Source organism: Litchfieldia alkalitelluris (assembly GCF_002153425.1).
Classification (GTDB): domain Bacteria; phylum Bacillota; class Bacilli; order Bacillales; family Salisediminibacteriaceae; genus Evansella; species Evansella alkalicola.
Map to the genome: position 1 here is coordinate 1,861,818 of NZ_KZ119600.1, position 57,671 is coordinate 1,919,488.

Annotated in this window: 60 protein-coding genes, 3 pseudogenes and 1 riboswitch (2 of these 64 cut by a window edge); of the genes and pseudogenes, 58 read left to right on the forward strand and 5 right to left on the reverse strand. The window is 36.5% G+C overall.

The window, feature by feature from the left end:
- Both comGG and BW724_RS08770 read left to right on the forward strand, forming a co-directional pair.
- Positions 1-245: the 3' portion of a competence type IV pilus minor pilin ComGG gene (gene comGG / locus BW724_RS08765; protein ID WP_176371352.1), read on the forward strand. It extends 154 nt beyond the left edge of the window; 245 of the gene's 399 nt are visible here — the last part of the coding sequence; its start codon lies beyond the left edge, outside the window; its stop codon occupies positions 243-245.
- A gap of 73 nt (positions 246-318) precedes the next feature.
- The gene (locus tag BW724_RS08770; RefSeq protein WP_088074868.1) at positions 319-501 is read left to right on the forward strand and encodes a YqzE family protein; all 183 of its coding nucleotides are present in this window, start codon (positions 319-321) and stop codon (positions 499-501) included.
- Positions 502-597: 96 nt separating this feature from the next.
- Here BW724_RS08770 and BW724_RS08775 read toward each other — a convergent pair whose 3' ends face one another.
- Together BW724_RS08775 and BW724_RS08780 are read right to left on the reverse strand one after the other, a co-directional pair.
- Positions 598-1,407: a YqhG family protein gene (locus BW724_RS08775; protein ID WP_088074869.1), complete on the reverse strand. Its 810-nt coding sequence runs from the start codon at positions 1,405-1,407 to the stop codon at positions 598-600.
- A 15-nt stretch (positions 1,408-1,422) separates the two neighbouring features.
- Positions 1,423-3,058: pseudogene (locus tag BW724_RS08780) on the reverse strand (DEAD/DEAH box helicase).
- A 264-nt stretch (positions 3,059-3,322) separates the two neighbouring features.
- A riboswitch (glycine riboswitch) is annotated at positions 3,323-3,438 on the forward strand.
- Between the two features lie 177 nt (positions 3,439-3,615).
- Here BW724_RS08780 and gcvT point away from each other — a divergent pair.
- Genes gcvT through gcvPB form a run of 3 tightly spaced genes read left to right on the forward strand, consistent with a single transcriptional unit; the run spans position 3,616 to position 7,561 of the window.
- Complete coding sequence (gcvT, locus tag BW724_RS08785) at positions 3,616-4,713, forward strand: glycine cleavage system aminomethyltransferase GcvT (protein ID WP_088074870.1); 1,098 nt, start codon at positions 3,616-3,618, stop codon at positions 4,711-4,713.
- 32 nt (positions 4,714-4,745) lie between these two features.
- The gene (gene gcvPA, locus BW724_RS08790; protein WP_088077788.1) at positions 4,746-6,089 is read left to right on the forward strand and encodes an aminomethyl-transferring glycine dehydrogenase subunit GcvPA; all 1,344 of its coding nucleotides are present in this window, start codon (positions 4,746-4,748) and stop codon (positions 6,087-6,089) included.
- Positions 6,086-7,561, forward strand: a complete 1,476-nt coding sequence (gcvPB, locus tag BW724_RS08795) for an aminomethyl-transferring glycine dehydrogenase subunit GcvPB (RefSeq protein ID WP_140354941.1) — start codon at positions 6,086-6,088, stop codon at positions 7,559-7,561. The genes gcvPA and gcvPB overlap by 4 nt, the downstream gene beginning before the upstream one ends.
- A gap of 69 nt (positions 7,562-7,630) precedes the next feature.
- Here gcvPB and BW724_RS08800 read toward each other — a convergent pair whose 3' ends face one another.
- A complete protein-coding gene (locus BW724_RS08800) occupies positions 7,631-8,005 on the reverse strand; it encodes a rhodanese-like domain-containing protein (protein WP_088074871.1) in 375 nt (124 codons plus the stop codon).
- Positions 8,006-8,188: 183 nt separating this feature from the next.
- On the opposite strand from BW724_RS08800, the gene BW724_RS08805 reads away from it, so the two are divergent.
- From BW724_RS08805 to BW724_RS08825, 5 genes and pseudogenes are all read left to right on the forward strand, one after another.
- Positions 8,189-9,019, forward strand: a complete 831-nt coding sequence (locus BW724_RS08805; protein ID WP_088074872.1) for a lipoate--protein ligase family protein — start codon at positions 8,189-8,191, stop codon at positions 9,017-9,019.
- Between the two features lie 640 nt (positions 9,020-9,659).
- Positions 9,660-10,439, forward strand: a pseudogene (locus tag BW724_RS08810) (ribonucleotide reductase N-terminal alpha domain-containing protein); the annotation flags it as partial.
- 333 nt (positions 10,440-10,772) lie between these two features.
- Positions 10,773-12,554: pseudogene (locus BW724_RS08815) on the forward strand (vitamin B12-dependent ribonucleotide reductase); the annotation flags it as partial.
- 243 nt (positions 12,555-12,797) lie between these two features.
- Complete coding sequence (mntR, locus tag BW724_RS08820; protein WP_088074874.1) at positions 12,798-13,235, forward strand: transcriptional regulator MntR; 438 nt, start codon at positions 12,798-12,800, stop codon at positions 13,233-13,235.
- A 107-nt stretch (positions 13,236-13,342) separates the two neighbouring features.
- Complete coding sequence (locus BW724_RS08825; protein ID WP_088074875.1) at positions 13,343-14,236, forward strand: patatin-like phospholipase family protein; 894 nt, start codon at positions 13,343-13,345, stop codon at positions 14,234-14,236.
- A 15-nt stretch (positions 14,237-14,251) separates the two neighbouring features.
- On the opposite strand, the gene BW724_RS08830 is transcribed toward BW724_RS08825, so the two are convergent.
- Together BW724_RS08830 and BW724_RS08835 are read right to left on the reverse strand one after the other, a co-directional pair.
- On the reverse strand, positions 14,252-15,055 hold the full coding sequence (locus tag BW724_RS08830) for a hypothetical protein (protein ID WP_088074876.1): 804 nt from the start codon (positions 15,053-15,055) through the stop codon (positions 14,252-14,254).
- A gap of 66 nt (positions 15,056-15,121) precedes the next feature.
- Complete coding sequence (locus BW724_RS08835; RefSeq protein ID WP_088074877.1) at positions 15,122-15,490, reverse strand: SA1362 family protein; 369 nt, start codon at positions 15,488-15,490, stop codon at positions 15,122-15,124.
- A gap of 605 nt (positions 15,491-16,095) precedes the next feature.
- On the opposite strand from BW724_RS08835, the gene BW724_RS08840 reads away from it, so the two are divergent.
- The 48 genes from BW724_RS08840 to BW724_RS09070 form a co-directional block, all read left to right on the forward strand.
- Positions 16,096-16,596: a YqhR family membrane protein gene (locus tag BW724_RS08840; RefSeq protein WP_328588704.1), complete on the forward strand. Its 501-nt coding sequence runs from the start codon at positions 16,096-16,098 to the stop codon at positions 16,594-16,596.
- Between the two features lie 115 nt (positions 16,597-16,711).
- Complete coding sequence (locus BW724_RS08845) at positions 16,712-17,779, forward strand: M24 family metallopeptidase (RefSeq protein WP_088074879.1); 1,068 nt, start codon at positions 16,712-16,714, stop codon at positions 17,777-17,779.
- A gap of 38 nt (positions 17,780-17,817) precedes the next feature.
- Positions 17,818-18,375 carry an elongation factor P gene (gene efp, locus BW724_RS08850; protein ID WP_088074880.1) on the forward strand — a complete coding sequence of 186 codons (558 nt, stop codon included), beginning with the start codon at positions 17,818-17,820 and terminating at the stop codon, positions 18,373-18,375.
- Between the two features lie 277 nt (positions 18,376-18,652).
- Positions 18,653-19,063, forward strand: coding sequence for a hypothetical protein (locus BW724_RS08855; RefSeq protein WP_088074881.1), 411 nt, complete (start codon positions 18,653-18,655; stop codon positions 19,061-19,063).
- Between the two features lie 251 nt (positions 19,064-19,314).
- Entirely contained in the window at positions 19,315-20,247 is a 933-nt protein-coding gene (gene spoIIIAA, locus BW724_RS08860; protein ID WP_088074882.1) for a stage III sporulation protein AA, read from the forward strand.
- A complete protein-coding gene (gene spoIIIAB, locus BW724_RS08865) occupies positions 20,244-20,756 on the forward strand; it encodes a stage III sporulation protein SpoIIIAB (protein WP_088074883.1) in 513 nt (170 codons plus the stop codon). The genes spoIIIAA and spoIIIAB overlap by 4 nt, the downstream gene beginning before the upstream one ends.
- 22 nt (positions 20,757-20,778) lie before the next feature.
- Positions 20,779-20,985 carry a stage III sporulation protein AC gene (gene spoIIIAC / locus BW724_RS08870; protein ID WP_088074884.1) on the forward strand — a complete coding sequence of 69 codons (207 nt, stop codon included), beginning with the start codon at positions 20,779-20,781 and terminating at the stop codon, positions 20,983-20,985.
- A gap of 17 nt (positions 20,986-21,002) precedes the next feature.
- Positions 21,003-21,389, forward strand: coding sequence for a stage III sporulation protein AD (gene spoIIIAD / locus BW724_RS08875; RefSeq protein ID WP_088074885.1), 387 nt, complete (start codon positions 21,003-21,005; stop codon positions 21,387-21,389).
- Between the two features lie 14 nt (positions 21,390-21,403).
- Positions 21,404-22,579, forward strand: coding sequence for a stage III sporulation protein AE (gene spoIIIAE / locus BW724_RS08880; protein ID WP_088074886.1), 1,176 nt, complete (start codon positions 21,404-21,406; stop codon positions 22,577-22,579).
- Between the two features lie 18 nt (positions 22,580-22,597).
- Positions 22,598-23,251 carry a stage III sporulation protein AF gene (gene spoIIIAF / locus BW724_RS08885; protein WP_088074887.1) on the forward strand — a complete coding sequence of 218 codons (654 nt, stop codon included), beginning with the start codon at positions 22,598-22,600 and terminating at the stop codon, positions 23,249-23,251.
- A gap of 1 nt (position 23,252) precedes the next feature.
- Positions 23,253-23,924 (forward strand): stage III sporulation protein AG, encoded by a 672-nt coding sequence (gene spoIIIAG / locus BW724_RS08890; protein ID WP_088074888.1) that lies wholly within the window; start codon positions 23,253-23,255, stop codon positions 23,922-23,924.
- The gene (locus BW724_RS08895) at positions 23,924-24,532 is read left to right on the forward strand and encodes a SpoIIIAH-like family protein (RefSeq protein WP_088074889.1); all 609 of its coding nucleotides are present in this window, start codon (positions 23,924-23,926) and stop codon (positions 24,530-24,532) included. The genes spoIIIAG and BW724_RS08895 overlap by 1 nt, the downstream gene beginning before the upstream one ends.
- Positions 24,533-25,795: 1,263 nt before the next feature.
- Positions 25,796-26,125 carry a hypothetical protein gene (locus BW724_RS08900; RefSeq protein ID WP_088074890.1) on the forward strand — a complete coding sequence of 110 codons (330 nt, stop codon included), beginning with the start codon at positions 25,796-25,798 and terminating at the stop codon, positions 26,123-26,125.
- A 338-nt stretch (positions 26,126-26,463) separates the two neighbouring features.
- Positions 26,464-26,991 carry an acetyl-CoA carboxylase biotin carboxyl carrier protein gene (accB, locus tag BW724_RS08905; RefSeq protein ID WP_088074891.1) on the forward strand — a complete coding sequence of 176 codons (528 nt, stop codon included), beginning with the start codon at positions 26,464-26,466 and terminating at the stop codon, positions 26,989-26,991.
- An 11-nt stretch (positions 26,992-27,002) separates the two neighbouring features.
- Entirely contained in the window at positions 27,003-28,364 is a 1,362-nt protein-coding gene (accC, locus tag BW724_RS08910; protein WP_088074892.1) for an acetyl-CoA carboxylase biotin carboxylase subunit, read from the forward strand.
- A 23-nt stretch (positions 28,365-28,387) separates the two neighbouring features.
- Positions 28,388-28,804, forward strand: coding sequence for an Asp23/Gls24 family envelope stress response protein (locus tag BW724_RS08915; RefSeq protein ID WP_088074893.1), 417 nt, complete (start codon positions 28,388-28,390; stop codon positions 28,802-28,804).
- Positions 28,805-29,033: 229 nt separating this feature from the next.
- A complete protein-coding gene (gene nusB / locus BW724_RS08920) occupies positions 29,034-29,429 on the forward strand; it encodes a transcription antitermination factor NusB (RefSeq protein WP_088074894.1) in 396 nt (131 codons plus the stop codon).
- A gap of 118 nt (positions 29,430-29,547) precedes the next feature.
- Positions 29,548-30,402 carry a bifunctional methylenetetrahydrofolate dehydrogenase/methenyltetrahydrofolate cyclohydrolase FolD gene (gene folD / locus BW724_RS08925; RefSeq protein ID WP_088074895.1) on the forward strand — a complete coding sequence of 285 codons (855 nt, stop codon included), beginning with the start codon at positions 29,548-29,550 and terminating at the stop codon, positions 30,400-30,402.
- An 11-nt stretch (positions 30,403-30,413) separates the two neighbouring features.
- On the forward strand, positions 30,414-31,790 hold the full coding sequence (gene xseA / locus BW724_RS08930; protein ID WP_088074896.1) for an exodeoxyribonuclease VII large subunit: 1,377 nt from the start codon (positions 30,414-30,416) through the stop codon (positions 31,788-31,790).
- Positions 31,783-32,019, forward strand: coding sequence for an exodeoxyribonuclease VII small subunit (locus tag BW724_RS08935; protein ID WP_088074897.1), 237 nt, complete (start codon positions 31,783-31,785; stop codon positions 32,017-32,019). Before xseA ends, BW724_RS08935 begins: the two co-directional genes overlap by 8 nt.
- Positions 32,016-32,906: a polyprenyl synthetase family protein gene (locus BW724_RS08940; RefSeq protein WP_088074898.1), complete on the forward strand. Its 891-nt coding sequence runs from the start codon at positions 32,016-32,018 to the stop codon at positions 32,904-32,906. The genes BW724_RS08935 and BW724_RS08940 overlap by 4 nt, the downstream gene beginning before the upstream one ends.
- Positions 32,907-33,657: 751 nt before the next feature.
- A complete protein-coding gene (locus BW724_RS08945; RefSeq protein ID WP_088074899.1) occupies positions 33,658-34,272 on the forward strand; it encodes a CNNM metal transporter family protein in 615 nt (204 codons plus the stop codon).
- Between the two features lie 9 nt (positions 34,273-34,281).
- On the forward strand, positions 34,282-36,171 hold the full coding sequence (gene dxs / locus BW724_RS08950) for a 1-deoxy-D-xylulose-5-phosphate synthase (protein ID WP_088074900.1): 1,890 nt from the start codon (positions 34,282-34,284) through the stop codon (positions 36,169-36,171).
- A 3-nt stretch (positions 36,172-36,174) separates the two neighbouring features.
- A complete protein-coding gene (locus tag BW724_RS08955) occupies positions 36,175-36,987 on the forward strand; it encodes a TlyA family RNA methyltransferase (protein ID WP_088074901.1) in 813 nt (270 codons plus the stop codon).
- A gap of 231 nt (positions 36,988-37,218) precedes the next feature.
- A complete protein-coding gene (ahrC, locus tag BW724_RS08960; protein ID WP_088074902.1) occupies positions 37,219-37,668 on the forward strand; it encodes a transcriptional regulator AhrC/ArgR in 450 nt (149 codons plus the stop codon).
- Positions 37,669-37,705: 37 nt separating this feature from the next.
- A complete protein-coding gene (gene recN / locus BW724_RS08965; protein WP_088074903.1) occupies positions 37,706-39,436 on the forward strand; it encodes a DNA repair protein RecN in 1,731 nt (576 codons plus the stop codon).
- Between the two features lie 124 nt (positions 39,437-39,560).
- On the forward strand, positions 39,561-40,844 hold the full coding sequence (gene spoIVB / locus BW724_RS08970; protein ID WP_088074904.1) for a SpoIVB peptidase: 1,284 nt from the start codon (positions 39,561-39,563) through the stop codon (positions 40,842-40,844).
- A gap of 224 nt (positions 40,845-41,068) precedes the next feature.
- Complete coding sequence (spo0A, locus tag BW724_RS08975) at positions 41,069-41,860, forward strand: sporulation transcription factor Spo0A (protein ID WP_088074905.1); 792 nt, start codon at positions 41,069-41,071, stop codon at positions 41,858-41,860.
- 190 nt (positions 41,861-42,050) lie between these two features.
- A complete protein-coding gene (locus BW724_RS08980; protein WP_088077789.1) occupies positions 42,051-43,010 on the forward strand; it encodes a tyrosine-type recombinase/integrase in 960 nt (319 codons plus the stop codon).
- A 158-nt stretch (positions 43,011-43,168) separates the two neighbouring features.
- Positions 43,169-43,963 carry a helix-turn-helix domain-containing protein gene (locus BW724_RS08985; protein ID WP_088074906.1) on the forward strand — a complete coding sequence of 265 codons (795 nt, stop codon included), beginning with the start codon at positions 43,169-43,171 and terminating at the stop codon, positions 43,961-43,963.
- A gap of 14 nt (positions 43,964-43,977) precedes the next feature.
- Entirely contained in the window at positions 43,978-44,121 is a 144-nt protein-coding gene (locus tag BW724_RS23570) for a hypothetical protein (protein ID WP_176371353.1), read from the forward strand.
- A 4-nt stretch (positions 44,122-44,125) separates the two neighbouring features.
- Positions 44,126-44,332: a hypothetical protein gene (locus BW724_RS08990; RefSeq protein WP_088074907.1), complete on the forward strand. Its 207-nt coding sequence runs from the start codon at positions 44,126-44,128 to the stop codon at positions 44,330-44,332.
- 224 nt (positions 44,333-44,556) lie between these two features.
- Positions 44,557-45,375, forward strand: coding sequence for a hypothetical protein (locus tag BW724_RS08995; protein ID WP_088074908.1), 819 nt, complete (start codon positions 44,557-44,559; stop codon positions 45,373-45,375).
- Between the two features lie 190 nt (positions 45,376-45,565).
- Entirely contained in the window at positions 45,566-45,832 is a 267-nt protein-coding gene (locus tag BW724_RS09000) for a hypothetical protein (RefSeq protein WP_088074909.1), read from the forward strand.
- Positions 45,760-46,404, forward strand: coding sequence for a hypothetical protein (locus BW724_RS09005; protein ID WP_176371354.1), 645 nt, complete (start codon positions 45,760-45,762; stop codon positions 46,402-46,404). Before BW724_RS09000 ends, BW724_RS09005 begins: the two co-directional genes overlap by 73 nt.
- A gap of 37 nt (positions 46,405-46,441) precedes the next feature.
- Entirely contained in the window at positions 46,442-46,642 is a 201-nt protein-coding gene (locus BW724_RS09010; protein WP_088074911.1) for a DUF5659 domain-containing protein, read from the forward strand.
- Positions 46,643-46,888: 246 nt separating this feature from the next.
- Positions 46,889-48,064 carry a hypothetical protein gene (locus tag BW724_RS09015; RefSeq protein WP_088074912.1) on the forward strand — a complete coding sequence of 392 codons (1,176 nt, stop codon included), beginning with the start codon at positions 46,889-46,891 and terminating at the stop codon, positions 48,062-48,064.
- Positions 48,065-48,089: 25 nt separating this feature from the next.
- A complete protein-coding gene (locus BW724_RS09020) occupies positions 48,090-50,696 on the forward strand; it encodes a hypothetical protein (RefSeq protein ID WP_140354942.1) in 2,607 nt (868 codons plus the stop codon).
- 636 nt (positions 50,697-51,332) lie between these two features.
- Positions 51,333-51,920: a hypothetical protein gene (locus tag BW724_RS09025; protein ID WP_088074914.1), complete on the forward strand. Its 588-nt coding sequence runs from the start codon at positions 51,333-51,335 to the stop codon at positions 51,918-51,920.
- Between the two features lies 1 nt (position 51,921).
- On the forward strand, positions 51,922-52,401 hold the full coding sequence (locus tag BW724_RS09030; RefSeq protein ID WP_088074915.1) for a hypothetical protein: 480 nt from the start codon (positions 51,922-51,924) through the stop codon (positions 52,399-52,401).
- Positions 52,402-52,633: 232 nt separating this feature from the next.
- Complete coding sequence (locus BW724_RS09035) at positions 52,634-52,879, forward strand: hypothetical protein (RefSeq protein ID WP_088074916.1); 246 nt, start codon at positions 52,634-52,636, stop codon at positions 52,877-52,879.
- A gap of 83 nt (positions 52,880-52,962) precedes the next feature.
- A complete protein-coding gene (locus BW724_RS09040) occupies positions 52,963-53,214 on the forward strand; it encodes a hypothetical protein (RefSeq protein WP_088074917.1) in 252 nt (83 codons plus the stop codon).
- Between the two features lie 5 nt (positions 53,215-53,219).
- A complete protein-coding gene (locus BW724_RS09045) occupies positions 53,220-53,477 on the forward strand; it encodes a hypothetical protein (protein ID WP_088074918.1) in 258 nt (85 codons plus the stop codon).
- Positions 53,470-53,793, forward strand: a complete 324-nt coding sequence (locus BW724_RS09050; RefSeq protein ID WP_088074919.1) for an HNH endonuclease — start codon at positions 53,470-53,472, stop codon at positions 53,791-53,793. The genes BW724_RS09045 and BW724_RS09050 overlap by 8 nt, the downstream gene beginning before the upstream one ends.
- A gap of 106 nt (positions 53,794-53,899) precedes the next feature.
- Entirely contained in the window at positions 53,900-54,259 is a 360-nt protein-coding gene (locus BW724_RS09055) for a hypothetical protein (RefSeq protein ID WP_088074920.1), read from the forward strand.
- The gene (locus tag BW724_RS09060) at positions 54,256-55,944 is read left to right on the forward strand and encodes a terminase large subunit (RefSeq protein WP_088074921.1); all 1,689 of its coding nucleotides are present in this window, start codon (positions 54,256-54,258) and stop codon (positions 55,942-55,944) included. Before BW724_RS09055 ends, BW724_RS09060 begins: the two co-directional genes overlap by 4 nt.
- Before the next feature lie 32 nt (positions 55,945-55,976).
- Positions 55,977-57,194: a phage portal protein gene (locus BW724_RS09065; RefSeq protein ID WP_088077791.1), complete on the forward strand. Its 1,218-nt coding sequence runs from the start codon at positions 55,977-55,979 to the stop codon at positions 57,192-57,194.
- Positions 57,154-57,671, forward strand: the 5' portion of a protein-coding gene (locus BW724_RS09070; protein ID WP_088074922.1) for an HK97 family phage prohead protease. 118 nt of this gene lie beyond the right edge of the window; the window shows 518 of its 636 coding nt (coding positions 1-518); its start codon is at positions 57,154-57,156; its stop codon lies off the right edge, out of view. The genes BW724_RS09065 and BW724_RS09070 overlap by 41 nt, the downstream gene beginning before the upstream one ends.

The window sequence follows — 57,671 nt, forward strand, 5'->3', positions numbered from 1 at the left end:
TACTAACGGCAATCGATGACATCATGGTGATAAAGAAGAGTCAGTCCGTTGACTTTTTATCTGCAGGTAAGTTTGAATATGAAACTGGAAAGGCGACGTTTCAAATAACAGTAGAGGAAACTGGAGAATTTATTTTTATTGAGGTCACGACTCCAAAGGGGAAAATACGGAGAGGACGGTTTTTCCATCATCATGAGACGGGGGAAATAACTGGCTGGGCGGAAGGTCGGAATTATGAGCAGTAGGGCAAGGTATAAGTCTATCTATTTCTGGTAATTCTATATGATATAGTAGTATGCAGTAAGGTGAGTGTTTACGATGAAAACCAATGACTATGTTAAATTTATGACACAGCAGTTTGTTACTTACGCACAACAGCCGAAGGAAGAGCGGAGAGCGAAACGGGAGGAGAAGAAGGCTTATCGTGCCCCAAGGTCTTACAGGCTATTTGGCTTAATTCCATTTGCCGTATCCCAAACTTTCCGTCAGTTTAAAAAATGAGTAACTCACCATAATGGCGAATTAATAAAACCGTACCGAAATGATATCGGTACGGTTTTTCCCCTTTGCTCTATAATTGTTTGATGGAGGATTAAATTAATTCATTGTTTGAGCGGCAGGATGCTCAGCAAAGTAAAAGAGTCCACCGTTAATAATTGAAATTTGGATAGAAGGCTCATATTGTGATTTTATTGCTTCCTTCTCAAACTGATAGGTTTCGCTTTGATCTTCTTCCTGTCCTTCATAAAAAGATTCGAGTAGCTCCTCGTCCTTCTTCCAACGCTTGATCGCATCATCTGCCCATGTATGATCTTTTTGCTCTAAATCTTCTATCAGCATCCTTCTAATCCGTTCAATACCAGATTCAGGCTTAATAATAGGTGTCATGGTAAAACAATAATTTGGTATTTGTTCTTGAAAACTTTTGTGTTTAATCGTGTCATAAAAGTCTTCAATTACTTCGCCAGTAATTAGGCTAAGGCCGATGGAGAAAAAGTGGTCCTTTTTGTGATCACAGCAATAAGAGACACTACCATTAAGTACTAGCCACGGCTTCATTGGTTGCGTTGAGCCTTGAGGTGACGTGGTTTCGTAAAGAAGGGAGTGCTTTCCTAAAGATTTGGCTGTATTAAAAATTTGATGGAGCCTTGGAGAACCAAAATGAATTTTTTCTCCTTTTAAATCCTCAGGAGCCTTCTTTGAATCAGTTATTAATGTTAAGGACATAGGGTTAGGTTTTGCACCCATATTTTCAATATAGTGCCAGTAAAATGGTCGATTCATTAATGCTTTATCCATATCGATAGACAACTGCACATGTAGATGACTATCAGTTTCTTCTATTATCTCACTATCATTTTCTATAAAGAACTCTTTCAAATATTGATGGATCTCAGCTTGTTCCATTGGAAAGTCTCCTTTCTAACGAGCGAGAATTGAGGTGAGATTATCCATTTTTACCCGTATTTCCCCTTCTGATTCAGAATTGAGAAGGATATTTGAAACATGATCTTCCACTTGATTATCAGAAAGCTTCTCAAGTATGTCATCCAATTCTCCAATAATCCCTTCGAATAATCCGATTTTTTTGTATAGTAGCTGGAGTATGTGATCTTCTACTGTTCCTTCTACAGCAAAATTATAGATTTTAACATCCTTTTCCTGTCCTAGACGGTGTATTCTTCCTATTCGTTGTTCAATTCTCATTGGGTTCCAAGGTAAGTCATAATTAATCATTTTGCTACAGAATTGTAGGTTAATTCCTTCTCCACCTGCTTCTGTTGCAATTAAAACTTGAGCGTGATCCTTAAATAGTTGCTTCATCCAATCCTTTTTACTCCGTTTAAAACCTCCACGGAAAGGCACAGCTTTAATTCCGTGTTGTGCAAGAAACCATTGCAAATAGAGCTGTGTTGCCCGATATTCTGTAAAAATGATCACTTTTTCATCTGATTCTTGTATAATGGATAAGGCTTTTTCAGCTTTTGAATTAGTCGTTACTTCATTTATTTGTTCTGCTATTTTATTTAATTCCTCAACGACCTCAGCTGATTCACCATATTGCTCCATCATATTTTTCAATGTCATATAAACAGCTTCGCGGCTGGAACACGCTTCTCTTTGCAAAGTGAGCGTTGTAAATCCAAGCCCTTTTCCTTCTATAGAATTTGCCCAACGATGCTTCATTCCACTTACTAGGTCATAGAGCTTTCTTTCTTCAGGAGAAAAGGATACTTGTACTGTTTCCACAAGTCTTTTTGGCCAATCCATACTAGAGTCAGAGCGCCGATTCCTGATCATTACTTTTTGAATGAGTTGGTTTAACTGTTGGTGATTTTCTTCCTCTTTATATTTACTCTCAAAGCTAGACTCATCTCCTAAATGACCAGGCTTTAGAAGTGAGATGAGATGGAATACTTCACTCAATCGATTTTGTACAGGAGTAGCAGTTAATAAGAGGCAAAACTTCTTCTTTAAGCTCTTTGCAAATTGATAGTTTTTTGTTTTTTTTATTTTTAAGTTTATGAGCCTCATCAATAATCACAAAATCATAATCAATATTTTGAATGACTGAAGCATGGGGTTCACGTTTAGCAGTGTCAATAGAAGTTACTGTCACATCCACATGTTCCCATGCTGGCTTCTTTCTCTGTTCTATTGCAGGTATGAAAAATTTCTCATTAAGCTCTCTACACCATTGTGTAACTAGGGAAGCAGGAACTAGAATTAATACTTTCTTTACAAGACCTCTTATCATATATTCTTTCAGTACTAATCCTGCTTCAATGGTTTTACCTAGACCAACTTCATCTGCCAGGATTGCTTTTCCGTTCATCTTCTCGATTACTGTCTGTGCAGTTTCATATTGGTGAGGGTAAATATTTAACTCAGGTAAGTGCTTTGGTGCTTCCAATCCATGAAAATCTTCAATTAACGTTCTCTTTCCAGCTTCTAAAGCCATTTTGTGTTTCGTCCAGTTACCCCAGCCTTTATTCGTTTCCAGGGAGTTACTAAATTGTTCCACCCATTCTTCATCAAAATGAATCTTTGGTATCACCTTTGAATCTCCTTTCTTGAAAACGAAATGTATCGTCTCAAAATAATATTTGGCTTACCGGCCGATTACCAAGGTGTTTCTACATTTTAAACATAAACACAGTGGATATTGTAAATAGTTGAACAATACTGATAAAAAAATCTTTATTGATTTTTAAATAAATGGTACGATAAAACTATCTTAAGGGATGATTGGTTGTTAGTATTGACGTATTTTTGAATTTTCATTAATCCAATCTAATTTTTGGAAAATACAGATAGGCGAATGATGGTAAGGGGAGAGCTCGTTTATGGAGTAGATTTCGATTATACTCCAAGACGACGCCGAAGGAGCAAGCGATAAAACGTGAATCTCTCAGGCAAAAAGACTCTTGCTGGACGCACCTCTGGAAAGGACCCTGCAATAAGGGGACACCCATGGGGACACCTTCTTTAATTAGGAGGGAAACTCTCAGGTACTGAAGACAGAGACATGCTCATAACAGGGCACGTTTCTGTCTTTTTTTGTGTTTTTACTACCAAATAATCATCTTTTATATTATCCCGGAGGTGGAAACATTGTCAGGTAATAAAACACCATTGTTTAATATCTATGAAAAGTATAATGGTAAAACAATTGATTTTGGCGGTTGGGATCTTCCAGTTCAATTTTCCAGTATTAAAGGGGAGCATGAAGCAGTTAGAACAAAGGCTGGACTATTTGATGTATCTCATATGGGGGAAATTGAGGTAACAGGCAAGGAGGCAGTATCTTATTTACAAAGGGTGCTGACTAATAATGTGGATAAATTGAAGGATAATGCGTGCCAATATCATGCTATGTGCTATGAAAATGGTGGGACTGTAGACGATCTTGTACTCTATAAACGTGGAGAAGAGGATTTCCTACTCGTAGTAAATGCATCAAACACTGATAAAGATTATGAATGGTTGCTAAAACACACGGAAGATTATGATGTTACGGTTAAGAATGTCTCTGAACAGTATGCTCAACTGGCTGTACAAGGACCTTTAGCTGAAAAAATTACGCAAACCTTAACAGACCAAGATCTTTCTAACATTACATTCTTTAAATTCCGTGAGGGAGTCAAGGTTGCAGGGAAAGAAGTGTTGATCTCTAGAACAGGTTATACAGGGGAAGATGGTTTCGAAATTTATTGTAAACCTGAGGATGCTGTTCATTTGTGGGAAACCATTCTAGATGCGGGAGAATCAGACGGAATTGTACCTTGTGGATTAGGTGCACGTGATACTTTGCGTTTTGAAGCGAGATTGGCCCTTTATGGTCAGGAACTATCAAAGGATATTAGCCCGTTGGAGGCAGGGATTGGTTTTGCTGTAAAAACGGATAAGGAAGTCGATTTCATTGGAAAAGATGTATTGAAACAGCAGCGTGAAGAGGGTCCGCCGCGTAGGCTTGTTGGTATAGAAATGATTGATAAGGGAATTCCACGTACAGGTTATGAAGTATTCATAGACGGAGAAGAGGTAGGTTTTATTACTTCTGGCACACAGTCTCCCACATTAAAGAAAAATGTAGGCCTTGCCTTAGTAGATCAAAAATATAAAGCATTAGATACAGTAGTGGAAGTTCAAGTTAGGAAGAAACGTCTAAAAGCAAAAGTAGTTTCTACACCATTTTATAAAAGAGGCTAATGCATAAGCGACTAGCAAAGGGGGAAAAGAAATTGAAATTTCGTTATTTACCTATGACTGAGCAAGATCAAAAACAAATGATGGATACCATCGGGATAAAGGAATTAGAAGAGCTTTTTCAAGATATTCCAAAGGAAATTCGATACGATGGTCGTTTGAATATTGAAGAAGCTTTAGATGAAACAAAGCTCGTAAAAGAAATGACACGTTTAGCTGAAACAAATATCAATGTTAAACAATACATGTCCTTTTTAGGAGCGGGTGTATATGAGCATTACATACCATCAGTAGTGAACCATATGCTCCTGAGATCAGAGTTCTATACAGCTTATACACCATATCAACCGGAGATTTCACAAGGTGAGTTGCAGGCTATCTTTGAATTCCAGACGATGATATCCGAGTTAACTGGAATGGATATTGCCAATTCATCTATGTATGACGGACCAACAGCTCTAGCTGAAGCAGCGATGATGAGTGCTGGACAAACGAAAAAGAAAACGATACTTGTGTCAAAAACTGTTCACCCTGAGTCTAGGGAAGTATTAAAATCAAATGCAAAAGGCCAAAATCTTCACGTTGTAGAAATAGATGAAAAAGACGGCGTGACAGATGTAGAAGATCTTAGTGCAAAATATAATGAAGATACTGCATGCGTGATTGTCCAGTATCCTAATTTCCTAGGTAATTTAGAAGATCTTGCTGCTATCGAAAAAATAGCACATCAAGGGAAGGGATTGTTTGTTGTATCATCTAATCCCCTCAGTTTAGGTGTATTAAAGCCTCCTGGTGAATTCGGGGCAGATGTCGTAGTGGGTGATGTGCAACCATTCGGTATACCAACACAGCTTGGTGGGCCACACTGCGGGTATTTTGCTGTGACGAAAAAACTAATGAGGAAAGTTCCAGGTAGGTTAGTTGGGCAAACAACGGACGTAAATGGAAAACGTGGTTTTGTTTTAACATTGCAAGCAAGGGAACAACACATACGCCGAGATAAAGCTACAAGTAATATTTGCTCTAACCAAGCTCTCAACGCCCTAGGAGCAAGCATTGCTATGGCTGCTATCGGAAAGCGCGGTGTAAAGGATATGGCAACTCAGAATATCCAAAAAGCACATTATGCGAAGAACAAGCTGAAGGAAAAGGGAGTGGAAATTGTTTATGATCAGCCATTCTTTAATGAATTCGTTGTTCGACTACCTAAGCCGATCGAAGAAGTGAATAAAGAATTACTAAACCACAAAATACTTGGTGGCTTTGACCTTTCCCGTCATTATTCAGATAAAGAAAATATGATGCTTATTGCAGTTACAGAATTGAGAACGAAAGAAGAAATTGATGAATTTGCATCTGTATTGGGGGGAATAAAATGATGACACATGATCAATCCTTAATTTTTGAAATCAGCAAGGAAGGAAGAATTGGACACAGTTTACCAGAATTAGACGTTCCAGAAGTAGATATTAATCATTTAATCCCTAAGGAAATGCAACGTACTGAAGCACCTGAACTTCCAGAGGTTTCAGAACTTCAGTTAGTAAGGCACTATACAGCCTTGTCACGTAGAAACCATGGTGTTGATTCAGGGTTTTATCCTCTCGGATCTTGTACAATGAAATACAATCCGAAAATTAATGAAGATGTGGCAAGATATGCTGGATTTGCACACCTTCACCCATACCAGCCAGAGGAGACTATTCAAGGGGCTCTTGAGCTGATGTATAAATTACAAGGTAGCTTAGAGGAAATAACAGGAATGGATCAAGTGACGCTTCAACCAGCAGCAGGAGCTCATGGGGAGTGGACTGGATTGATGCTTATCCGTGCATACCATGAAGCTAATGGAGACTTCCAACGTACGAAAGTTATTGTACCTGACTCTGCTCATGGTACGAATCCAGCATCTGCAACCGTTGCAGGCTTTGATTCTGTTACTGTTCGTTCAAATGAAAAGGGATTGGTTGATTTAGACCATCTTAGAGAAGTTGTAGGAGATGACACAGCTGCTCTCATGTTAACTAACCCAAATACATTAGGTTTATTTGAAGAACAGATTGTAGAAATGGCGAAAATTGTCCATGACGCAGGTGGAAAGCTTTACTATGATGGAGCAAACTCTAATGCAATCTTAGGTATTACTCGACCTGGAGATATGGGCTTTGATGTTGTTCACTTGAATCTTCATAAAACATTCACTACACCTCATGGGGGAGGTGGGCCAGGTTCTGGTCCCGTAGGTGTGAAAAAAGATTTAGTACCTTATTTGCCAAAGCCAATTGTTGCTGTGAAAGAAGAAGCAGGCGAGGCGCGCTATTACTTTGATTATGATATTCCTGACTCTATCGGACGTGTAAAACCGTACTATGGAAACTTCGGGATAAATGTTCGAGCTTACACTTATATACGTACAATGGGGCCAGATGGCCTTCGCAATGTATCAGAATATGCTGTTCTCAATGCGAATTATATGCTTCGCCGTTTAGAGCCTTATTATGATGCACCTTATACACAGCATTGTAAGCATGAGTTCGTCTTATCTGGACGCAGACAGAAAAAGCTTGGTGTACGTACCCTAGATATTGCAAAGCGTCTGTTAGACTTTGGGTATCACCCACCAACGATTTACTTCCCATTGAATGTGGAAGAATGTCTCATGATCGAACCCACTGAAACGGAATCTAAGGAAACATTAGATGAGTTTATCGAGGCGATGATCCAGATTGCTAAAGAGGCTGAAGAAAATCCTGAAATCGTACAGGAAGCGCCACACCACACTGTCATTGATCGATTAGATGAAACGACAGCTGCAAGGAAACCTATCTTGCGTTATACGAAGGAAGCTTAATAGATGCATTCAAAAAACAAGAAGCTGGGACATATCACACTTTGTCCCAGCTTCTTGTTTATATTTTAGTTATTTTTTAATTTTACCGCTCCATTTTCGGAAGCCACCTTTTAGCATGACAACATCTTCTACTCCGCGTTTTTTACGCAAGAGTTTAGCAACTTGAACACAGCGGGTTCCATTTTGACAATAAATGTATACAGGCTTGTCAGGTCTAATTTCACCAGCACGTTGGCGCATTTGTGAAAGTGGAATGTTACGTGCACCCAGCATATGACCTGTTTTAAATTCCCGTTCTTCCCTAACATCTATTAACTGGGCTTTTCTATAGTCCTGTTTAAATTCTTCTTGTTCTAATGAACGTAAATATTTTGGTTTCTTTAGGCGGATTACAATAAAGATGATTAAAACGACCGTTAATGTAATTAACAACCAAAGTTCCATACTGACTCCCACTCCTTTTTCTATATCTATGTCATTGCTGTCCCACATTAAATGATAAACTGAATTATAAAAATCTGCAACGACAATTAATACTTGTCTATTATATGCGTTAAATTTGGAGCTTACCAAAATCTTTTGTATGATGGATTGGATAAGAATTTATAGAGAGAAAGGGTATTACATATGGAAATTTGGTACTTTTTAGATTCTGGACTTAAAGGTCCTGCGTATAATATGGCTCTAGATGAAAAGCTGATGGATTGGCATCGGGAAAAAAAGATTAACCCGGTCATTCGCTTTTATGGGTGGAATCCTCCAACATTGTCTGTTGGATATTTTCAGAATGTGGAAAAGGAAATAGACTTTTCAGCCGTGGAAAAACATGGTTTGGGTTTCGTCCGACGTCCCACTGGTGGTAGAGGTGTCCTCCACGATGATGAATTAACATATAGCGTGATAGTAAACGAAGATCACCCTAAAATGCCTGCCACTGTTACAGAGGCTTATCGTGTTATTTCTGAAGGCCTTTTAGAGGGGTTTCGGTACTTAGGACTAGAAGCAGAATTTTCTATACCTAGAACAGAAGAAGAAAAAGATCGCTTAAAGCGTCCTCGTTCCGCTGTCTGCTTTGATGCCCCATCATGGTATGAATTAGTTGTTGAAGGGAGAAAGATTGCTGGCAGTGCTCAAACGAGACAGAAAGGCGTTATTCTTCAGCACGGATCCATTATTATGAATATAGACGAGGACAAGTTGTTTGATATCTTCAAATATCCTAATCAGCGGGTCAGGGAAAGAATGCAGCGTGCATTCAAAAGCAAGGCCGTTCCTATTAATGCCCTAACAGAACGTAACATTACAATAGAAGAGATGAAGGGTGCTATGAAGGTTGGATTTGAGAAAGGGTTAGATGTAAAACTTGAGCCGCTGGTATTAACAGCTGAACAAGAAGAGGAAGTTCAAGAATTGATGACATCTAAATATGATACGGAAAAGTGGAATTATAAATTGTAAGAACTGACTGATAACATGTCAATGTGGACTAACGGGTTTGCAGCATACGGAGGTTTCCCTTAATTGTGTGACTAAAACGCCCTCATTAACATCAAAACAATGAATGGCACGAAGTGAAGATTCTTCGTGCCATTTTAATATGCGAATTATCCTGTTGGCCAAGTGACCAAGGGCTTGGGCTTTTCTGATATTTCATAGAAAATACCTAGAATTTAATCCCTTTATTAATAGGTGAAGTTGATGTATGATAGAATTTCTGTGTGGTCTATAAATCGATAAATAGGAAGATGGTTCGACTTTATTTTATTGAAAATGACAAAAACAGCCATTCTCATAAACTAGCACTTATTATCTTTCATTTTCTCGATTTATCACTTTTTTTGATAGCAACTTCATAGTTGACAAAAAAGAAAAAAGCCCACTTAAAATCAATATATAGTATTTTTTATAAATATCACTCACTATATATTGATGAGTAGTTTTTTCTATGCTATAGTAGAACAAGCATAGATGAAGGTTGGTATATGTTACCAAAAATATCATTAACCGATCTTTGACAACTAGATATAGACAGTTACTAATTTAATAGTAACTTTAATAATTTTTTATGGAAAGGGAGCGAATGCCTGTGACAACGTTTATGTCTGAAAAGACGATCAACGTGGAGAAACTGAATCAAGATATTGAACAGTTTCCGCAAGTATTTCCAATAACTCCAGACATGAAACTAACACAAAGTGGAGTTTCACGCTTGGTCATGTTGGACCGCTATACGTTCAAAGACACCGAGAAGAAAACATTAAAAGTTGGGGACTTCGTAGTTTTAACGGTTAAGCCGGATCCAAAGTTTCCAGCCAGAGGTTATGGATATGTAGTGGACATTAACTGGGAAGAAAACGTAGCAAAAATTGCAGTGGAAGATGAATTTCATGGTGTTTTAGAAGATCCAGAAGAAAAGAAAACCGGTGTGGTAACTCGTTCCCTGGATACAATTGACAAGCCTTTGGAAGTTTATTATGAGCAAATCGCGAAACGAAATGCTCGTGGATTATCAGAGGTAGAAACGAATCCAGAAAAACGTCAAGAATCGTTTGAAAAATTTTATCATGAATTAATGAACATGAATTTTGTTCCTGCTGGCCGTGTGCTTTATGGGGCTGGTGCAGAAACAGACGTAACATACTTTAACTGTTATGTAATGCCTTTTGTTGCTGATTCAAGGGAAGGTATTTCCGAACACAGAAAACAAGTAATGGAAATCATGAGCCGTGGTGGAGGAGTTGGAACAAATGGTTCCACATTGAGACCTCGTAATACTTTAGCTCGTGGAGTGAATGGAAAATCTTCAGGTTCTGTTTCATGGCTAGATGATATAGCGAAGCTTACTCATTTAGTTGAACAAGGTGGATCAAGACGTGGTAAACTAGCATCTTAATGCGTGCCTCGTCTATAAAAAAACCTCGTGAATTGCTGGAAACTCTTTAAAATGCGTCATAGATGACTTGCTGGCTACAACGTGACTGGAAACGGTGAACGTGAATGCTTAAAAACAGCAAGTGGATAAAGACAATCAGCAGCCAAGCTCCTTAAAAGGAGAAGGTTCAACGACCATCGAACCCATGCTCAATGAGCGTAAGGTAGTAGAGTAGGAAGTAAGTGCTTCCGAAGCGCGAGGACACTGTATAGTGTAAGATATGGTCTGAACTCTATGGTGACATAGAGAGTTGGTGTAACGAACCAACGTAACGTATTGGCACAGATGATAATGCTCTCGGATTGGCATCCTGACATACTAGAATTCATTATTTCGAAGATGCAAAATCCGAGAATATTACGATACTTACTAGAAAATACAGAAGACGATCAAATTAAGCGTCTAATTAAGGAAAAGCTTAAATTCACACCATTATCTGAGTTAGAAGAGTCCTTGTATCAAGGAATTATTAATTATAAGCATATCCCAGGTACTGGTGGGTTTGACCCTAAAGTGATCCAAGAAGCAGAAGAAAAGCTTCGAACTGGTGGAACATATACTGTAAACAATTCTGAATTTTTAACGGGTGCAAACATCTCTGTTTGTATTACTAAGGAATTCATGGAAGCAGTAGAAAAAGACACGGAGTACGCACTTCGTTTCCCAGATGTGGAAAACTACAATGAGGAAGAAATGAAGGCTTACAACCGTGAATGGCATGAATATGGAGATGTTCGTGAGTGGGAAGCGTTAGGTTTCGGCGTACGAACCTATCGAAAAATTAAAGCACAAGAGCTTTGGAATCTTATTAATATTTGTGCTACCTATTCTGCGGAACCAGGAATTTTCTTTATTGATAATGCAAACGAAATGACAAATGCAAAAGCTTACGGTCAACAAGTTGTAGCAACAAACCCATGTGGAGAACAACCACTTGCGCCGTTTTCTGTATGTAACCTAGCTGCTGTAAACTTAGCAGAAATGGCTAATAAAGAAGAGAAAACAGTCGATTATGAAAAGCTTAAACAGACTGTTGCAACTGGGGTACGCATGCAGGATAACGTTATTGATGCAACTCCGTATTTCCTTGACGAAAATACGAAGCAGGCAAAAGGTGAACGTCGTGTAGGACTTGGTGTAATGGGATTACATGATTTACTTATTTACACGGAAACTGTTTACGGTTCTGAAGATGGAAACGAACTTGTTGATAAAATCTTCGAAACAATTGCAACAACTGCATATCGTACAAGCATCGAGCTTGCTAAGGAAAAAGGCAGCTTCCCATTCTTGGTTGGTAGCAATGATCAAGAGACGAAGCATTTAAGAATGAAATATATTAATACAGGTTATATGAAAAAAATGCCTGAGGATATTAGACAAGGAATTTTGGAACACGGAATCCGGAACTCTCACTTACTGACTGTTGCTCCCACGGGCTCCACTGGAACAATGGTCGGAGTTAGTACTGGACTTGAACCATACTTCTCTTTCTCGTATTTCCGAAGCGGGCGCTTAGGAAAATTCATCGAGGTGAAGGCAGAAATTTTACAGCAATATCTTGAAAGACATCCTGAAACAGACCCAGACAACCTACCTGAATGGTTCGTATCAAGTATGGAGCTTTCACCAGAAGCGCATGCTGATGTACAATGTGTCATTCAACGTTGGGTAGACAGTTCATTAAGTAAAACAGTTAACGCTCCAAGGGGATATACTGTTGATCAAGTGAAAAAAGTATACGAGCGTCTTTACAAAGGTGGAGCGAAGGGTGGAACGGTTTATGTTGATGGTAGCCGTGATTCCCAAGTACTAACTTTGAAAGCTGAAGAAAATGATATGTACGCTGTTGAGCTTGCTGGTGATCCTGCAGAGGACAATAAAGATAAAAAGCAACAAGTCGTACTTGTTGAAACAATCTCGGATGTTCGAAGCACTTCTGTAACATACGGTAGCGAAGTGGGAGACACTTGCCCAGTCTGTCGAAAAGGAACAGTAGAAGATATTGGTGGTTGTAATACATGTACAAACTGTAATGCGCAATTAAAATGTGGTCTATAATTTGATCAGATAAATAAGGGGTATCCTCGGCCAAAGTTGGCTAGGATACCTTTTTTTTGTGACATAGGAGCTTGCGCTTTTTCTAATACATTATGAATATATATTATTTATAAATTTCCCCGTTGAAAGATACTGCTTGGGCTAGTTTAAGATGATGTTTTGTAGTATAATTTAAAATAGACAAGCAACATTTTTTCCATAGAGAAAAATAATTGCAATCCGTTGTTGTATGGAGGGAACGACATGCCGACACCGAGCATGGAAGATTACCTGGAAAGGATTTATTCGTTAATAGAAGATAAAGGGTATGCAAGGGTATCGGATATTGCTGAAGCACTAGAAGTACACCCATCATCAGTTACAAAGATGGTACAGAAGCTAGATAAAAGTCAATATCTTGTATATGAAAAATACCGTGGACTAGTATTAACACCTAAGGGTAAGAAAATTGGTAAAAGGCTAGTGTATCGACACGAGTTATTAGAGTCATTTATGAAGATGATAGGCGTAAATGATGAATTTATATACAACGATGTAGAAGGAATTGAGCATCACTTAAGCTGGGATGCTATTGACAGAATTGGAGACCTTGTACAATATTTTGACGAAACGCCAGAACGTCTGACAGAATTAAGGGAAGTTCAAAAGAAAAATGAAGAAGGCGGAGATCAACAATCCTAATCATAATGGTTAGGATTGTTTTTTCTGTAACGGACAATCTTTATTTTTACACGTACAAGCATTTTTTCTTTTTTACCTAACTATGATGAAAAGAGGTAGGTGAGAAAATGCTTAAAGTGGACGGGGTTTTTGCAGGAGGAGGTATGAAGGCGTTTGCTTTCGTAGGTGCATTACAGGCATTAGACAAGAAAGAGATTTACTTTGACAGACTAGCTGGAACAAGTGCAGGGGCGATTATGGCAACGCTCATTAAGGTTGGCTACAATAGTCATGAAATCGCACAAATTTTTGAAGAACTAGAATTACCTGCATTACTTGATAAAAAACGTTTTCGTGTATTATATCCATTTTACCGTTGGTTACGACTGTATGCTAAAATGGGATTTTACCAAGGTGATGTGTTTGAGGAATGGTTGAGACAAACTTTACATGCAAAAGGGGTTTATACTTTTAGCGATATAGAACCAGGTACACTTAAAATGGTTGCTTCAGATTTAACAAATGGGAACCTATTAGTTATCCCAGATGACTTACCGAATTATGGTATTGAACCTGAAAATTTTTCAGTAGCGCGTGCAGTTAGAATGAGCTGTAGTTTACCTTTCTTCTTTGAGCCAGTAAAGTTAAAAAATAATAATGGAATTGAATCAATGATTGTAGATGGAGGAGTACTAAGTAATTTTCCTATTTGGTTGTTTGCTAGTCGCAACCAACCACGCTTTAAACGGCCTGTATTAGGATTCCGTTTATCTCCTTCAGAGGTGTATATGGAGCCGCGTGAGATTAAGAATGCATTGAATATGCTGTACTCTATGGTTGACACGATGAGAACTGCTCATGACCAAAGATATATTGAAAAGCATGATGCAAAGAATATTGTGTTTATACCAGCAGATCATATATCCACAACAAACTTTAATATCACTGATGAAGAAAAAGATCAGCTCATTGATTTAGGTGAAAAGAGCACTTTAAAGTTTTTAAAAAAATGGACGTACTAAAGGACATGGCGGAATTTAAAAGAATATTCTGCTATGTCCTTCTGTTTTATATAGTTTAACTGCTGTAATTAATATTGGAACAATAAGTGTTATCCAAAGTCCTAAAACAAGTCCGATTGTAATTTCAGTAGTAGGAACCCATTGATAGACGAGTCTGTCTATGCCATATAAAACAATAATACCAGATATACCAATAATAGAAGCAAGAAGTCCGCGAATATGAGGTGGTTTTGGTATTTTCATACGAACTTTAAATGATTCTAATGTATAACCAATACCAGCACCTAATAAGATCCCCGGATATATTAATAATTTTTCTGTTGGGTGAATGATAGCTGCCAAAAAAACAGGGAGTATGATAGCAAAAATGATGATGTATGGTTCAGGCATGGAACCAATCCAATCAAGGGTGCGATAAAAAGTATATATAATAAAACCACCAATGAGGATTGCACCAACAATGGAAAAGAGGGGCACAGCACCAAATGCAATGAATAGGACACTTGTTAATAATGGTGGTAATAGGCATAAGATGATGGCTTTCCTTGTTCGACATAAAGGTATGAAAAAAGAAAAAAATGTCATCATTATTTGTACTTGTGGGTGGGTGAATGGTAGAAGCTCATCATTCGTATATAAATATGGGAAGTGAAGTGTAATGATTTGCGCTACTGACATGGAAAACAAAGTTAAATATAATACTTGAAAACCAATTTTCTTGTTAATAGCCCAATAAATCGTTCCAACTCCAATAAGAAACAAGAGAATAACCCATTCTGTCGGAATGTAAGTTATAAATATATCTTGATTCCTGTCCATTGCCTGACACCCCTTTCCCATATCTAATTACCTAAAAACGAATGATGTAAACAAAAGAACCAAGCCCTAGAACAAAGCCCGGTTCTTCTTTTTATTCTTTTTCCCTTCAATAACTGTTAACTTTACATTAGATTGTCGTTTAACAAGAGGTCTAGTAGTTTTTTTCCTTTTCTCTTTCTTTTTATTGGAAAAAGAAACGGGAGCTTTTCTTACCTGGGCTCGTTGTGCATGCATACCTGGGGAGGCGCCTTGTCTTTTCATTAACCATGGGATGATAAAACGCTTAAATGCGAAAATCATTACAACGACTATACCAATTGTGACTAGCAACTGGGTAATTAAAGCTCCGGGACGTGTTACCAAGTTGACTAATAACCCTAGTACCGCAAGTCCTATAATGGTTAGAACGATTGGATGGTATGAATGACGGAACATTGGTGCACACCTCCTAACAATAAGAATTTGTAAACTGATTTTTCACAGTGACGATAGTAATAAGGGGAGAGTCTATTACAATTATAATCCTCTTAAGAACTTCTGTCTTCTATATCACTTACAAGATTAAGTAACTTTGATAAGAAAGTTTAATTATACAACCTCATAAAATTTATCTGATTTTTGAAAAGATGTAATTTTACATCTGTCGCAATATTTAATACTTCCTATACACAGTATATGCATCAGTAATTAAATCTACAGTGTTTATTTATTTTATTCTACATAAAGTCATATATTACCTTCTATTACAGAGTCATAATTAAAAATTCTTCTACAAATATATTATTCCCTACTTTATTCGAATCTAACACAGTGGATGTAAAATTTATGAAAGTACGCTCGTTATCTTAGGCGCTAATGCTTTTCTTTGTCTAGCACTAGCGCCTACTCGCTTCGGAGCACTTCGAAATGACAACAGAAGTCAACAAGGCTCGACTTCTAGTTGTCATTCCTCCACTGCCCTACGCTCGTAATCTTAGGCGCTAATGCTTTTCTCATAGTATCAGTGGAAAGTGGACATACTATTTTCTGAGGTGATGAGAATGAAACAAGAATTAGAACAGCAAAAACAAGAGGAAACAATGTCCTTTAATTCTACTGTTGCCTTGATTGGCTTTTTCGGAGGTTTAATCTGGAGTGTGTTAGGTTACATTGCATTTTACTTAAATTTTACTCGTGTAGGTCCTGCACTCGCTCTCATGCCATGGGCCTTAGGAGATTGGAAAAATGGCTGGATGGGCCAATTAGTAGGTATTGGTTTTATCGCAGTAGTATCCATTGCTGTGGCATTTATTTATAGAATGATTTTTGCAAAAGTTAATAAGCCATGGCCTGGAATTATTTATGGTCTTGTACTTTGGATCCTTATATTTGGTTTGTTTAATCCAATGTTCCCTGGGTTAAAACCATTGACGCAGTTGGACCTAAATACAATTATAACGAATATATGTTTATATGTTGTTTATGGTCTTTTTATTGGTTATTCCATATCCTATGAATACAATGAACGGCAGGTGCAAGAGGGTGAAGCTATTCAAAGCTAAAAGCCTGTGATAGAATGTTCTTTGGAACATTCTCTTTTTTTAGACAGTTGGGGGTAACTTTAGCTCATAAAGCAATGTAACATCCCCTCAAATATAGTAAATAGGAGGAGAGCGGATGAAGAGACTAGAAAAACTAAGAGAGCAATTAGGTAAAAACGAGATTGATGGCTTACTTATTACAAGTAATTATAATCGACGTTATGTAACTGGATTTACTGGTACTGCCGGTGTAGCTCTTGTTTCTGAAAATGGTGCTAAATTCATCACTGATTTTCGTTATGTTGAACAAGCGAAAGAACAGGCGGAAGGCTTTGATATTGTTCAGCACACTGGTCCAATTCAAGAGGAAATTGCAAACCAAGTTAAAGCATTGGGGATAAAGAATCTTGGTTTTGAAAAGGATTATGTGACTTACAGCACGTACGATACATACGGAAAAGCGATTGATGCAACTCTCGTACCAGTAAGTGGTATGATAGAAAAAATGCGTCTTATAAAAGATAGCGGAGAGTTGAAAATTATTAAAGAAGCAGTTGAAATTGCAGATGCAGCCTTTACGCACATTCAAGATTATATACGTCCTGGAGTAAAGGAAATTGATGTATCTAACGAGCTTGAATTTTTTATGAGAAAACAAGGGGCTGTTTCTTCATCGTTTGATATTATTGTAGCGTCAGGATATCGTTCGGCACTTCCACATGGGGTAGCAAGCGATAAGGTTATCGAAAATGGAGAACTTGTAACGCTAGATTTCGGTGCTTATTATAAAGGATATTGCTCAGATATTACACGTACTGTTGCAGTAGGAAATGTTTCTGATGAATTGAGGGATATTTATCAGACAGTGCTTGAAGCTCAGTTAAAGGGTGTTGAAGGGATAAAGCCAGGAATGACTGGTATAGAGGCTGATGCACTAACGAGGGACCATATTAAGGCAAAGGGTTATGGACAATATTTTGGCCACTCAACAGGGCATGGAATGGGATTAGAGGTGCATGAGGGACCTGGTCTTTCACATAAGTCTGATACATTATTAGAGCCTGGTATGGTCGTTACAGTTGAACCTGGGATTTATATAGCAGGTTTAGGTGGCACAAGAATAGAGGATGATATTGTTATAACAGAAGACGGAAATGAGATTCTTTCTTCATCCACAAAAGAACTAATTATCTTAGGAAACTAACCCTTAAGATTGAAGATTTGATAACAGGAGGATAATATATGATTTCAGTTAACGATTTTAAAACAGGATTAACAGTAGAAGTGGATGGGAACATCTACCAGGTAATGGAGTTTCAACATGTAAAGCCTGGTAAAGGAGCTGCGTTTGTTCGTAGTAAACTTCGTAATATGAGAAATGGTAATGTACAGGAAAAAACTTTCCGTGCAGGAGAAAAAGTAGCAAAAGCACATCTTGAAAATAGAAAAATGCAATATTTGTATGCAAGTGGTGATGTGCATACATTCATGGATACGGAATCCTACGAGCAGTTGGAACTTCCAGCATCACAAATTCAAGATCAGCTTAATTATCTTTTAGAAAACATGGAAGTGCATGTATTGACGTATCAAGGAGAAACGCTTGGTGTCGAACTACCTTTGAATGTAAAATTGAAGGTTACAGCAACAGAGCCAGGTATCAAGGGAGATACAGCTTCAGGTGGAACGAAGCCAGCAACTGTAGAAACGGGATTAACTGTACAGGTGCCTTTCTTTGTAAACGAAGGCGATACGCTTTTAATTGATACAAGGTCAGGCTCATACGTTTCACGTGCATAGAGAGAACACACGGTGCATATCGCATCGTGTGTTTTTTACTAATGCGAAAAATGATCCAACTTAGATTGTTCCTGAATCCGTATATAGTTCCACAATCCTTTTTTCACAGTAACTAAACATTAACATTTATGCCTATAAATTTATATCTAAATATTTTGAATTTTCCGTTACTTTAGATCTATTTTTATGCGAAAAAGGATTTTTTATGTAGACACCCCTATGATATTTCAAAGATTTCCTGTATTGTATTAGTAATAAATGAAGAAGGGGTGACGTAATGGTAAAGATTCCAATGGTCTTTTCTAATGGTGTAGCGGCTCGCTATTCTTCGTTTTCTGATGACGTTGTATGTGTGGAAGTAGAGAAAAATGGAAGAGATTTAGGATCGTTTTGTACAGACATTCATCATTTTGAAGAATGGGAAGAGGAAGAGCTTATTTCACTAATCGAGCAACATGTAAAAAAGGTGGAGGGCTATTCACAAAAGAAAAGTGATAAGGACACGTTATTGCCTGGTGTTGAAGTCCAATATTACAGTCATTCCTCAGATGTCTATTGTATTAATGTATTCTATCAAGGCAATGAAGTAAGTTCTTTCTGTGCTGACCGTGTAACCTTTGAAGAGTGGATGGAGGATAAGGAGCTTTTGTCAAATGTGGTGAAGAACTTAATCCCACAAGTCATTTAGTATTATTTTTATAAAGTGAAAAAACACGGGAATCTACCTATTAAAAAGTCTGAATATTTAGACTTTATGATAGGTAGGTTTTTTTGTTGATAAGAACAAGCTGCAAAAGGCTCTTTTTTCTGGTTTATCATATATTCCTCAATTCTTTATACTAGATTACTAATTTTCATATTGGACTAGTCATAAAAAGGACACGCTCTCATATATTCAGAATAGCAGAACCTGTCCTTTAGGTGAGGGGGAAAAGGTAGATGAAAGAGATCCTTCATGTATTACCAGAAAACATAAGGTCCTTAACATTAAGGCTTCCTAAAGAAGTGTTAGATGATGTGGAAGAGATTCGTCTTAGAGTCAATAGGGCAATTGAGGTCCGAACTTACAAAAAAACATTCATACTACCGAATGAAACAAGCCCATTTATTTTTTCTGAAAAAGATTCCGTTTTAATGTTGAGTTTGTTAAGTAAACACTCTGTATACCGATTGGAGGAAGAATTAAAACGAGGCTACATTACAATATCTGGAGGTCACCGTGTAGGTATTGCAGGGAGAGTAGTAATGGAAAAGGGAGAAGTGAAGGGGATACGAGATATCAGTTCTTTTAACATCCGGGTAGCTAGACAGAAAAAAGGGGTTGCGAAACCTTATTTAACCCATTTATATCATAGTGGTAATTGGTGCCACACGTTAATTATTGGTCCACCAAAGACTGGGAAGACCACGTTACTTAGGGACCTAGCGAGAGAGATGAGTCTTGGCGTTAAAGAGTATAGAATTCCTTCTAAAAATGTAGGGATCATTGATGAAAGATCTGAAATTGCTGGATCTGTAAAAGGGGTTCCACAACATGATTTCGGTGTGAAGGTGGATATTTTAGATTCTTGTCCAAAAGCAGAAGGATTAATGATGATGATTCGTTCCATGAGTCCGGAAGTTCTCGTAGTTGATGAAATTGGTAGGCGTGAGGACGGGGAAGCTGTGATGGAGGCAGTACATGCAGGAGTAACTATATTTGCTTCTGTACATGGGGCCGATTTGGACGATGTAAAACTCAGACCGACAATTGCAAGCTTGCTAGATCAAGGTATTTTTCAAAGAGTAATCGAGCTTCACCCACACACAAGAAAAGGAACAGTACGGAGGCTCCAGCAAATGAAACGAAATGTAGGTGTGATGAAAGCATGAAAATAATAGGCGCACTGTTGATTATTGCAGCATCTACTTTTTTTGGATTTGAACTGGCTCGTAAGCTTACTAGAAGAACAAAACAAATTAGATATTTAAAAATAGCCTTTGAATCACTGGAAACGGAAATGGTATTTGGAATGACTCCCCTACCCCTAGCATGTGAAAAGGTAGGGAATCAAGTACCTTCACCAATTAGCTCCTTATTTCACGAAGTAGCTAACAGGCTAGAGACAGAAGAGAGCTCGGCACCGGAAATATGGAATTCTATGATAAAAAAGTGGGCAAAAACGACTGATTTATATGCTTCAGAAATAAATACATTGACTCAATTTGGTCAAACACTTGGGCTTCAGGACTTGGAAAACCAAAGAAAGCAAATAAGACTTGCCATCTCTTATTTTGATCAAGAGGAAAAAGACGCAATGGAATCTCAAAAGAAGTTTGAATCTATGTATAAGAGCCTCGGTTTCCTCGGGGGAGTTCTTATCGTAATTATTATGCTCTAGAGAGGTGCGAGGGGGGATCAATATGAATTATGATGTAGGATTAATTTTTCAAATAGCAGGCGTAGGTATCGTCGTCGCGATGATTCATACGGTTTTAAAACAAATGGGGAAAGAGGAAATTGCGAATTGGGTTACGTTGATTGCTTTCGTTGTCGTCTTGTATATGGTAGCAACAGTTGTGGATGACTTGTTCCAGAAGATTCGTAGTGTTTTTCTCTTTCAAAGCTGATCAGGGGGTGATGACTTATTGAAATCATCCAAATCGTCGGCTTAGGTATGTTAGCAACGTTCTTAGCTTTAGTTGTAAAGGAACATAAACCTATATTTGCATTCTTACTCGTTGTATTCGTCGGTGTCATCATCTTTATATTTTTAATTGATAAAATTGCAGCAATTATCACAATGCTTGAGGAATTGGCTGATAAAGCTAACGTCAACATCGTATATGTTCAAACGGTTTTAAAGATAATCGGTATCGCTTATATCGCTGAATTTGGCGCGCAAATAGCGAAAGACGCTGGTCAGGGAGCAATGGCATCCAAAATTGAGTTGGCTGGGAAAGTGTTAATCATGGTAATGGCAATCCCTATTATATCTGTCATCATCGAAACAATAATCGGGTTCATTCCTTAGTAGGAGGGTAGAAGATGAAGAAGTTTTATATCATTTTTATATTTTTTATTTCCTTTCTTCTTCTCCCTCAAACCGTCCTTGGAGAAGGGACGGTTGCTCCACAGGACGAGCTCGTTGAGAGTCAGCTAGAACGTTTAGGTTTAGAGGAAATTGGACAGTTTTGGGAAGATGTCCTTCATCAATATGGAGGGTATTTGCCAGAAAGTCAAAGAGGAAGTTTCATGGAGTTTATAAGGGGAGAGAAGGAATTTTCCCCGAGCGAATGGCTCCTTGGTTTTTTACAGTTCTTATTTCACGAGATATTTGCTAACGGGAGGTTACTTGGTTCTCTAGTTATCCTTGCTGTTTTAAGTATGGTCCTAGCACAACTCCAACAAGCCTTTGAAAAACATAATATTAGTAAGATTGCCTACGCAATCACTTTTATGGTCCTTTTAATCATTGCACTAAACAGTTTTCATGTGGCTGTAGAGTACACACAGCAAACGATAGAAGTTATGAGCAGTTTTATGATCGCGCTAGTACCCTTGTTACTAGTTCTAATGGCTACGACAGGGAGTGTGACTTCTGTAGCGTTATTTCATCCAATTATCATGTTTCTCGTTCATACAAGTGGCGTTTTTGTCCAATATGTAGTACTCCCACTCTTGTTATTATCAACCCTATTATTTATCGTCAGTACAATGACGGATCATTATAAAGTAACAAAGTTGGCAACTTTTATAAGAAATATTGCCGTTGGAAGCTTAGGGATTTTCCTAACAGTTTTCCTGGGGGTGCTTTCCGTACAGGGGGCAACTGCTGCAGTAGCAGATGGCATTGCAGTAAAGACTGCTAAATTTGTTACAGGTAACTTTATTCCTGTTGTAGGTAGGATGTTTACTGATGCTGCAGATACAGTGATGGGAGCTTCTCTTCTTGTGAAAAATACGGTGGGAGTTGTTGGACTGGTAATTCTCTTACTCGTTTGTATATTCCCAGCGTTAAAGGTCCTGTCTATAGCAATTATATATAGCTTTACTGCAGCAATTTTACAGCCCTTAGGTGGAGGCCCCATCATTCAATGCCTGTCGATTATGGGGAAATCTATGCTATTTATTTTTGGAGCATTGGCTGCTGTTTCATTAATGTTTTTCCTAGCAATTACGATCATTATTATTTCAGGTAATTTATCGCTTATGATGCGTTAGTAAAAAGGGGGGAATGACATGGGGCTTATCACAGCATGGGTAACTAATATTATTCTCATTATTTTATTTGCTACAATTCTGGAATTGATCCTACCAAACTCAAAGATTCAAAGATATGTAAAGCTTGTCGTAGGACTCATGCTACTCATGGTCATGCTTCAACCTATATTATCTATCTTTCAAGCGGATCCTGAAGATTTATTGAAGGAAGTGTCGAATTGGACTGATGATTCCTTCGATGAAGAAGCTGCAGCAATGGAATCAAAGAAAATGGATATAGAAAAGGAATATCTTGCATATATTTCAGAACAAGGGGCTGTCCAATTAAGAGAACAAGCCTCAGGTGAGCTAAAGGAACAATTTGGGGTGGTGCTATTAGACATTATGATTACATTTGATTCTTTTTCAGAAGACGAGCATTTACTAGAAAATTTAACTCAAAATCTTTCAGATGTATATGTAGTTGTGCAGGAAGAAGGGGAAGAAGCAGAGTCTGAACAAGAGAGCGTAGGAGTTGTCACAATTGAACCTGTGAAAATTGAAAGGGAAGCTCCAAATAATGATGATGATAAAAAAAATAACAGTAATGGGGAAATTACCTCATTTTTATCGGGGCTGTGGTCTATTCCAGAGGATAAAATTCATGTTGATATGAAAGGAGGGGAGGAGTGAAGTGGGGGATAAAAAGGATAATGGCAAAGAGGTGCAATGGTTTAAATCATTTGACCTAAAAGGGAAAGGGTCAGGAAAAAAAATAAACATTAAATATTTAGCAGTTTTGCTCCTTTTAGGTGTGATGTTTATGATGATAGGTTCACAGTTCAGGGATACTGGGGAGCCATCAGCTTTACCAGTAATTCAAGATGATGTGGAAGAAGAAGAACCTGTTACTGAAGCTTTTTCCGATAACAAGCCGAAGGAACTCTCAACTATGTCTGATTATGAATCCTTTTATGAATCTCAATTGGAGAGAGCTTTAGAGCAGGTAGTAGGGATATCAGATGTTTCCGTTGTAGTAAATCTAGCGGAATCTGAAAAAACAGTTTTCAAAAGTAATGAAAATATAAGTGAACAATTTACGAATGAAACTGATCGCGAAGGCGGAACAAGGGAGGTTGAGGACAGAACAAAGGATTCACAAGTAGTCACTATTAGAAACGGGGATAAGGAAGAGCCCCTCATAATTAAGACAGAGAAACCTGACATACGCGGCGTACTTGTTGTTGCAAAAGGGGTGGAAAACATCCAAGTGAAATCGTGGGTAATAGAAGCCGTAAGCAGGGTTCTAGACTTACCTTCCCATCGAATTTCAGTATTACCTAAGAAAACAGAGGAGGAATCGTAATGGTACTTAAAAGACAAACAGTATGGTTATTGACAATGTTAAGTTTAATTGTAGTTCTATCCGTTTATTACATTCAAATGGATCGCATTGAGCAGCAAGGTGCATTAGGTGATGAAGAAGGGCAACAAAACGAAGAAGGTGTATCAGAGGAAGGCTTAGATGGATTGGACTGGTTAAATGACAGTGATGAATTACAATTTATTGAGCTTGAGGACGTTGAAGAGGTTCTTGGTGACGGATCTTTCCCAGATGTAGATGTGGATGAAATGTTTACTCAAATTCGATTACAACGTCAAGATTCAAGAGGTCGTCTAAGAGATGACTATGTAGACGTATTAACATCTGCTGAAGCAAATGCAGAGGTGCAAAGTCAAGCATTTGATCAAGTGACTAACTTAGAAACATTAGCTCAAAAAGAAGAAATGATTGAAACAGTACTTCGTTCAAAAGGTTATGAAGATGCACTTGTAATTGCAGATGAAAACAATGTGAAGATTTATGTGAAAGCTGATGATTTAACAGAAGAGCAAACGCTAGAAATTATGGCCTTGTCTTATGACCACTTTGGTAATAAGCGTGCTGAGGTTGGCTTCCAACCAGGTAACTAAATAGGCTCAATAGATACGGGCGGGTGTAATCAGAAGGGAAGTAATCCTTCAGAATAAGTGGTACTGTTTAGAAGGGGAAAACTTAATATTATATAGAGCACAAAAACGAGACTTTTCACATAATGAATTTGTCTCGTTTTTTCTATTTCTTTAGAAAAAGTAAAATCTCATACCTGATCGACTCCTGATCAGGATGAAAAATGGAAAATCGAGAATCTCATACCTGATCGAGAGCTGATCAGATTTGATGTATGAAAAAGCAAAACTGTCGAATAGAGCAAGGATAACCGACAGTTTCGATGTTAGAAAACGTAAAACTGTCGAATAGAGCAAGGGTTACCGACAGATTTGATGTTAGAAAACGCAAAACTGTCGAATAGAGCATGGAATACCGACAGTTTCGATGTTAGAAAAAGCAAAACTGTCGAATAGAGCAAGGGTTACCGACAGATTTGATGTTAGAAAACGCAAAACTGTCGAATAGAGCATGGAATACCGACAGTTTCGATGTTAGAAAAAGCAAAACTGTCGAATAGAGCAAGGGTTACCGACAGATTTGATGTTAGAAAACGCAAAACTGTCGAATAGAGCATGGAATACCGACAGATTTGATGTATGAAAACGCAAAACTGTCGAATAGAGCAAGGGTTACCGACAGATTTGATGTTAGAAAACGCAAAACTGTCGAATAGAGCATGGAATACCGGCAGATTTGATGTTAGAAAAAGCAAAACTGTCGAATAGAGCATGGAATACCGACAGTTTTGATGTATGAAAACGCAAAACTGTCTATAAGAGAAAGGTTAACCGACAGATTTGTTTCTCAAAAACGCAAATCTGTCGATAAAAATAGAAAACCAAAATCTCATACCCGATCACCACCTGATCAGGTATGAAAAATAGAAAACCAAAATCTCATACCCGATCACCGCCTGATCAGGTACGAAAAATAGAAAAAGTAAAATCTCATACCTGATCACCGCCTGATCAGGTATGAAAAATGGAAAAACCAAAATCTCATACCAGATCACCGCCTGATCAGGTATGAAAAATAGAAAAACCAAAATTTCATACCTGATCGCTCATCGGTCCGAGTGAATCCTATTAATTTTCACGGTAGCATTTCAGAAATAAACAAAAATGAGACAGAAAAATATAAAAACATGATTTTCTTTAATTTGAATGGTATAATACCCTATTGGAACAGAAACCCTTATAAAAGTAATAGAGGGTACATACAGGTAGATAAGGGAGAGATGACTCATGGAATGGTCGGATCTGACTGAAGGAGCAAAAGCAGTACTAGAGCAAACAAGAAACATTAAAAATGATAAGATCCAAATTGTGGAGTTTGAAGTAGGATTTGAGCAGGATCCAGAACTTGCTGGTGATGCAGAACCTATTTCAATCCAGGAAGAGGATTACCAAAGTCTAAAAAGATTTACGAAAGAAAATGAGTATGGTGATAAATACCATATGGCTAGAAACAAAAATATCGTAAAAATTATTCTTTTGGAGAAAGATAAAATTCCAGATAATTTATCGGATTTTCCAGTTTTTAAAGAATATAAAAATGACACAGTAACGGAATAAAGAAAAGGTACCCTTATAACGATTCATTATAAAAAGTGCTATTCTTAAGCAGCGGAAGCAGCTTGAGGGTAGCATTTTTTGGTATAATTTTTTATTAGTATATATAGGTATGGTAGTACAGGGTGAAATTATTGTTATTTCTGTTTGAGACATCAATTAATTGTAGAAAATAGTAGAAGAGTCTTTATGTTAAAAAAATAAAAAAAGGTTTTCATTTGACTAAAATTGATGTAGCATAAATTTAGGACTAACTCATAATACATGATAAAAATATCACAAATATTATGAGTATTTACAAAAAAAACGAATAGATTGGCTTAGATGAGGAGTGACTAGTAATGTTAAAAATTCAAGAAATAAGAGAATTAATTAAACTGATTGATGATTCATCCATTGATGAATTTAAATTCGAACAAAACGGTTCTAAAATTACGATGAAGAAGCAAGCTAGTGTTGGACAAGTTCAGCAAATTGTACAGGAGCAATCAACGGTCCCAGCCACAGTACCTACAGTAACAACAAGTTCTACAGTGCCACAAAGCCAAACATCGGAAAATGTTGAAAAACAGACAGCACCAGCAGAAACTGAAGTAGGAACAAGTACATCTGCTACTGTCTCAGGGAATTTACATACTATTACTTCTCCGATGGTAGGGACATTCTATGCTGCACCTTCTCCAGATTCTGACCCTTATGTTAAGACAGGGGACAAAATTAAGGAAGATAGTGTTGTTTGTATTGTAGAAGCGATGAAATTAATGAATGAGATTGAAGCTGAAGTTAATGGTGAGATCGTAGAAGTCTTAGTGGAAAATGGACAACTTGTAGAATACGGACAAGAATTATTTTTAGTGAAGCCTGAGTAGGGGATGAAACGATGATAAAAAAAGTACTTATAGCTAATAGAGGAGAAATAGCTGTCAGAATTATTAGGGCATGTAAAGAGCTTGATATTGAGACAGTGGCTGTCTATTCCACTGCTGATAGTGATGCATTACATGTGCGTTTGGCAGATGAAGCGTACTGTATAGGTCCCACTTCATCATCTGATAGTTATTTGAATTTCACTAATATTATGAGCGTGGCTACTTTAACTGAAGTAGACGCCATTCACCCAGGATATGGTTTTCTTGCTGAAAATGCAGATTTTGCAGAAATTTGTGCAGCTTGTAATATTACTTTTATAGGTCCCAGTCCAGAAGCCATTAGTCAAATGGGGACAAAAGATGTGGCTAGAACGACTATGAAAAAAGCAGGTGTTCCTGTCGTTCCTGGCTCTGAGGGTATTATCCAATCCATCGACGAGGGTGTTATGCTCGCTGAGGAAATTGGATATCCAGTAATCATTAAAGCTACAGCAGGTGGTGGAGGAAAAGGGATTCGTGTTGCCAAAAATGAATCTGAATTGCGTAAAGGGATTTCTGTTACTCAAAAGGAAGCTAAAGCGAATTTCGGGAATGCCGGTGTCTACTTAGAAAAATTTATTGAAGATTTTCGTCATGTAGAAATCCAAGTAATGGCTGATACTCACGGAAATGTCATTCACTTAGGAGAACGTGATTGCACAATCCAACGTAGATTACAGAAACTTGTTGAGGAAACCCCATCCCCGGCATTAGATGAAGACATGCGGTTTAAGATGGGGGATGCGGCAGTACGTGCAGCCGAAGCTGTTAATTACGTAGGAGCAGGTACGATAGAGTTTATTTTTGATCATAAAAATAATAAATTCTATTTCATGGAAATGAATACTAGAATTCAAGTAGAGCACCCTGTTACAGAAATGGTCACAGGTGTTGATCTCATAAAAGAACAGATTTTAGTTGCGTCTGGAGAAAAGCTTTCCTATACTCAAGAGGAAGTTGTTTTTAAAGGATGGTCCATAGAGTGTCGTATTAATGCTGAAAACCCAGATAAAAACTTTATGCCCTCACCAGGGAAAGTTGACATGTATTTACCGCCAGGTGGCTTTGGTGTACGTGTTGACAGCGCAGTTTTTCCTGGTTATGTGATCACACCGTTTTATGATTCTATGGTGGCCAAGCTTATCACTTACGGTGAAACAAGGGAAGAAGCAATCGCAAAAATGAGACGGGCTTTAAGTGAATTTGTTATCGAGGGTGTTGAGACTACAATACCTTTCCATTTAAGGCTATTCAATCATGAAGTATTTGTTAATGGCGATTTTAATACGAAATTTTTGGAACAATACTCTTTAAAGCCTGAAAATGAAGATTAATCTTCAAAAAGGAGGAGAGCACCATGAAAGATAACCATTTAATCCACATGGCTGAGGACAAAGAGGAACTAGGTAAAGTAGAGATTTCCCCTGAAGTAATTGAAATTATAGCAGGTCTTGCAGCCTCAGAGGTTGAGGGAGTAGCTACAATGCGTGGGAACTTTGCTTCAGGCGTGGCGGAGCGTCTAGGTAGGAAAAACAATCATGGTAAAGGCGTAAAAGTTGAGCTCACAGAAGACGGTATTATTGTAGATGCTTATGTAGTAATGAACTATGGAATCTCAATTCCAGAAGGAAGTAAAAAAATTCAGGAAAATATCTATCAAACTCTTGAAAACATGACTGCAATTCAACTTTCTGAAGTTAATGTCCATGTTGTTGGCGTTCAATTAGAACAACCAAAAGAAGTAGACCAACCAAAAAAAGAACATGGAGCTTAAAGACCAAGAGGTTGTCTCATTGTGAGACAGCCTTTTCGTTTTGAAATCACAAAGGGTGATGACAAAGGTATTTGCACTTTTTCTTCCACTGCCCTACGCTTGTGACCATAGGTGCTTGCGCTTTCATATAATTAGCTTTGTATTAAAAAGAAAAGTTGTGCTATCATCTACAATGTAAGGTAATAATAAAAGACATAAATGTAATAGCAGTAGAAGGAGACGTTTATAGATGAATAGAAGAGTAGCACGTATAAAAGCAGTCCAGTCCCTATATCAAGTAGAAATGACGGCTGTTGAACCAGATGAAGCAATAAATAACGTGTTAGAGGAAGATGAAGAAGGCTCACCTTTTCTTTCTAATTTAGTGCACGGAACAGTTGACCATATAGCAGAGATTGATCAAATGCTCGAAGCTGCACTTGAGAATTGGTCCATTTCTCGTGTCTCAAGAGTGGACCGCGCCATATTACGAATGGCTACTTACGAAATGAAATGGCTAGATGATATTCCAGTTAATGTCTCAATTAACGAGGCAATTGACCTGGCTAAAGGATTTACGGGAGAGGAAGAGCCAGGAAAATTTGTAAATGGCGTATTATCGAAAGTAGCAAAAACAATTCAATAAAGCTGGTTTTGTTTTATAAAACTGATTCATGCGAGAACTACTAGCAGAAAGCGAGTACTTGTTGCATAAATCATTATCAAATAATATATAGACAAAAACTAAAAATGGGGGAGTAATGATGTCAGCAATTATTATCTCAGGAAAAGAATTGGCGAAGGAAAAACGCGAACAAATGAAACTGGAAGTGGAAAAACTGACTAGGCAAGGGGTAACTCCTGGACTTGCAGTCATTTTAATTGGTGAAGATCCAGCGTCACAATCCTATGTCCGCTCAAAGCAAAAATCATGTAAAGAAATAGGTATACATTCTGAATTGTATGAGCTCCCCGAAACAACAACGCAAGAAGAACTATTAGGGAAAATCAATCACTTAAATCATCAAGAAAACATTCATGGTATTTTAGTACAACTACCACTTCCTAATCATATTTCTGAGAAGGCAGTTATTGAATCCATTGATCCAACTAAAGATGTTGATGGGTTTCATCCTATAAACATTGGTAGAATGATGACTGGACAAGAAGCCTTCCTCCCTTGTACCCCTTACGGAATCGTTGAAATGATTAAATCTAAAGGGATTGATATTGAAGGGAAGCAAGTGGTAGTTGTAGGAAGAAGTAACATTGTAGGGAAGCCTGTTGGACAACTTCTATTAAATGAAAATGCTACAGTAACTTACTGTCATTCGAGAACTAGGAACATGAAGGATTTGACACTTACTGCTGATATTTTAGTTGTTGCTGTAGGTAAGGCCCATTTCCTTGATGGTGAATATGTTAAGGGTGGAGCTGTAGTTATAGATGTAGGAGTTAACAGAAATGAAGAAGGCAAGCTAGTTGGGGATGTGAATTTTGATTCAGCTAAGGATAAAGCATCTTATATTACACCTGTGCCTGGAGGCGTAGGACCGATGACCATTACAATGCTATTACATAATACAATTATTTCTGCAAACCGAGTAGCAAATAAATAAGGGGGAGACGAATGAAACAAGAGTTTCTTTCTGTTAGTGATTTAACGAGAAGGATTAAGCGCCTTTTAGATACAGATAATTCTCTCCGTAATGTTTGGATCAGGGCAGAGATCTCTAATTTTAGTCAACATAGCAGGGGACACATGTATTTTACGTTGAAAGATGACGGCTCCAAAGTTAACTCTGTTATGTTCGCTGGAAATAATAGATTTTTAAAGTTTCGTCCTAAAAATGGGATGAGTGTCCTTGTAAGAGGAGATATATCCGTATACGAGCCGCATGGACAGTATCAATTATACGTGAAGGAAATGCAACCAGATGGGATTGGTAATCTCTATTTAGCTTATGAAGAGCTTAAGAGAAAATTAGAGATGGCTGGATACTTTTCTGACACTGTTAAAAAGAAAATTCCTTTAATGCCTAAATCAATAGGTGTAATTACCTCTCCTACAGGGGCTGCAGTACGAGACATCATAACAACATTAGGGCGACGTTTTCCTGTTGCTCAGGTGACGTTGTTACCTGTTCTCGTTCAAGGTGCAGAGGCTGCCCCTTCCATTACTAGGGCTATTCAGCAGGCAAATGAAGCAGCCGTATTTGATGTGCTAATCGTGGGGAGAGGCGGAGGTTCTCTAGAGGAACTATGGGCGTTTAATGAACAGGTTGTTGCAGAGGCAATCTACAAATCCAGTATTCCCATCATCTCAGCAGTAGGTCATGAAACAGATATAACAATTAGTGATTTTGTAGCGGATTTAAGGGCACCAACCCCTACTGCTGCTGCGGAATTAGCCGTTCCTGATATGGTTGAATTAAAAAAAGGGATACTAGAGCGTAGAAATAGACTCAGTCGTGGAATGCAATCTACCCTTTCAATGAAGAAAGAAAAACTTCTTTTTTTAGAAAAATCATATGCATTTCGATATCCGAAGCAATTGCTTGAGCAAAAGGAACAAGAGCTTGATCGATTGGTAGAATCATTGAGTAGGGAAACAAAACGCCTACTAGAGGGTAGTCAAAATAAGTTTCGTGAGATCAATGGGAGACTTCACCGTGTTCATCCACAAATAAAAGTAGAACAAGAGAAACTCAGACATGAACAATTAAAAGATTCGCTGAAAAGGGCTATGACACAATTGACTAATCAGCAAGAATCAAAGTTTTCTATACTACTCTCAAAATTGAAAGTTCTCAGTCCATTAAACATGATGGATCGGGGTTATAGTCTTGCTTATAATGATGATGGAAAACTAATCAAAACAGTTGACGATGTAAAAGAAGACACTGAGTTGACTATTAGATTACAGGATGGAAGAGTATTGTGTGATGTAAAAGAACGAACCTATGAGGATTTAACTAAGGGAGACTGGAGTGAAAAAAATGAGTGAAAAAACAAATGAATTAAGTTTTGAAAAGGCTATGGAAAAACTTGAGTTAGTTGTAGACAAGCTTGAGCAGGGAGATGTACCATTAGAGGAAGCAATATCCATGTTTCAAGAAGGTATGGAATTATCTAAATATTGTCATGATCGCTTGCAACATGTTGAAAAACAAATGACACAAGTTTTAACAGAAGATGGAGAAATAAAGCCATTTCATGTAGAGGAGCAATCATAGTGGATGTATTAACACTTCAAGATTTTATAAAGCTTGAGAAAAGCCAAATTGAACAAAAACTACCACAATTAATCGAAGCCCTTGATGCGCCAAATAACTTAAAGGAATCCATGAGCTATTCTTTAAAAGCTGGTGGGAAAAGAATTAGACCATTGCTTTTATTAGCTACTCTAAAAGGGTATAACAAGCCGTTTGAATTAGGTTATAGTGTTGCGTGTGCCATTGAGATGATACACACGTACTCCTTAATTCATGACGACTTACCTGCCATGGATGATGATGACTTAAGACGTGGTAAGGCTACTAATCATAAAGTATTTGGAGAGGCAATGGCCATTCTAGCTGGAGATGGGCTACTCACATATAGCTTCAACATCATTTCCTCCCTTGCTGATGTAGACGCTGAAACAAAAATAAAGCTGATTCAGAATATCTCTGAGGCTGCGGGGCCCGAGGGGATGGTTGGTGGACAAGTAGCTGATATGGAAGGGGAAGGTAAACCTTTATCAGTTGAAGAGTTACAAGGAATTCATCACCATAAGACCGGGGATTTATTAGCTGTTTCCGTGAAAGCTGGAGCGATTCTCTCAGGTGCGTCTGATAATGAAATTGAACTTCTTGGAACTTTTGCAAAACATCTAGGGATTGCTTTCCAAATTAAAGATGATATTCTTGATGTGGTTGGAGATGAGGAAGCATTAGGGAAGCCAGTTGGTAGTGATGAAGAAAATGATAAAAGTACATATCCGAGTATTCTAGGAATGGATAAAGCAAAGGAAAAATTGGCCTACCATCTAGAGGAAGCAAAAAAAAGCTTATATAAAGTGGAAATTGATCATACATTGTTAAAAGAGATAGTAGAATATATCGGAAATAGATCAAATTAAGTGATTTCTGACATAAGTTTTTCCTGTGTTGGAAAACTTGTGTCAAGAATGAAAAGCTTGTTTATTGTTTAAAATTCTTTTCATGATATAATATTCGTACCGGGTGATGCAGTATTCTAGTCGGTCCTCCATTTTTGAAAACGGGCCTAAAAATCCGTTAAAGGGCACATCGATGAAGTTCCTAGTTTTGGCTTGAGGCGCCCAGCTTTGGGTCATTCCTGGGAGTAAAGGTGTTAGGGCGATCCACAATGGCATGTGGGCGTTGACCCTGCACCGCGGAGGCCTTTCATGTAGTAGTCGTTCCCGCGGCACGCTAACATGCAAGGTATGAACCTGCAATGCAAGTTGGGGAACTTGTGAGCAGCGTAGCCTGCCTTGAGTGGAGTCAGAGGGGATTATGGATGCTAGGTTGTATACACAGCAGTCATTCATATGAAATCTGCTCTGCAAAAGAGGATAGAAAATGGTAAAGGACTGTTGAGGAAAACTCCTAGACTGTTCCATCTTGGACATTTAAAGGGGATTATAGTGCGTTCTAAGTGGTAATCCAGTCTGACGAATGGCGACATCGTCAAGATAGGTTTAAAGGGAAACCACCACAGCGGCGACGCTGAGGTACCTATCTGGGAAAACCTACTGGACCTAAGACGCAGTTTTTACTCTTTAAATGATCACTCGTATACATATAATATGAAGTGGCCATAAGTATTTTCACTATAGCGTAAGTATTAAAAGATAGGAAACGATATAAATGAAGGATTCCATTAAGAAATCATTGCACTGGAGTATGATCATAGCCGTTATAACCTTAGTGTTGGCGGCTCTTTTTGCTATTATCTCAACAGCAATTTTAAGCGGCGTATCATGGGGAATCGGAATGTTTATCGTATTCATTATTGTATTTATTGGTGTAATATTTGATACGGTAGGAGTAGCCGCTACAGCTGCAAATGAAAGACCATTCCATGCGATGGCTGCAGAAAAACTTCCAGGAGCTAAGCACGCAGTTCAAATAACTAGGAATGCCGATAGATTTGCAAACTTCTGTAATGATGTGATTGGTGATATTGCTGGAGTTATTAGTGGAACTGCCTCTGCCTATGTAGTGTTACGACTCGCCATGCAATTTGGGTATGAAGAAGGTTCAAGCTTTCAATTACTTATATCCATACTGTTTACAAGTGTTGTAGCTGCCCTAACAGTAGGCGGGAAATCTGTTGGTAAAACTCTAGCAATTCAATACTCTACGCAAATCATCTATCAAGTGGGTAGATTATTTTATATTTTAGAGGTAAAATTGAATATATCCATTTTTAATGGTAAGAAACGTAAAAAGAACGGTAACAATACTAATAAACGAAAGTGAGGGTTTTTCTTGGATTTGTCTAGCATTAAAGATCCAACATTTTTAAAGAAATGCAGCAAAACCGAATTGGAAGACCTTGCACAGGAAATTCGCGATTTTTTAATTTCTAAATTGTCAGTTACAGGTGGACATCTCGGACCCAATTTGGGAGTAGTAGAATTAACTTTAATTCTTCACCAATTATTTGAAAGTCCAAAAGACAAGTTTTTATGGGATGTTGGACATCAAGCGTATGTTCATAAAATCTTAACTGGCCGTGCAGACCAATTTGATCAACTAAGACAGTATAAAGGCTTATGTGGTTTTCCAAAACGTAATGAAAGTGAACACGATGTCTGGGAAACTGGGCATAGCTCCACTAGCTTATCAGCAGCAATGGGTATGGCTACAGCAAGAGATATTAAGGGTACTAATGAAAATATAGTAGCCATAATAGGGGACGGTGCTTTAACAGGCGGAATGGCCTTAGAAGCGTTAAACCATATCGGTCATGAACAGAAGGATCTTATTGTTGTATTAAATGACAATGAGATGTCTATTGCACCAAATGTAGGAGCACTACACAATGTTCTTGGACGTATGCGTACTGCTGGAAGGTACCAAAAAGCAAAAGATGAACTTGAAATGTTAATTAAGAAAATCCCAGCCTTTGGTGGTAGGTTAGCGGCTACTGCGGAGAGGGTCAAAGACAGCCTTAAATACTTACTTGTTTCGGGTATGTTCTTTGAAGAATTAGGTTTTACTTACCTTGGTCCCGTTGATGGACATGATTTGGAGGACCTGAATACGAACTTAATGTATGCAAAGAAAACAAAGGGTCCTGTTCTAGTCCATGTTTTAACGAAAAAAGGAAAAGGCTATGCACCTGCAGAAAATGATGCGAAAGGTACATGGCATGGTTTAGGGCCATACAAGATGGAGTCTGGAGAGGTTGTCAAAAAGCCCGGACCACCAGGATATAGTGCTGTAGTGGCAAATACGTTAAGACAGATAGCGAGAGATGATAAAAGGGTAGTTGCAATAACAGCAGCGATGCCAGGTGGAACGAAACTGGATTTATTCGCAAAAGAGTTTCCAGATCGCATGTTTGATGTTGGAATTGCTGAACAGCATGCTACAACGATGGCAGCAGGATTAGCGACACAGGGGCTAAAACCAGTTTTCTCTGTCTATTCTACATTCCTGCAACGTGGCTATGATCAAGTCGTACACGATGTCTGTCGACAAAATCTTAATGTCTTTTTCGCTATTGACCGTTCAGGATTAGTTGGTGCTGACGGAGAGACACACCAAGGTGTTTTTGATATTGCATACTTAAGACATCTACCTAATATGAAAATATTAATGCCAAAAGATGAGAATGAATTACAGCATATGGTTTATACTGCTGTTCAATATGACGGTGGCCCAATCGCTGTACGTTATCCTCGTGGTAATGGCTATGGTGTTCAAATGGAAGAAACCTTAAGAGAAATACCTATAGGTAAGTGGGAAGTTCTGCGTCCAGGAGATGACTTAACGATCCTAACGTTTGGAACAATGATACCACTTGCAGAGGAAGCAGCTGAAAAATTAGCAAAAGATGGGATACATGTAGAGGTTGTAAACGCTCGTTCTATCAAGCCTTTAGATGAAGGAATGCTTCAGGAATTAGCAGAGAAGAATCAAAAAATTGTTACTGTGGAAGAAGCAGCGCTTCAAGGTGGATTTGGTAGTGCAGTGCTAGAGTATTTCCATGATAATGACTATCATCATATGGTAGTTGAGAGAATGGGAATTCCTGATAAGTTTATTGAGCACGGCAGTGTTTCTCAGCTGTTGGAGGAGATTGGACTTACCTCGGATCAGTTAGTTAAACAAGCGAAAAAAATAGTTCCAAGGAAGAGGCAGCGAGCTTAACCAATGGAAAAAAAGCAGCGAATAGATATACTTATCGTAGAAAAAGGACTTATTGAAACAAGGGAAAAAGCAAAGCGATCCATTATGGCGGGTTTAGTCTATGCTGATGGAGATAGAGTTGATAAACCGGGTACAAAAGTTAAAGTGGATAGTCATTTAGAGGTGAAGGGTCAAGTTATCCCTTACGTGAGTCGTGGTGGGCTGAAGTTAGCAAAAGCCATTGTGGTATTTGACATTGACTTAAAAGATTCCATTGTACTTGATATCGGCGCTTCAACAGGTGGCTTTACGGATTGTGCATTACAAGAGGGAGCGAAATTTGTGTATGCCCTTGATGTAGGCTATAACCAACTTGCTTGGAAGTTAAGACAAGATGAACGGGTTCAAGTAATGGAAAGGACTAATTTCCGCTACTCTACCCCTGAAGATTTCCAAAGAGGGTTACCTGATTTTGCTACAATCGATGTTTCCTTTATCTCGTTGAAGCTTATTCTCCCAGTTTTAAAAAAAATAATAAAACCTAGAGGAAAAGTCTCCGCTCTTATAAAACCTCAGTTTGAAGCTGGGAAAGAAGAGGTAGGCAAAAAAGGTATTGTTCGTGATCCTAAAGTACATGAGTCTGTTTTAAGAAAGATTATAAATTTTTCAGAAGAAACGGGTTATTCAATTATAGGTGTCGTACCATCACCGATACGTGGTGGTGAAGGAAATATTGAGTTTCTTATGTATATGGAAGACACGGCTGATGCTTCTCCAGGTAAATTCGAATCAGAAAATGATATTACTTCTATTGTGAAGGAAGCTCATTCAGAATAGGGAATTGAGGGTGTTTCAAAGTTTATGCTTTGAGATACTCTTTTTTTATTTTGGCTCAGTTAAACTTAGATGTAGATTTTTTGTAACAGGTACTCGCTTTCACGCAAGGTACAAATACCACATCTGCTCATTCTTTACGTGATGAGTAGTGAAGAGAATTAAGTCAATAATTGTATAAATATGAAAAATCGTTTATTATCGTAATAGAAGGAAAGATACGGAGGAGTTTATATGAATAAAGGGCAGAGACATATTAAGATACGAGAAATTATTACTAATAATGAGGTAGAAACACAAGATGACTTAGTTGATCACCTGCGTAGCTTAGGGTTCAATGTTACACAAGCAACTGTTAGTCGAGACATAAAAGAACTCCATTTAGTTAAAGTTCCAATGATGGATGGAAGATATAAATACAGCCTACCAGCAGACCAGCGTTTTAACCCATTACAAAAATTGAAAAGATCCCTTATGGACTGTTTTGTTTCCATTGATCATACAAGTAACTTAATTGTAATGAAGACGATGCCTGGTAACGCAAATGCAGTTGGAGCATTAATTGATAATTTAGATTGGAATGAAGTGATGGGGACAATATGTGGGGATGATACGATCCTTATTATTTGTCGTGAGCAAAATCAAACGGAAGAAATTGCGGAACGCTTCTTAGAGATGCTGTAAAAAGTACTACTAATTAGAACAAAGGGTGTGAAGACCATTGTTAATGGAACTTTCAATCCGTAACTTTGCAATTATTGATCACATTACGATATCTTTTGATGAAGGGTTAACAGTATTAACAGGTGAAACAGGAGCGGGGAAGTCAATTATTATTGATGCGATTGGTCAATTAATTGGTGGTAGAGGTTCTGTTGATTTTGTTAGGCATGGCTCTAAACGTGCAGAAATTGAAGGAATATTTTCAATTAGTCGTACACACGAGATAAATCAGCTCTTTCATGATTTAGGTGTGGAAAAAGACGAAGAGGATACGGTCCTTCTTAAAAGAGAAATTACTAAACAAGGAAAAAGTATCTGTAGAATAAATGGGAAATTAGTGACCCTTGCTACGTTACGTCAAATAGGTCAAATGATGGTTGATATTCATGGACAACATGAACATCAGCAATTGTTACAGGGAGACAAGCATATTTTCATGTTGGATCGCTTTGCAGGCGAAGAGGTTGAATCAGCAAAAAAAGAATATCAAGTACTGTACGAATCTTTTATAAAAAAGCGTGATAAATTAAAACAATTAACGGAAAATGAACAAGACATCATTCAGCGCTTGGACTTAATCCAGTACCAATTTAATGAAATAGAGCAGGCAAAATTAGATCCAGGTGAAGATAAAGAGCTATTAGAAGAAAAAAAGAAGTTAGATCATGGAGAAGACTTATACAAGACAGTTCTCAATACATATCAAGCACTATATGGAGAGAACCGAGGTTTAGAGTGGACAATGGTAGCCATGAATCAAATCGAAGAAGCAGCAGCTGTTGATGAGAATTTGACACCGTATAAGGAAACGATAACAAATTGTTATTACTTGTTAGAGGAAGTAGCATTTTCTTTAAGAGACTATTATGAAAATATTGAGTTTGATCCGGAGAGAATTGAGCAGATTAATTATAGGTTAAGTGAAATTAATCAATTGAAACGAAAATATGGTGGATCAGTGAATGAGATCTTGGAGCGCTCCTCTAAATTAGAAGAGGAAATTGATACATTGAAAAACCGAGATGAGCGTCTAAATCAATGGGTGAAGGAATTAGAAGGGATTGCCAAAGATTTGCTTATTGAAGGAAGTCATCTTACGGAACTCCGCAAAAAAGAAGCAAATCGCTTAAAAGAGGAAATTCAAAAAGAATTGCAAAGTCTTTATATGAAGGATACGGAGTTTGAAGTTAACTTCGATATGAAATCAATTGATATAGATGATTTAACAAATGTGAATAAACGCTTGAATATAAACCAACAAGGCATGCATGACGTTTCCTTTATGGTTGCAACGAATAAAGGAGAACCATTGAAGCCTTTAGCAAAAATTGCTTCAGGTGGAGAAATATCCAGAATGATTTTAGCTCTTAAAACCATTTTTTCAGATCATGAAGGAGTTATGTCCTTAATATTTGATGAAGTGGATACAGGTGTTAGTGGTCGAGTCGCACAAAGAATTGCTGAAAAGATACATTATATTTCAGTGGGTTCTCAAGTATTGTGTATTACTCATTTACCACAAGTAGCGGCAATGGCAGATACACATTTATTTATTTCAAAAGGACAAGCAGAGGACCGTGTAACAACAGCTGTCCATGCCCTAGAGCAAGATGAGAAAATAGAAGAAATAAGCAGAATGATCTCAGGTGTTGAAGTAACAGAACTAACTAGACAGCATGCCAAGGAATTGTTAGAACAAGCTAAAAAAATGAAAGAAATCAATGTATAAGAAAAGCTAACCAAATTAGGTTAGCTTTTTTCTGTTCTTGTTGTTATAAATGACGTCGTTCAAGGCAAAATTAGTAATACAGCCATGGTGGAGGTGTAGGTTAGAAGCGAGGAGAGTGAAGAGGTTGAAAAATAATATCGTACGAAAGAGTATTGGTGCAATTCTCCTTGTAATACTGTTCTCCGCTGCTTTTTATCCTCCAATTCAACAATTTGTTCAAATGCCAAATCATCTAGTGGTATTTGAAGGTCAAGAGTATGATGTCCCAACAGCACTACCTGCAATCGCATCAGATGATTCAATTGAAATTAGTGAAGAAGCTGATGGAAAAAGAACGATTAAAGGAATTCATTCTCAATCTGAGAATACTGCCGTTTCATTTGGCGTAGGTAAATTTCCCCTTAGGTCAATGGATGTAACTGTTTTACCTGAAAAAAAGGTTATACCTGGTGGACAATCCATTGGAGTAAGGGTACAAACGGAAGGTGTGCTTGTAGTTGGACATCACTTGATTGAAACATCAGATGGTAATGTGTCTCCAGGAGAAGATGCTGGTATTAAAGTTGGGGATATGATTACAAAGATGGATGGGGTCAAAATTGAGGAGATGACGGATATTAATCCTGTTGTACAGGAATTTGGAGAAGCGGGTGAGCCGATTAAAGTGGAAATAAAAAGGGATGGAGAAATACAAGAGACAGAATTATCTCCAGTGAAAGGTAAAGGGGATAACTCATTCCGCTTAGGTTTATATATCCGAGACTCAGCAGCAGGTGTGGGAACAATGACATTTTATGATCCAGAAACAAAAAATTATGGAGCATTAGGACATGTAATTTCTGATATGGATACCCGAAAACCAATAGAAGTGGAATCTGGACAGATCGTTAGTTCAAATGTCACTTCCATCGAAAAAGGGATGACTGGTGAACCTGGAGAAAAATTAGCTAGATTTTCTAATGACCGAAAAGTTTTAGGAGATATATTTAAAAACAGTTCATTTGGGATATTTGGGACATTGCATGAAGATATAGATAACGGTTTAATGAATGAACCGATGGAAATTGGTCTTTCTCATCAAGTGGAGGAAGGACCAGCAGAAATTTTAACAGTGGTAGATGGTGACAAAGTAAAGCGTTTCGATATTGAAGTTGTGAGTAGTACTGAACAAAAATTTCCAGCTACAAAAGGGATGGTAATAAAGGTTACTGATGAAGAGCTGATCGAAGCGACCGGTGGTATCGTTCAAGGTATGAGTGGAAGTCCAATCATACAGAATGACCGAATAATAGGTGCAGTAACACATGTTTTTGTAAATGATCCGACAAGTGGATATGGCTGCCACATTGAATGGATGTTACAGGAAGCAGACATTGATATATATGGTAAGGAAGAAAAGGCGAGTTAACACTCGTCTTTTTTGTGTTATACTTACGATATAAAGATTTTTCGACAAAAGTGTAATTTGCGTGTGGTTAATTATCGAAAGTGGTCGAAAACAGGAGTAAAATCTAATAAATCAAAGAAAACATAAGTTTTTTTAGAAAAAATTAAAAAATTAAAAGGAATTCACTCTTAACTGTCGAATTAGTGAAAGACGATAAATAAACAAAGGATTGGGAGGAACTATTTGTGGAAAACGTAAGAGTATGTATTGCAGACGATAATCGCGAATTAGTTATGTTATTAGAGGATTATATTAATTCTCAGGCTGATATGGAGGTAGTTGGAAAATCCTATAATGGTCAGGAGTGCCTTCAATTAGTTGAGGACCATGAGCCTGATGTACTTATACTTGATATTATTATGCCGCATTTGGACGGATTGGCAGTTCTTGAAAAGTTAAATGAAAGACAGTTAGTTAAGCGACCAAATATTATTATGTTAACGGCATTTGGACAGGAAGATGTAACAAAAAAAGCTGTTGACTTAGGGGCTTCTTATTATGTATTAAAGCCATTCGATATGGACACTTTAATGAACAAAATAAGAGATGTAAGTGGAAATGCAACTTCTTATGTGAAGGCACCACCATCTGCAAATTCATCTGTAAAAAAAGAAAACAAACCTTTAAATTTAGATGCGAGCATTACAAGTATTATTCATGAAATTGGTGTTCCCGCACATATTAAGGGGTATATGTATTTAAGAGAAGCAATTACAATGGTTTATAATGATATTGAACTTTTAGGATCCATTACGAAAGTATTGTATCCAGATATTGCGAAAAAGTATAATACGACGGCAAGCCGTGTAGAACGTGCAATTCGACATGCAATTGAAGTTGCTTGGAGTCGCGGCAATATAGAGTCCATTTCTAAAATGTTCGGTTATACTGTAAGTGTAACAAAGGCAAAACCTACTAATTCGGAATTTATTGCGATGGTTGCTGATAAACTGCGCATTGAACATAAAGTAAGTTAAGACCAGTAGTACCAAGGGTTAAAGGGTGATGTAAAAAATAGGAAAGGTGACACTAGTTACCAATAAACTTCTTTTTTACATGATTTTATACCAACTAATATCTCATTTTAAAACAATTATTAATAAGCCTTCTATTTATTGGATTTTGGATAAATCTAATGGATAGGAGGCTTTTCTATTGTCACGAGAAATGGATTTAATGTTGGATAGTTTTTTACTCTATTGTGATTCCAAAAATTTATCACGAAAAACACTAGCCAGTTATCAGCAGACTTTGCAACTATTTCTTTTGTACCTGAAGAATGAACACAACTTGGATGATTTATCTAGGGTCAAGACAGCTCACCTACGAGCCTATATTAAGTTTTTACGTGAGCGTGGAAAGTATAGCGTAACAGCTAACAAAACTTCTGAGAAACGAAATTTCCCTTCTCACAGAGGGGATTATAAAAAGGAATTGTCACAAACAACGATTGCTAATTACGTTAGAAATCTGAAGGTGTTCTTCACCTTCTTGCATACGGAGGGGGATATTCCCACTAATCCAACAAAGCAAATTGAGAATATCAAGGTAAAAAGGAAACCTAAGCAATTATTAAGTAAAGATGATTTAAAATCCGTATTAAGTACGTTTGATATTTCTGTTTTTCACCAATACAGGTCATACATTCAAGTTAAACTTTGCCTTGATACTGGTTGTCGTGCGAGTGAAATCTGTGGATTACTTCCGCAGGATGTGGATCTAAAAACAAACACGATTCGAGTTGATGGTAAAGGTGGGAAAGAACGTTTCGTATACTTCTCTTTCAAAATGAGACAAGAGTTAAAACGATGGATGCAATATAGAGACAGGTTTAGTGAATCAGAATATTTATTTCCAACAATAAGAGGTACTAAATTAGATATTCGTAATTTTGAGCGTACTGTTAAAATGGCTGGAAAAAAGGTAGGAGTGGATTTACACGTCCATCAATTACGCAATACCTTTGCAAAGTATTATTTGCTTAATGGAGGCGATTTTGCGACTTTGAGCAAAATTCTTGGTCACTCTAGTGTGGAAGTTACCATGAAAGCCTATTTAGACTTTAGTGATCAAGAGATAGGTAGGAAGTATCATAAGCATAGTCCAATAACTGGATTAGATTTATAAAACAAAATAAAATGGCCCGATAGGAATTGCCGTTCCTAACGAGCCTGTGTTTGCTGAGTAGCAAACCCTACTAATCATGTATCCTAATTATATCATGTTCCATAATTTAGGACAAGGGTTAATCCTGCTCTCAGCATATTAGAGGAGGATAATTTGTTATGCAATCAGAACAATTGCGTTATTACGATGATTACATTCATTATCAATCGTTTGATGACATTGAACAATTAAATGAGGCAGTCCGCCTTTCTTGTTATTACTACGCAGATCAATTAGGGAAATCACCAGTAGTAGTACTTAAATTACTCTCACGCTTCTCCTGTGTCATTCCAGGTGTAAGTTGGATGAAAGTATCTACTATAGCAAAGCATATCGATAAGAGCGAAAAGACGGTTAGACGTGCTTTAAAGACATTGGATGATTTAGGTATCATTAAACGGATTCCTACTGTCAGAAAGCAAGGTGGACGAGGTTACGATATTTGCATTATACAAGATGTCCAGTCGCTAATGTCTAGTCGTACAAACCGTGGAAGTCTAACAGAGAGTAAGGTGGAAAAGGGAGAAAAGCAAATAGAAACATTAACATCTAATAACCAAAGAACTTACGTAAGAGAACCGAAATTAAATGAATTAGATGCTTCTTTTATACCTAATTCTTATTGTCCAGAAGAGTTTGTTACAGTAGCTAAACCTTTTATGAATGCTAAAACTATATCTGATTTATGGAAACGTGTAGAGATTGCATCACATAATTGCAAAATCACAGATGTAAATGTAATAATCCCACAAATCATAAAGCAGTTTAAAGGTACAGTTTTCATCATGAAAAATAATCCAAACAAAATCAAGTGTCTGTATGCATATTGGTACGTTAGTATAGTGCAAATAATGCTCCAGTATCAACGTGAACAATACTTCCAAAATAAACAATACAACTGGCTCACAGCCTAAAAAGGAGGTGTATCATGATAGGTGTTGCATATATGCAATCATACGTGGATTTAACACAAGAGGATACAGAAGCATACCACAAAGCCGTAGAGGACTTTTTATCCGATGTAGACCTAATCAGTCTAGATCAATACGACAACTTGTTAAAAGGGGAGTAGCAGCATGGCAAACTATAATTTACCACCAATGTTAAAACAGTACATCGAAAAGAATTTTACTGAGGAAATCATTAATTACAAAGCACACAAACACAACCTGTCAGAGATACAGGAGTTATTGAACTGGATGAAAAATGACACCAACATAAATACAGTTCATATGCAAAAACAATTGGATTTCACGATAAGAAACATGAAACGGTTAGGGTGATCATTTTAGGGTGTGTTAAACCCTTAGCATACCCTAATAACCCTATAATTGAGATACGATAAAATTTTACTTTTATTGGATAGTTTACACAATCACCAAAAACCGAACATTAAACAATATTAACGTATTATAGTTCGGTAATAGGTTGACTATTTCTAATTATTGGTGTAAAATGTAGTTACTAGGCAGTAATTCATATAATAACTACGGGGAGGAGGGACAAAATGTTTTGTGTTATTCAAAAAGTTAAAAATAAAAAACAAAATGAGTATGGAGCCAGTAAAAAATTAATGGTTGACAACCACACATATTCATTTGATGGACTAACAGTAACTAAATGGGGTTATAAATTCTCGCCAGAAAAGTTTGAAAGACCTGTACTTGATGCGTATAAGATAAGCATCCATAAAAGTTATCGTGAAAACGGAAAGGTAAAAAAGAAACAGTGGTCAATCTGTACAATGAGTTACTATGATCTCCTGGAATATTCACTGTATGATTGTACTTCATTCAGCATTAAGGATAAGGCAGAGGATATGGGTATCTCAGTAGAGGAAATTTACGATATGGTTTACGAAAAATTAGACCCTATTATTGACGAAGTAAAAAAGGAATTTGAACAGTCTGAGGAATACAAAACAAAAAAGAAGCACGATGAAATACTACATAATTATAGAGAGACAAAAAGAAAATTTGAAGAAAAGTACGGTACAGATTCTTATGATTTGTGCTATGACATATTCGGTGTGTTAAAAAATAAAAACACATTAGATGCGTTGGAAATGCAATATATCAATAACCAATTTGAAAAAAAGAAGTCAGAACAAAGTAGTTACTACGACAATTCTAATAGTAACTACAGTTATAATGATTTTGGTGGTTACTTTAATATAAATAATAGCAGTAACTACACAGATGATGAAAAGAAGAAATTGAAGAAAATATTCAGATTAGCATCGAAGAATTTTCACCCTGATGTTGTTGGTGATAATGGAGACATGCAAAAGTTTCTGAATAAATTAAAAGATGACTGGGGCATCTAAAATACTCACAGCAAATAGCCATTGACTAATAATGTCAATGGTGTTAAAATTAAATATTAGGTATCGCCTGTACACTTATATTAAGTTTACCATATGAATAATAATGGTGTAATTAGATAATACCAAATAAATTATTACTTGTAAAGTTTTTAGACAAATTTATTTTAAAAAATTATAAGGGGATGAAGAAATGGAGAATATCTTTGAGGTTAAGCAACATCTAAACGATATAGAAACAGAATTAATACAAGCAAAAAAAGACATGGAGATTATGGTAAACAGACATGAATACCAATTGGCAGGTGTACTACAAAAGGTTGCGACTGCTGGAATGAAATACTTTTATAACCAAGTTAATGGCATCGAAAAGAAGAATTTAATCAAATGCTACTTGATTCACCTATCGAATTTGAACCACAAGACAAATACAGTGTCTTTAATCAATTTGTATGGTTAAAACGATATTATTCTCTTTATAGTCAGTTGCGTGATTATAGGATTGAACAAAAAGACTCATTTACCTCACATTTCAAAGAAGAAATAAACCAAATCAAAAATAGTCAGTTTGTCAATCAACAATCAATAAATGATCAACTACATATAGTCAAAGGCTTAATCCGTGATATTGAGGATATGCGAGTGTCATTAAGTTTAGATGGTTATGGATTAGTATCTGCTTATATTAGCGCACATGGGATTAATAAACATGATCTACTACAAGTAATAAACGTTAATAAGGATAAATTTACAACGGATGCTATAAACGAGGCTCCCGAAGTATTAACGTATGAGGATTTTACCAGTTTAATATTCGTCCACAGAATCGAAAAAGATGATGATTGTTACCTATTTGAGTTTATGTTTACAGAGTTTTTTGATGCTATGGATAAAAGTCCAAAGTTAAAACAATCAATGAGTAAACTAACCGATGATTTGTTTCCAGGATTGCAGAAATACAATGCCACTTATGATGAGTTTGGGGATATTACATCAATGGAACAAATTTACGAGAAACCTAGATTGGTATAAATTACTAGTTGACTTGTAATTTAAAGGAGGTGATTTTATGACACACAGTTATTATTTCTGTTATTCCAAAAGAAAATCAGACTATTTAGTTTCGTTCGGATTTAAACCAATCACAATTGCAATGAACATGAGTAGTCGTAATGTATTTTCTCTATTTCACAGAACGAAGGAATTAGATCAAGCCATACATAATTATGACCAGCAAAATGATGTTAAAAATAACACGAAATTTCTGTAGTGGAAAAATCATGTTAAAAATCACATCATATTACGGAAAAAGGATGTTAAAAATAACATGATTTTTCCAAAGTAGTCGGTAAAACGATGTTAAAAATAACATGAAATTACACAGTATTACAGATATACCTAGAAATACAGATAAACCTTACTTACAGATAAAAAGCGAGTAGGTAAGTAAGTATTTTTTCTTTTATTTATTGTTTTATTTTGTTTTTTTAAAATTTGAAAGGAGAAGAAGCTATTAATGAAGCCTTATATAAAAATTTACAATTGTCTGTTGGAGGAGAAGTCAGAGTATAACTTAACTGTAGAAGAATTTTATTTGTATTGTTTATTAGACACCTTGAAGAATATAGAACAAAAAGTAATTGTGAATGTGGATTTGATTTATTATGAATCATTAGATTTAATTCCATTCTTCAGCAGAGAAACAGAAGCAAAGAAGAGGATTAGGGAACATTTACAATCACTAGTGGATAAGAAGGTTATAGAAATAACAAACAATAAAGAGGTAAATAACAAATCAAACCTACATATTAGACTATCATCCTTTAAGGGGTATGATGGATTATCATTTGACCAGTTTAGAGAGTTTACCAGAATGATAGACTTGTATATTCATTGTATTGTAGCACGATTTGATAATGATAAATTTAATGGTTTTAGGTGTAATTACGCTAGATGGTCAACTATTTTAAACTGTACTGAAAAAACAGCTAAGAGAACAATAAAGGATTTAGTGGATAGGGAAATTATTTATAAGAATACTGGTGATTACATAAGTGAAATGGTTAATGGGCGTGATCAGAAACGGCAAGATGATAACACATATCGTATCAATCCTTTTTCGGAAGAAGAAAAAACACATATCCAAAAGAAGATTGAACATAGTGAAATTGTTGAGGAAGTTGTTTCTGAAAAGATCAATGATGCAGCAGTAGAAACAATAGGCGAAAATGATAAGTTTTCTAGCGTGATCGAAAAATCAATTATTAGTTTTAGAGAATTTGAAATTAAAGGTAAGCCTAACTTTCCTGATAGTGAAGATTATTATCAATATTTTGTTGCGAAGGAAGCATTGAAAAATAACTCGGCCACGAAACAACAAAAGGAACTATTAAAAGAAGCAGACAACAGAATCAATATATTGTTTAGTAAAGAGGGTTCGAAATACCTTGCTAAAAAAGAGATGGATGCAGGAGAGGAGCTGTTTTACAGTAAAGATCATTTAAATAATGAAAGTAATAGTTTAATCTCAATCAAAAAGAAAATCGATGATGCAAAAAAGAAACGTGAGAAAAGTAAGAAGAAGCAAGAGGAAGATAGTATTGATCTTATGAATGAACTAATGACAGACTTTGATGAACAGGAGCCTAAGAAACTCAGCCCTTTAGAAAAAGCAGATGAATTATTTGGATGAAAAAACAAATAAGAGGAGTGGTTGTTTGAGTAAATCAGTTAATGTAAATAAGAATCTTAGTAAACAGGTATTTATTTATTCCATAAGTACAGATAGTTTTATGAGTGCTGAAGAACAAAGTATACATAATCAAATAATGAAGTTTCGAGGGTATAAAAATAAATTGAAGAAGTATACTGTTGATTGCAAGAGACGAAAGAAGTTTATTAATACACATATTAACTCACTCCAGGGAGAACTAAAGCGGATGTTAGATACCAATACTAATATTCGTACTCTAAGACAAGATACACTTAATGATTATAATAAAATTTCACAATTTGAATCTGTGTTAGTGAGAACACTTGGAATTACTGAAAATGAAACAACAACAGATATTATTGTGATTAGAGCTTATCATTACTCCATATTTAAAAGCATAGTGGAAAATGGGTTTATTACTGAATCAGGAGAAGAATACCAATACTTCACTTCTTCTGCCGGTGGTATTAGAAATAAGAAGTCAGTTTTTATCAAGAAAGATGTGCTTAAAGCAATTCAAAATCCATTGCTTGCAGGATTGACAGTGGATAGAATAAATAATAATGGAGGAATGAACGTTAATAAATGGAATGCATATACAGCTCTAACTATGACAGCTTCTATTCCATTTGAAAATTTTAATATAGATGAATGCGTAGTTGTTAATGATTTTGAAACATTAGTTACTGGGGAAGTGGATCATATTGATTCTAAAACATATGAAATTGTTAGAGGGGAAAGGGCAGTATTGATACCTCATACTGATGGTGCAGGGATATGTTTGCCGAGTGTTAGTGATAAGGCTATACAAATTAGAATGCCATACTTTAAGGGGTTATTAATTCCAACACCATTTACTGATTTTATCAATGTTCATGAGGGTGCTAGTCCCATTATCAAGGATATTTACGGCAAAGAGTGGAACGTAATAGAAGATAAAATTTCCATACTATTTACCAGGTCGCAATTCAAAGCATGGAAATATTTCGATAGTTGGGATGACTATAAGAAAGCATTTAAGGAATATCAGTGTGAAGCAAGTATAGCTAATGAAGAACAGGAAGATCATGATGATAAGACATTAAATTACCAGATGATCCAAACGCTCACAACAATGACTGATGACGAATTAAATGACATTGCTTCAAGGTCGGCAAGTGATATTGCGAAAATGGGAAATGACCTTGGGGTGATAAAGTCATCATTAGGTGTGACCGAAGAGAATAAAAGTAAAAATAGTTTGCAGCAAGCAATTGAAATTTATCCTAGTCTTATAAATGACAAACATGTGAAAGAAGTTATCCGTAAAACTCAAAAATCCATGATTAAACGTGCTAATGCAGGTAAGTTGTTACTAGATGGAAATAAAAGAACGTTTATTTCACCGGATGTATATGCTTTTATGGAATGGTTGTTTGCTGGCATAGAAAAGCCTAGTGGCTTGTTATCTAATAGTGAGGTATCTTGTAGGTTATATGAGGATGGTGAAGAGTTAGATGTACTCCGTAGCCCACATTTACATAAGGAGCATTCTGTAAATACAAATGTACTAAATGATAAGATTAAAAAATATTTTATTACAGATTGTATATTCGTATCTTCCCATTCACTCATGTCGAAAGTTTTACAGTTTGATGTGGATGGAGATGAAGCCTTAATTGTAAATAACAAAACCATAGTCAATAGAGCTAAGAGGGAAATGGAGAATATTGTACCATTGGATTATGAGTTAGCTTCAGCGAAACCATCTACAATAACAAACGAAAACATTTATAAATGTTTAATTGCTGCTTATGGAAAAAATATCGGTGAGGTCAGTAATCAAATCACGAAGGTATTTAATAGCGATACTGTAGATGAGGATTCATTAAGAGTTACATCTTGGTTAACTTGGGAAAATAACGCAATCATCGACTATGCGAAAACGTTGTGGATGCCTAAACGTCCTCCAGAGATTGATAAGAAAATAAAACAGTATACGAAAGGTAAAGTGCCGTACTTCTTTATTCAAGCAAAGGATAAACTTGAAAATGAAGTTGAAGAGATAAATAATAGTGTGGTAAATAGACTGCAAAAAAATAAAATTATCCAATCCACCAGGAAGCATATTAAGTTTAAAGAAGTAGTAGATCCTTTCGATTACACAAAATTGCTATTTAACGAAAGTGTTAATATTGAAACAGAAATGGCCCATAAAGTCATTAGTGAATATGAGAGGTTAAATAGGAATAAGCATTGGCAAATCAAAAAGCAAGCAAAGATTCAAGACAAGAGTATTAAACAAGTTAAATTTCATGTTATCAAAAAAATAAGGAATCAACTGAGAGAGATTTTAAATGATGATATCTACATAACGGATGTCCTAGTTAAATACTTACATATGAAAGAAAGCAAGAATAATAATCTATTGTGGGATTGCTTTGGTGATGTGATTGTGTGGAATCTAAAACGAAATATTGATGATGTTGTAGAATGCTTAGATTGTGGTTGCCATGCAGATAAAACGAAACAGAGGCAAATAAGGTGTAATGAGTGTCAAAAGGAGCGTAACAAGAAGCTAGAGCGTATTAGAAAGCGGAAAAAACGTGCTGAGAAAAAAGTGTCCGCATGAGTTTCCTTCAAAAAAATAGAAAGTCAAAATAAACGTTACATATCAACGTTTTTGATTAGTCTATGATTATATGAAAATAGTACTCTAAAGGGAAAAGAAGGTAATGAGCTAACGGATCAAAGAGGGCAACATTCTTGCCTTCTTTTTTCTTTCATAACTTGTCTATTCAATCAAATTTTATCATGTGTAGAAATGGATTACAACAATTTTTATTTATTTTTTAAAAATTTAATTTTTCGTATACGATTCCGTAACTATAACTAATAATATTCGATTTAGCAAGGGAGGTCAAGTATTTTTGGATAGAAAATCTAAAAAAGTTGGTGATAAACAAAACAACAAACCAAAACGAATTAAGTACGTGTTAGATCAAAGTGGTGTAGTTGTTAGTGTTGAACGTGTTGAGTAAGTGTGATTTTAAATAAATGCAAAATGAACAATAACAGGTGATAGCGTGAGTTCTTTTTGTGTTTATTTAAGGTTTATACCGTATGGATCATGAGTCTGTACGCTAGTGGTTAAAAGTTAAACCTCCTGTAGTTTAGTTGAGACGAGGTAAGGAGAAAGCACCGCCAGTGATGGTTGAAGGTGCTTTTTTGCTTGCCCTAAAAATTAAACGAAAAGGGGAAATGTTAGATGAAAGAGATTTTAGAAAGTACGTTACCATTACCGGAGTTTGATAAACACTACCGAATAGATATTGAACTAGGACGAATTTACAGTTTATTAAGTGGAAAGTGGTTGGGGCAAAAAGCAAAGGGAATTAGAAAAAATGGATATTTGATGACTACGCTTAAACGGAACGATGGAGCAAGAGTTGGCATGTATATTCATGAAGCTGTTTACTCTGCATGGAAACAGGAGCCAAAAAGTTCATGGAGAGAAAATTCTTATACTACTGATAGAGAAGGAAACTTAATTCCATTCCCATTAACGATTAACCATAAAGACAGGGATAAACTAAATAATAATTATAATAACCTCGAAAAAATCATACATAAGGAACAATTCACACCAGATGTTGTAGAGGATATTAAAAGTAAAAAAAGACGTCTGACTAAAGATGAAGTAATCATGATCAGACAAGAGTTTGCAGAATGGGAAGATGGTAAAACAAATTTCTGTTTAATGATGAAGGATAGACTAGGAGTTTCTTTTAATACGATTGAATCAGTAATTAATTACAAGTCACATAAGAATGTTAGATTGGAGGGTGATGAGTAATATGTACATAGCAGAATATAGACTATCCAATTGGAATAAGATTTCGAATCATGAACACATAGAAGATGCAGTAAAAGCAGCACAAGAATACATAGATATGGGTTATCCGATGGGTTCCGTGAGAGTTGTTCAAGTTATGGATGTGGAGTTTAAGAGCAGTAAAAAAAAGGATATGGTAAAGCAAGTTAAAGAATGGGAGTCGAAACTTGAAAAGATGATGCTAGAAGCATGGCAAAGAAACGATAAGGAATTAGGTAATGAGATGCTTAAATTGTTTGAGCAGATGATTGTCGTTAAAGCGGCGAATACAATTGATGATAATACATACCAAATGATTCAAAATAAAATGGAAAAGTACTTTAGAATAGATAAATACTTAAAAACTAGATACATAACTGTTGAGGGTAATATTGATCCTGATTTGTATGAGCGGATAGCGGAGAAGGTTGCAACCGGTGAGTTACTTAGAGGTGGTAACTAATGAAGATGCCATTAACTAAACATTGGTGCTTAAACAAAGATTGTGACTTTGAAGTAACAGATCATAAAATGAGAGACGGTTTAAAATGTCCAAAGTGTAAAGGTTTAACAAGCCTTGAATATGTGAAAAAAGATTGTACATAATTTCTACAAATAATTGAAAATACTTACATAAATCTTGTCCATATTTTCCCTTTTACCTGTATAATATTGGTAGGAGGGAGGTGGATGGGATGGATAGAGAACAAATAAAATTGGACATACTTATTAAATTATCAAAAGTACAAGAATTAGAAAGAAACGTCTATTTCTTTATGTTTGGTAAGTACAATGATTACACTAAAAGTGGGGAAGATTACATCGGAGAAAAAATTGATAAGTATGATAAAGAAATATCTGAGTTGGCTTCAAGAGAATACGGAATCTCAGAAAAAGAAGCTGGAGATATTTACACAAAAATTGAAATGTTGTTACATTAGTTTTTAAGCCGATAATAATTAATAAATCTAAGTCACTCTCTTTTCGAGGGTGGCTTTTTCTTTTTGTTTTGGAGGGATAGAAGATGAACCTATACAGAGTTTACAACGGTTATGAGGCAATTGTACCGATACATATTGAGGTAATAGCATCCACGGAAGATAGGGCAGAAGAGATTGCTAAGAAAATGTTTAAGATGGAAGCAGTCGTATCGAACTTAGAAGAGGACATAGACGAAGAGATTGAGTCTGATTTTTGGACTGATTTAGAAGTTGAGTTTGTACATGAAATTAGGGAATTAGATCGAGAGTTTGTAAGTGCTTTGATATGGGAGTGAAGTAAATGGATAATGGTAGATTAATTGGAATGATACTAGGTGTATTGTTTATTACTTCTCTATCTGTATTGATATGTGGAGCTATTGGATATGGAGTAGGATATTTAGTTGGTGTTACGAATAAGTGGATATTTGTTTGGATTGGTGTGGGGGTAGCATTTGTCTACAGTACTGTAAAGGGTGTAAAGATTATTTACGCTTTACGCAAAGTAGAAAAGCAGTTTGGTAACTTTAAAGGATTAAGGTTAGTAAGAAATGGCTAAGGAATATGCAAAGAAGTTTTATAAATCAGTAGCGTGGCGCAAATGTCGTGACGCTTATTTTGCTTCTCAATTTGGATTGTGTGAAGGGGATAAATGTAATAATCCTGGAAAGATAGTTCACCATGTGGAGTACATAACACCTGAGAATATTAGTGATCCAAACATTACTTTAAACTTTGATAACTTAGAATTACTTTGTCAAGACTGTCACAATCGGGAACATCATGGTAGTGGTGAAGAAGTAGTAAGGGATGGATTAGAGTTTAACCAGTATGGTGAGTTGGTGGAGGTTGTTGATACTCCCCCTATAAAATAACGCTCATATACTTCTCTAAGGACCGAAGGGGGACTTTCGAAAAACGCACAGGGGAAATTTACATAACCCCCTCCCTAAAAAACTATGAAAGAAGGTGGTGATATTTGTGAGGAATAAGGAACTTACACCGAAAGAAAAAGAGATAAAAAAAGAGATAAGTAGACTTAAACGGATTTTAAAACAATTGGAAAAAGATAAATTGTCAACTGCTGAAGGATTAATTCATGAAGCGGCTTTCATGCGTGTCACACTTCAAGAGTTAAAAGATGACATTAACAATAATGGTGCTGTTGATGAAATGGCTCAAGGTGACTATTCAATTTTGCGTGAGAGTCCGGCAGTAAAAACCTATAACACTATGATACAAAGATACACAACTGTGTGTAAGGAACTGTTTAACTTACTACCAAAAGCACCACCTAAAAAGGAAAGTGATGGGTTTGAAACATTTGTGAATGACAAATGAGGAAACAGTATCCTTTAACGTATAACCCAATCATTGAATATTACAATCAAATTGAAACAGGTCAGGTAGTAGTTGGTTATAAGATTAAGAAAATTTATAAGAAGTTAGTAGACGATATACACGACAGTGATTCTGTATATGTATATGATTCCAAAAAAGCTAATCATGTAATCGAATTTATAGAGAACTTTTGCAAACATAGTAAAGGGAAATGGGGAGGTAAACCTATTGATCTTGAATTGTGGCAAAAAGCTTTCTTAGCAGCTTCATTTGGATTTGTACATAAGATTGATGGAACAAGAAAGTATCGTGAAGTTTTACTTGTAGTAAGTAGAAAAAATGGAAAAAGTACAATTGCCTCTGGTATTGGTTTATACTTGCAAGTTGCTGATGGTGAAGCTGGTGCAGAAATTTATGCTGTTAGTACAAAAAAGGATGCAGCAAAGATAGTGTGGCTAGAAAGTAAGCGAATGGTAAAGAAATCACCAGTCTTATTAAAACGTATTAAACCATTAGTTGCAGAGATGGTTAGTGATTGGAATGATAGCTCATTTAAGCCATTAGGGAGTGATAGTGAAACACTGGACGGTCTTAATGTTCATGGAGCGATAATGGATGAAATACATGCATGGAAGGATAAAAACCTCTATGACGTAATTGTTGACGGCACTAGTTCAAGGGAACAACCGATGATATTCATGATCACTACTGCTGGTACTGTCAGAGAGTCCGTTTATGATATGAAGTATGAAGAAGCTGAAATGTTATTAAATGGTATTGATGATGACAATGGATATAAAGATGACAGATTCTTGCCTATCATTTATGAAATTGATAAAAGGGACGAGTGGACTAATCCTAAAATGTGGCAAAAGGCTTCACCAGGTTTAGGTACTATTAAAAAGATTGACCAATTAGAAACTAAAGTAAATAAAGCTAAAGCAAATCCTTTGTTGGTAAAGAACTTACTGACAAAGGATTTTAACGTTCGTGAAACTTCAACTGAAGCATGGTTAACGTTTGAACAGATAAATAATACTGAAACGTTTGACTTAAAGAAACTTCAACCTAGTTATGGAATCGGTGGCTGTGATTTGTCTCAGTCTGTAGATTTGACTGCTGCAAAAGTAATTTTCATGGTTCCAGACAATCCTAAAATTTATACCATGTCTATGTATTGGCTTCCAGAAGATTTATTAGAAAAAAGAGCAAGCGAAGATAAAATTCCATATGACATTTGGTATGATATGGGGCTTTTACGTACTACTCCGGGGAATACAGTACATCCAAAATTTGTGACGGAATGGTTTTTAGAAGTCAGAGATAATCACGGAATTTATTTACCTTGGATTGGTTACGATGCGTGGAGTGCAAATTATTGGGTGGAGGAAATGTATGGACATTTTGGACAAGATGCAATGAAACCTGTAATACAAGGTAAAAAGACGTTGTCTAGTCCTATGAAGTTACTTGGGGCAGAGTTAGAAAGTAAAAACATTATCTATAATAACAATCCAATTGATAAATGGTGTTTAACTAACACTTCTATTGATATGGACAAAAATTTAAATATTCAACCTGATAAATCTAAGAATCAACGAAAGAGAATTGATGGAACGGCAGCACTGTTAAATTCTTATGTTGTACTTCAAGACAATAAAAATGATTACCTCAATATGATTTGATGAAAGGGGGTGTGATATTGGAAAAACGAAATATGTTCAGTAAAATTTTTGGCAATAAAAAACAAGCAGAATCTACTTTTAAACGTTTTGAGTTAATAAATGATTCCAGTACCACATTTTATTCGTGGGATGGCAACTTGTTTGATAATGATATTGTCAGATCGTGTGTTAGACCTAAAGCAAATGCGATTGGCAAACTAAATGCCAAGCACATCCGAGGCCATGATGAAAATATGGTTATTAATCCTGATCCTCATATTAGGGAGATTTTACAAAATCCAAATCCTTATATGAGTATGCAGGATTTTTTAATGAAAATGATTCTTCAAAGAGAGTTGAACCATAATGCTTTTGCTTATGTGAAAAGAGATCCACTTGGTCATCCAGAGGAAATTTATCCTTTACCAGCTTCAAGTGTAGAATTGCTTGAAAAAGGTGGAGAAATGTTTGCCAAGTTTCGCTTTAGAACAGGTAAATACATAGTTGTTCCCTATGAAGACATTATTCATTTACGAAAAGATTTCTATGATCATGACTTTTTTGGTTCTGGTGGAGTGCATGTATTAAAGCCAGTAATGGAAGTAATTACTACAACAGATCAAGGTGTAGTTAATGCTATTAAAAATAGTGCAGTTATTCGTTGGTTATTAAAGTTTAAAAACGTTCTTAAGCCTGAAGACAAGAAAATTCAAGTAAAAGAGTTTGTAGATAATTATCTTCAAATTACTAATGAAGGTGGTGCTGCGGCAAGTGATCCACGTTATGAAGTTGAACAAGTAAATAATGAAAACTATGTTCCAAATGCTGAACAAATGGAAAAAAGTGTACAACGTTTGTACGCATATTTTGGTGTGAATGAAAAGATTGTACAAAACAAGTTTACAGAAGATGAATGGAATGCTTTTTACGAAAGTGAACTTGAGCCTCCAATCATTCAATTGTCAAATGCATTTACTAATGTGTTTTTCACAAAGCGTGAAAGAGGTTACGGTAACAAAATTTTATTCGAGTCTTCTAATTTAGCTTATGCGAGTATGAAAACAAAACTTTCGTTGGTTCAAATGGTAGATAGAGGAGCATTAGTACCAAATAAGTGGAATGAAATCATGGGCTTACCTCCAGTTGAAGGTGGTAACAAGCCTATTCGAAGGTTAGATACTGCAACAGTTGAGGATGGAGATAAGTTTGTAAAGGAGGTAAATAAAGAAAATGAACAGCAATCCGATGGAGAAGATTCAGGGGCTAATTGACAAAGGTAGAGATTTTAGACACTTTGCAAACTTTGAAATTCGTTCCCTTGAAGAAAGTAAGGAATTGTATGTGGAAGGTTATGCAGTTACCTTTAATGAACCTACTGTCTTATTTGAATATGATGGTGTCCAATACAAAGAGCAGATTGATGATAGGGCGTTTGACGAAGCAGATTTGTCAGACGTTATTTTTAATTATAATCATGCTGGTAAGGTGATGGCACGAACAAGAAACAAAACATTGCAGTTACATACTGATAGTAAAGGTTTGTACATAAAAGCAAGATTAGATGGAACTGAAGAAGGTAGAAAACTTTATGAAGAGATTCAAGGTGGTTATATAGACCGTATGAGTTTTCAATTTAGTGTAAATGAATCTGCTTATGATAGTGACAATCATTTAAGGACAGTTAGAAAAGTAAAAAAACTTTATGATGTTTCAGCCGTGGATATTCCGGCTTATGATACAACTTCCAT

Bases quoted from the DNA above. Each gene is read 5' to 3' on its own strand.
- BW724_RS08770 (WP_088074868.1), top strand. From the start codon at position 319: ATGAAAACCAATGACTATGTTAAATTTATGACACAGCAGTTTGTTACT.
- BW724_RS08775 (WP_088074869.1), bottom strand. From the start codon at position 1,407: ATGGAACAAGCTGAGATCCATCAATATTTGAAAGAGTTCTTTATAGAA.
- gcvPB (WP_140354941.1), top strand. From the start codon at position 6,086: ATGATGACACATGATCAATCCTTAATTTTTGAAATCAGCAAGGAAGGA.
- BW724_RS08800 (WP_088074871.1), bottom strand. From the start codon at position 8,005: ATGGAACTTTGGTTGTTAATTACATTAACGGTCGTTTTAATCATCTTT.
- BW724_RS08805 (WP_088074872.1), top strand. From the start codon at position 8,189: ATGGAAATTTGGTACTTTTTAGATTCTGGACTTAAAGGTCCTGCGTAT.
- mntR (WP_088074874.1), top strand. From the start codon at position 12,798: ATGCCGACACCGAGCATGGAAGATTACCTGGAAAGGATTTATTCGTTA.
- BW724_RS08825 (WP_088074875.1), top strand. From the start codon at position 13,343: ATGCTTAAAGTGGACGGGGTTTTTGCAGGAGGAGGTATGAAGGCGTTT.
- BW724_RS08830 (WP_088074876.1), bottom strand. From the start codon at position 15,055: ATGGACAGGAATCAAGATATATTTATAACTTACATTCCGACAGAATGG.
- BW724_RS08835 (WP_088074877.1), bottom strand. From the start codon at position 15,490: ATGTTCCGTCATTCATACCATCCAATCGTTCTAACCATTATAGGACTT.
- BW724_RS08840 (WP_328588704.1), top strand. From the start codon at position 16,096: ATGAAACAAGAATTAGAACAGCAAAAACAAGAGGAAACAATGTCCTTT.
- BW724_RS08845 (WP_088074879.1), top strand. From the start codon at position 16,712: ATGAAGAGACTAGAAAAACTAAGAGAGCAATTAGGTAAAAACGAGATT.
- efp (WP_088074880.1), top strand. From the start codon at position 17,818: ATGATTTCAGTTAACGATTTTAAAACAGGATTAACAGTAGAAGTGGAT.
- BW724_RS08855 (WP_088074881.1), top strand. From the start codon at position 18,653: ATGGTAAAGATTCCAATGGTCTTTTCTAATGGTGTAGCGGCTCGCTAT.
- spoIIIAA (WP_088074882.1), top strand. From the start codon at position 19,315: ATGAAAGAGATCCTTCATGTATTACCAGAAAACATAAGGTCCTTAACA.
- spoIIIAB (WP_088074883.1), top strand. From the start codon at position 20,244: ATGAAAATAATAGGCGCACTGTTGATTATTGCAGCATCTACTTTTTTT.
- spoIIIAC (WP_088074884.1), top strand. From the start codon at position 20,779: ATGAATTATGATGTAGGATTAATTTTTCAAATAGCAGGCGTAGGTATC.
- spoIIIAE (WP_088074886.1), top strand. From the start codon at position 21,404: ATGAAGAAGTTTTATATCATTTTTATATTTTTTATTTCCTTTCTTCTT.
- spoIIIAF (WP_088074887.1), top strand. From the start codon at position 22,598: ATGGGGCTTATCACAGCATGGGTAACTAATATTATTCTCATTATTTTA.
- BW724_RS08895 (WP_088074889.1), top strand. From the start codon at position 23,924: ATGGTACTTAAAAGACAAACAGTATGGTTATTGACAATGTTAAGTTTA.
- BW724_RS08900 (WP_088074890.1), top strand. From the start codon at position 25,796: ATGGAATGGTCGGATCTGACTGAAGGAGCAAAAGCAGTACTAGAGCAA.
- accB (WP_088074891.1), top strand. From the start codon at position 26,464: ATGTTAAAAATTCAAGAAATAAGAGAATTAATTAAACTGATTGATGAT.
- accC (WP_088074892.1), top strand. From the start codon at position 27,003: ATGATAAAAAAAGTACTTATAGCTAATAGAGGAGAAATAGCTGTCAGA.
- BW724_RS08915 (WP_088074893.1), top strand. From the start codon at position 28,388: ATGAAAGATAACCATTTAATCCACATGGCTGAGGACAAAGAGGAACTA.
- nusB (WP_088074894.1), top strand. From the start codon at position 29,034: ATGAATAGAAGAGTAGCACGTATAAAAGCAGTCCAGTCCCTATATCAA.
- folD (WP_088074895.1), top strand. From the start codon at position 29,548: ATGTCAGCAATTATTATCTCAGGAAAAGAATTGGCGAAGGAAAAACGC.
- xseA (WP_088074896.1), top strand. From the start codon at position 30,414: ATGAAACAAGAGTTTCTTTCTGTTAGTGATTTAACGAGAAGGATTAAG.
- BW724_RS08935 (WP_088074897.1), top strand. From the start codon at position 31,783: ATGAGTGAAAAAACAAATGAATTAAGTTTTGAAAAGGCTATGGAAAAA.
- BW724_RS08945 (WP_088074899.1), top strand. From the start codon at position 33,658: ATGAAGGATTCCATTAAGAAATCATTGCACTGGAGTATGATCATAGCC.
- BW724_RS08955 (WP_088074901.1), top strand. From the start codon at position 36,175: ATGGAAAAAAAGCAGCGAATAGATATACTTATCGTAGAAAAAGGACTT.
- ahrC (WP_088074902.1), top strand. From the start codon at position 37,219: ATGAATAAAGGGCAGAGACATATTAAGATACGAGAAATTATTACTAAT.
- BW724_RS08980 (WP_088077789.1), top strand. From the start codon at position 42,051: ATGGATTTAATGTTGGATAGTTTTTTACTCTATTGTGATTCCAAAAAT.
- BW724_RS08985 (WP_088074906.1), top strand. From the start codon at position 43,169: ATGCAATCAGAACAATTGCGTTATTACGATGATTACATTCATTATCAA.
- BW724_RS23570 (WP_176371353.1), top strand. From the start codon at position 43,978: ATGATAGGTGTTGCATATATGCAATCATACGTGGATTTAACACAAGAG.
- BW724_RS08990 (WP_088074907.1), top strand. From the start codon at position 44,126: ATGGCAAACTATAATTTACCACCAATGTTAAAACAGTACATCGAAAAG.
- BW724_RS08995 (WP_088074908.1), top strand. From the start codon at position 44,557: ATGTTTTGTGTTATTCAAAAAGTTAAAAATAAAAAACAAAATGAGTAT.
- BW724_RS09000 (WP_088074909.1), top strand. From the start codon at position 45,566: ATGGAGAATATCTTTGAGGTTAAGCAACATCTAAACGATATAGAAACA.
- BW724_RS09005 (WP_176371354.1), top strand. From the start codon at position 45,760: ATGCTACTTGATTCACCTATCGAATTTGAACCACAAGACAAATACAGT.
- BW724_RS09010 (WP_088074911.1), top strand. From the start codon at position 46,442: ATGACACACAGTTATTATTTCTGTTATTCCAAAAGAAAATCAGACTAT.
- BW724_RS09015 (WP_088074912.1), top strand. From the start codon at position 46,889: ATGAAGCCTTATATAAAAATTTACAATTGTCTGTTGGAGGAGAAGTCA.
- BW724_RS09025 (WP_088074914.1), top strand. From the start codon at position 51,333: ATGAAAGAGATTTTAGAAAGTACGTTACCATTACCGGAGTTTGATAAA.
- BW724_RS09030 (WP_088074915.1), top strand. From the start codon at position 51,922: ATGTACATAGCAGAATATAGACTATCCAATTGGAATAAGATTTCGAAT.
- BW724_RS09035 (WP_088074916.1), top strand. From the start codon at position 52,634: ATGGATAGAGAACAAATAAAATTGGACATACTTATTAAATTATCAAAA.
- BW724_RS09040 (WP_088074917.1), top strand. From the start codon at position 52,963: ATGAACCTATACAGAGTTTACAACGGTTATGAGGCAATTGTACCGATA.
- BW724_RS09045 (WP_088074918.1), top strand. From the start codon at position 53,220: ATGGATAATGGTAGATTAATTGGAATGATACTAGGTGTATTGTTTATT.
- BW724_RS09050 (WP_088074919.1), top strand. From the start codon at position 53,470: ATGGCTAAGGAATATGCAAAGAAGTTTTATAAATCAGTAGCGTGGCGC.
- BW724_RS09060 (WP_088074921.1), top strand. From the start codon at position 54,256: ATGAGGAAACAGTATCCTTTAACGTATAACCCAATCATTGAATATTAC.
- BW724_RS09065 (WP_088077791.1), top strand. From the start codon at position 55,977: ATGTTCAGTAAAATTTTTGGCAATAAAAAACAAGCAGAATCTACTTTT.